Source organism: Duganella zoogloeoides (assembly GCF_034479515.1).
Lineage (GTDB): Bacteria > Pseudomonadota > Gammaproteobacteria > Burkholderiales > Burkholderiaceae_D > Rugamonas > Rugamonas zoogloeoides.
Genome location: NZ_CP140152.1, coordinates 283,788 through 341,458 on the forward strand (window position 1 = coordinate 283,788; position 57,671 = coordinate 341,458).

The 57,671-nt window shown below is 64.3% G+C and carries 51 protein-coding genes and 1 pseudogene (2 of these 52 cut by a window edge); 34 read left to right on the top strand and 18 right to left on the bottom strand.

Translation table 11 applies throughout. From position 1 onward, the window contains the following. From SR858_RS01305 to SR858_RS01345, 9 genes are all read left to right on the top strand, one after another. Positions 1-310, top strand: the final stretch of a protein-coding gene (locus tag SR858_RS01305; RefSeq protein WP_084670113.1) for a phosphoglycerate kinase. It extends 908 nt beyond the left edge of the window; the window shows 310 of its 1,218 coding nt (coding positions 909-1,218); the start codon falls outside the window, past its left edge; it ends in the stop codon at positions 308-310. Positions 311-533: 223 nt separating this feature from the next. Continuing rightward, positions 534-1,988, top strand: coding sequence for a pyruvate kinase (pyk, locus tag SR858_RS01310; RefSeq protein ID WP_019923802.1), 1,455 nt, complete (start codon positions 534-536; stop codon positions 1,986-1,988). A 79-nt stretch (positions 1,989-2,067) separates the two neighbouring features. Beyond that, positions 2,068-3,132 carry a class II fructose-bisphosphate aldolase gene (gene fba, locus SR858_RS01315; protein ID WP_019923803.1) on the top strand — a complete coding sequence of 355 codons (1,065 nt, stop codon included), beginning with the start codon at positions 2,068-2,070 and terminating at the stop codon, positions 3,130-3,132. Positions 3,133-3,230: 98 nt separating this feature from the next. Beyond that, positions 3,231-4,127 (top strand): phosphoribosylaminoimidazolesuccinocarboxamide synthase, encoded by an 897-nt coding sequence (locus tag SR858_RS01320; RefSeq protein ID WP_019923804.1) that lies wholly within the window; start codon positions 3,231-3,233, stop codon positions 4,125-4,127. A 1-nt stretch (position 4,128) separates the two neighbouring features. Next, positions 4,129-4,626 carry a 5-(carboxyamino)imidazole ribonucleotide mutase gene (gene purE, locus SR858_RS01325; protein ID WP_019923805.1) on the top strand — a complete coding sequence of 166 codons (498 nt, stop codon included), beginning with the start codon at positions 4,129-4,131 and terminating at the stop codon, positions 4,624-4,626. Positions 4,627-4,632: 6 nt separating this feature from the next. Further along, positions 4,633-5,841: a 5-(carboxyamino)imidazole ribonucleotide synthase gene (locus tag SR858_RS01330; RefSeq protein WP_026637627.1), complete on the top strand. Its 1,209-nt coding sequence runs from the start codon at positions 4,633-4,635 to the stop codon at positions 5,839-5,841. Continuing rightward, a complete protein-coding gene (locus tag SR858_RS01335; protein WP_019923807.1) occupies positions 5,838-6,908 on the top strand; it encodes an L-threonylcarbamoyladenylate synthase in 1,071 nt (356 codons plus the stop codon). Before SR858_RS01330 ends, SR858_RS01335 begins: the two co-directional genes overlap by 4 nt. Before the next feature lie 205 nt (positions 6,909-7,113). Continuing rightward, positions 7,114-8,481: an SGNH/GDSL hydrolase family protein gene (locus SR858_RS01340; RefSeq protein WP_019923808.1), complete on the top strand. Its 1,368-nt coding sequence runs from the start codon at positions 7,114-7,116 to the stop codon at positions 8,479-8,481. 80 nt (positions 8,482-8,561) lie between these two features. Beyond that, the gene (locus SR858_RS01345; RefSeq protein WP_019923809.1) at positions 8,562-9,251 is read left to right on the top strand and encodes an OmpW/AlkL family protein; all 690 of its coding nucleotides are present in this window, start codon (positions 8,562-8,564) and stop codon (positions 9,249-9,251) included. A gap of 52 nt (positions 9,252-9,303) precedes the next feature. On the opposite strand, the gene SR858_RS01350 is transcribed toward SR858_RS01345, so the two are convergent. From SR858_RS01350 to SR858_RS01360, 3 genes are all read right to left on the bottom strand, one after another. Beyond that, positions 9,304-10,488 carry an acyl-CoA dehydrogenase gene (locus SR858_RS01350; RefSeq protein WP_019923810.1) on the bottom strand — a complete coding sequence of 395 codons (1,185 nt, stop codon included), beginning with the start codon at positions 10,486-10,488 and terminating at the stop codon, positions 9,304-9,306. A 99-nt stretch (positions 10,489-10,587) separates the two neighbouring features. Beyond that, positions 10,588-11,091: a flavin reductase family protein gene (locus SR858_RS01355; protein ID WP_019923811.1), complete on the bottom strand. Its 504-nt coding sequence runs from the start codon at positions 11,089-11,091 to the stop codon at positions 10,588-10,590. A gap of 103 nt (positions 11,092-11,194) precedes the next feature. Then, the gene (locus SR858_RS01360; protein WP_019923812.1) at positions 11,195-12,121 is read right to left on the bottom strand and encodes an AEC family transporter; all 927 of its coding nucleotides are present in this window, start codon (positions 12,119-12,121) and stop codon (positions 11,195-11,197) included. A 105-nt stretch (positions 12,122-12,226) separates the two neighbouring features. Here SR858_RS01360 and msrA point away from each other — a divergent pair, with 105 nt between their 5' ends. After that, positions 12,227-12,748, top strand: coding sequence for a peptide-methionine (S)-S-oxide reductase MsrA (msrA, locus tag SR858_RS01365; RefSeq protein WP_019923813.1), 522 nt, complete (start codon positions 12,227-12,229; stop codon positions 12,746-12,748). A 44-nt stretch (positions 12,749-12,792) separates the two neighbouring features. On the opposite strand, the gene pdxH is transcribed toward msrA, so the two are convergent. After that, positions 12,793-14,028 (bottom strand): pyridoxamine 5'-phosphate oxidase, encoded by a 1,236-nt coding sequence (gene pdxH / locus SR858_RS01370; protein WP_019923814.1) that lies wholly within the window; start codon positions 14,026-14,028, stop codon positions 12,793-12,795. 74 nt (positions 14,029-14,102) lie between these two features. Between pdxH and tcdA the strand changes: the two genes are divergently transcribed. After that, on the top strand, positions 14,103-14,975 hold the full coding sequence (gene tcdA / locus SR858_RS01375) for a tRNA cyclic N6-threonylcarbamoyladenosine(37) synthase TcdA (protein ID WP_019923815.1): 873 nt from the start codon (positions 14,103-14,105) through the stop codon (positions 14,973-14,975). Between the two features lie 86 nt (positions 14,976-15,061). Further along, positions 15,062-15,589, top strand: a complete 528-nt coding sequence (locus SR858_RS01380) for an FKBP-type peptidyl-prolyl cis-trans isomerase (protein ID WP_026637628.1) — start codon at positions 15,062-15,064, stop codon at positions 15,587-15,589. Between the two features lie 112 nt (positions 15,590-15,701). Here the strand turns inward: SR858_RS01380 and SR858_RS01385 are convergent, their stop codons facing one another. From SR858_RS01385 to SR858_RS01405, 5 genes are all read right to left on the bottom strand, one after another. Further along, positions 15,702-16,832, bottom strand: a complete 1,131-nt coding sequence (locus tag SR858_RS01385; RefSeq protein ID WP_040378058.1) for a cation diffusion facilitator family transporter — start codon at positions 16,830-16,832, stop codon at positions 15,702-15,704. Further along, positions 16,829-17,155: an ArsR/SmtB family transcription factor gene (locus SR858_RS01390; protein WP_019923818.1), complete on the bottom strand. Its 327-nt coding sequence runs from the start codon at positions 17,153-17,155 to the stop codon at positions 16,829-16,831. The genes SR858_RS01385 and SR858_RS01390 overlap by 4 nt, the downstream gene beginning before the upstream one ends. A 149-nt stretch (positions 17,156-17,304) precedes the next feature. After that, the gene (locus SR858_RS01395; protein WP_019923819.1) at positions 17,305-17,841 is read right to left on the bottom strand and encodes a hypothetical protein; all 537 of its coding nucleotides are present in this window, start codon (positions 17,839-17,841) and stop codon (positions 17,305-17,307) included. Positions 17,842-17,847: 6 nt separating this feature from the next. Further along, the gene (locus tag SR858_RS01400) at positions 17,848-18,588 is read right to left on the bottom strand and encodes a P-loop NTPase family protein (protein WP_019923820.1); all 741 of its coding nucleotides are present in this window, start codon (positions 18,586-18,588) and stop codon (positions 17,848-17,850) included. A gap of 94 nt (positions 18,589-18,682) precedes the next feature. Further along, a complete protein-coding gene (locus tag SR858_RS01405) occupies positions 18,683-19,168 on the bottom strand; it encodes a CinA family protein (RefSeq protein ID WP_019923821.1) in 486 nt (161 codons plus the stop codon). A 224-nt stretch (positions 19,169-19,392) separates the two neighbouring features. Between SR858_RS01405 and SR858_RS01410 the strand changes: the two genes are divergently transcribed. Continuing rightward, positions 19,393-22,029: an EAL domain-containing protein gene (locus SR858_RS01410; protein ID WP_019923822.1), complete on the top strand. Its 2,637-nt coding sequence runs from the start codon at positions 19,393-19,395 to the stop codon at positions 22,027-22,029. Here the strand turns inward: SR858_RS01410 and thiL are convergent. Further along, positions 22,014-22,988, bottom strand: a complete 975-nt coding sequence (thiL, locus tag SR858_RS01415) for a thiamine-phosphate kinase (RefSeq protein WP_019923823.1) — start codon at positions 22,986-22,988, stop codon at positions 22,014-22,016. The genes SR858_RS01410 and thiL overlap by 16 nt on opposite strands. A 291-nt stretch (positions 22,989-23,279) precedes the next feature. On the opposite strand from thiL, the gene SR858_RS01420 reads away from it, so the two are divergent. The 8 genes from SR858_RS01420 (at position 23,280) to SR858_RS01455 (ending at position 33,668) form a co-directional block, all read left to right on the top strand. Further along, positions 23,280-25,595 carry an NADP-dependent malic enzyme gene (locus SR858_RS01420; RefSeq protein ID WP_019923824.1) on the top strand — a complete coding sequence of 772 codons (2,316 nt, stop codon included), beginning with the start codon at positions 23,280-23,282 and terminating at the stop codon, positions 25,593-25,595. A gap of 167 nt (positions 25,596-25,762) precedes the next feature. Beyond that, positions 25,763-26,806 (top strand): GDP-mannose 4,6-dehydratase, encoded by a 1,044-nt coding sequence (gene gmd, locus SR858_RS01425; protein ID WP_019923825.1) that lies wholly within the window; start codon positions 25,763-25,765, stop codon positions 26,804-26,806. 10 nt (positions 26,807-26,816) lie between these two features. Then, entirely contained in the window at positions 26,817-27,740 is a 924-nt protein-coding gene (locus SR858_RS01430) for a GDP-mannose 4,6-dehydratase (protein ID WP_019923826.1), read from the top strand. Further along, positions 27,737-28,909, top strand: a complete 1,173-nt coding sequence (locus SR858_RS01435; RefSeq protein WP_019923827.1) for a glycosyltransferase family 4 protein — start codon at positions 27,737-27,739, stop codon at positions 28,907-28,909. The genes SR858_RS01430 and SR858_RS01435 overlap by 4 nt, the downstream gene beginning before the upstream one ends. Before the next feature lie 11 nt (positions 28,910-28,920). Continuing rightward, positions 28,921-30,042 carry a glycosyltransferase family 4 protein gene (locus SR858_RS01440; protein ID WP_019923828.1) on the top strand — a complete coding sequence of 374 codons (1,122 nt, stop codon included), beginning with the start codon at positions 28,921-28,923 and terminating at the stop codon, positions 30,040-30,042. A gap of 211 nt (positions 30,043-30,253) precedes the next feature. Continuing rightward, positions 30,254-30,970: a response regulator transcription factor gene (locus SR858_RS01445; RefSeq protein ID WP_040378091.1), complete on the top strand. Its 717-nt coding sequence runs from the start codon at positions 30,254-30,256 to the stop codon at positions 30,968-30,970. Beyond that, a complete protein-coding gene (locus SR858_RS01450; RefSeq protein ID WP_019923830.1) occupies positions 30,963-32,372 on the top strand; it encodes a sensor histidine kinase in 1,410 nt (469 codons plus the stop codon). The genes SR858_RS01445 and SR858_RS01450 overlap by 8 nt, the downstream gene beginning before the upstream one ends. A gap of 75 nt (positions 32,373-32,447) precedes the next feature. Next, on the top strand, positions 32,448-33,668 hold the full coding sequence (locus tag SR858_RS01455) for an aminotransferase class I/II-fold pyridoxal phosphate-dependent enzyme (RefSeq protein WP_019923831.1): 1,221 nt from the start codon (positions 32,448-32,450) through the stop codon (positions 33,666-33,668). Here SR858_RS01455 and SR858_RS01460 read toward each other — a convergent pair. From SR858_RS01460 to SR858_RS01470, 3 genes are all read right to left on the bottom strand, one after another. Beyond that, positions 33,665-34,663 carry a response regulator gene (locus SR858_RS01460; RefSeq protein ID WP_019923832.1) on the bottom strand — a complete coding sequence of 333 codons (999 nt, stop codon included), beginning with the start codon at positions 34,661-34,663 and terminating at the stop codon, positions 33,665-33,667. The two genes, SR858_RS01455 and SR858_RS01460, sit on opposite strands and share 4 nt — an antisense overlap. After that, a complete protein-coding gene (locus SR858_RS01465; RefSeq protein WP_019923833.1) occupies positions 34,663-38,025 on the bottom strand; it encodes an MHYT domain-containing protein in 3,363 nt (1,120 codons plus the stop codon). The genes SR858_RS01460 and SR858_RS01465 overlap by 1 nt, the downstream gene beginning before the upstream one ends. A gap of 257 nt (positions 38,026-38,282) precedes the next feature. Beyond that, positions 38,283-38,729: a hypothetical protein gene (locus SR858_RS01470; protein WP_019923834.1), complete on the bottom strand. Its 447-nt coding sequence runs from the start codon at positions 38,727-38,729 to the stop codon at positions 38,283-38,285. Between the two features lie 111 nt (positions 38,730-38,840). On the opposite strand from SR858_RS01470, the gene SR858_RS01475 reads away from it, so the two are divergent. Then, positions 38,841-40,145 (top strand): BNR repeat-containing protein, encoded by a 1,305-nt coding sequence (locus SR858_RS01475; protein WP_322534293.1) that lies wholly within the window; start codon positions 38,841-38,843, stop codon positions 40,143-40,145. A gap of 1 nt (position 40,146) precedes the next feature. On the opposite strand, the gene SR858_RS01480 is transcribed toward SR858_RS01475, so the two are convergent. The 3 genes from SR858_RS01480 to SR858_RS01490 form a co-directional block, all read right to left on the bottom strand. Further along, positions 40,147-40,896 carry a choice-of-anchor J domain-containing protein gene (locus SR858_RS01480; protein ID WP_019923836.1) on the bottom strand — a complete coding sequence of 250 codons (750 nt, stop codon included), beginning with the start codon at positions 40,894-40,896 and terminating at the stop codon, positions 40,147-40,149. 175 nt (positions 40,897-41,071) lie between these two features. Beyond that, positions 41,072-41,578 carry a hypothetical protein gene (locus SR858_RS01485; RefSeq protein ID WP_154820046.1) on the bottom strand — a complete coding sequence of 169 codons (507 nt, stop codon included), beginning with the start codon at positions 41,576-41,578 and terminating at the stop codon, positions 41,072-41,074. 103 nt (positions 41,579-41,681) lie between these two features. Then, the gene (locus tag SR858_RS01490) at positions 41,682-42,245 is read right to left on the bottom strand and encodes a hypothetical protein (protein WP_019923838.1); all 564 of its coding nucleotides are present in this window, start codon (positions 42,243-42,245) and stop codon (positions 41,682-41,684) included. Between the two features lie 549 nt (positions 42,246-42,794). On the opposite strand from SR858_RS01490, the pseudogene SR858_RS01495 reads away from it, so the two are divergent. From SR858_RS01495 to SR858_RS01510, 4 genes and pseudogenes are all read left to right on the top strand, one after another. Beyond that, a pseudogene (locus SR858_RS01495) lies at positions 42,795-43,321 on the top strand (IS66 family transposase); the annotation flags it as partial. Between the two features lie 160 nt (positions 43,322-43,481). Then, the gene (locus SR858_RS01500) at positions 43,482-43,871 is read left to right on the top strand and encodes a PadR family transcriptional regulator (RefSeq protein WP_019923841.1); all 390 of its coding nucleotides are present in this window, start codon (positions 43,482-43,484) and stop codon (positions 43,869-43,871) included. A 13-nt stretch (positions 43,872-43,884) separates the two neighbouring features. Continuing rightward, on the top strand, positions 43,885-45,054 hold the full coding sequence (locus tag SR858_RS01505) for a serine hydrolase domain-containing protein (protein WP_019923842.1): 1,170 nt from the start codon (positions 43,885-43,887) through the stop codon (positions 45,052-45,054). A 267-nt stretch (positions 45,055-45,321) separates the two neighbouring features. Continuing rightward, on the top strand, positions 45,322-45,582 hold the full coding sequence (locus SR858_RS01510) for a hypothetical protein (protein ID WP_154820048.1): 261 nt from the start codon (positions 45,322-45,324) through the stop codon (positions 45,580-45,582). A 266-nt stretch (positions 45,583-45,848) separates the two neighbouring features. Here SR858_RS01510 and SR858_RS01515 read toward each other — a convergent pair whose 3' ends face one another. Continuing rightward, entirely contained in the window at positions 45,849-48,527 is a 2,679-nt protein-coding gene (locus tag SR858_RS01515) for a bifunctional acetate--CoA ligase family protein/GNAT family N-acetyltransferase (protein ID WP_019923844.1), read from the bottom strand. A 101-nt stretch (positions 48,528-48,628) separates the two neighbouring features. After that, positions 48,629-49,084 (bottom strand): fasciclin domain-containing protein, encoded by a 456-nt coding sequence (locus SR858_RS01520; RefSeq protein ID WP_019923845.1) that lies wholly within the window; start codon positions 49,082-49,084, stop codon positions 48,629-48,631. 217 nt (positions 49,085-49,301) lie between these two features. Between SR858_RS01520 and SR858_RS01525 the strand changes: the two genes are divergently transcribed. From SR858_RS01525 to SR858_RS01560, 8 genes are all read left to right on the top strand, one after another. After that, complete coding sequence (locus SR858_RS01525) at positions 49,302-49,982, top strand: DNA-binding protein (protein ID WP_019923846.1); 681 nt, start codon at positions 49,302-49,304, stop codon at positions 49,980-49,982. 35 nt (positions 49,983-50,017) lie between these two features. Continuing rightward, positions 50,018-50,683, top strand: a complete 666-nt coding sequence (locus SR858_RS01530; RefSeq protein ID WP_019923847.1) for a response regulator — start codon at positions 50,018-50,020, stop codon at positions 50,681-50,683. Further along, positions 50,673-52,085: an ATP-binding protein gene (locus SR858_RS01535; RefSeq protein WP_322534295.1), complete on the top strand. Its 1,413-nt coding sequence runs from the start codon at positions 50,673-50,675 to the stop codon at positions 52,083-52,085. Before SR858_RS01530 ends, SR858_RS01535 begins: the two co-directional genes overlap by 11 nt. A 184-nt stretch (positions 52,086-52,269) precedes the next feature. Beyond that, positions 52,270-52,671: a YgiW/YdeI family stress tolerance OB fold protein gene (locus SR858_RS01540; protein ID WP_026637634.1), complete on the top strand. Its 402-nt coding sequence runs from the start codon at positions 52,270-52,272 to the stop codon at positions 52,669-52,671. A gap of 264 nt (positions 52,672-52,935) precedes the next feature. Then, positions 52,936-55,581 (top strand): TonB-dependent receptor, encoded by a 2,646-nt coding sequence (locus SR858_RS01545; protein ID WP_040378059.1) that lies wholly within the window; start codon positions 52,936-52,938, stop codon positions 55,579-55,581. Positions 55,582-55,707: 126 nt separating this feature from the next. Continuing rightward, entirely contained in the window at positions 55,708-56,196 is a 489-nt protein-coding gene (locus SR858_RS01550) for a sigma-70 family RNA polymerase sigma factor (RefSeq protein ID WP_019923851.1), read from the top strand. Further along, complete coding sequence (locus SR858_RS01555) at positions 56,178-57,173, top strand: FecR domain-containing protein (RefSeq protein ID WP_084670117.1); 996 nt, start codon at positions 56,178-56,180, stop codon at positions 57,171-57,173. The genes SR858_RS01550 and SR858_RS01555 overlap by 19 nt, the downstream gene beginning before the upstream one ends. Before the next feature lie 95 nt (positions 57,174-57,268). Beyond that, positions 57,269-57,671, top strand: partial view of a TonB-dependent receptor gene (locus SR858_RS01560; RefSeq protein WP_084670119.1) — the beginning only. Its footprint extends 2,453 nt past the window's final position; 403 of the gene's 2,856 nt are visible here — the first part of the coding sequence; it begins with the start codon at positions 57,269-57,271; its stop codon lies off the right edge, out of view.

Sequence of the window (57,671 nt, forward strand, 5' to 3'; positions counted from 1 at the left end):
CGGCCCGAAAACCTCGGCGCTGCTGGCCGAGCAAATCGCCGCCGCCGGCACCATCGTCTGGAACGGCCCGGTGGGCGTGTTCGAGTTCGACCAGTTTGGCGAAGGCACCAAGACGCTGGCGCTGGCCATCGCTGCCTCGAAAGCGTTTTCGATCGCTGGCGGTGGCGACACCCTGGCTGCAATCGCGAAATACGACATCACCGACAAGATCGGTTACATCTCCACCGGTGGTGGCGCGTTCCTGGAATTCCTGGAAGGGAAGACCCTGCCTGCGGTGGAAATCCTGACCCAGCGCGCTGCAGCGCAATAATGTTTTTGGTTCAAGATTAGTAAATAGCACGGTCGTGCGGTGTAGTGAATTGCCAGTAAAATTGCTGTAATGCCCGTCCAAGTCAACTGTTTTTGTAAGATTGCTACAAACTTTTGTAGTTTGGCTACATTGATGGTGACTTTGACATCCGGTACGGCAGCACTTTCCCTGGTTTCCGCCTGGCGCGGAAGCTGTCCGCATGACCTTACGCTCAAGGAATACTATGTCCCGTAGCACCAAAATTGTCGCCACGATCGGCCCAGCTTCTACTGATTTCAACGTCCTGGTCAAAATGATCCGTGCCGGCGTCGATGTCGTGCGCCTGAACTTCTCGCACGGCAAGGCGCAGGATCACATCGACCGCGCGCGCCTGGTCCGCGAAGCTGCTGCCGAGTGCGGCCGCGAAGTGGCGATCATGGCGGACATGCAGGGACCGAAGATTCGTGTCGGCAAATTTGAGAACAGCAAGATCGAACTGGTCAACGGCGACAAGTTCATCCTGGACGCCAAGTGGGGCGAGAACGGCGAGCTGGGCAACCAGGACCGCGTGGGTCTCGATTACAAGGCGCTGCCGCAGGACGTGCGTCCCGACGACAAGCTGCTGCTAAACGACGGCCTGATCGTGCTGGTGGTCGATAAAGTGGTCGGCAGCGAGATCTACACCACCGTCAAGATCGGTGGCGAGCTGTCCAACAACAAGGGCATCAACCGCCAGGGTGGCGGTCTGACCGCACCGGCGCTGACCGCCAAGGACATGGAAGACATCAAGACGGCGATGAGCTTCCAGTGCGACTACCTGGCGATCTCGTTCCCGAAAAGCGCGACCGACATGGAAATGGCGCGCCAGCTGGCCAATATCGCCGGCGAGCCGTACGGCCACAAGCCGATGATGATCGCCAAGATCGAGCGCGCGGAAGCGATTCCGGTGCTGCAAGAAATTCTCGACGCGTCCGACGGCATCATGGTCGCCCGCGGCGACCTGGCGGTGGAAGTCGGTAACGCGGCGGTGCCGGCGCTGCAAAAGCGCATGATCCGCATGGCACGCGAATCGAACAAGCTGGCCATTACCGCCACGCAGATGATGGAATCGATGATTTTCAACGCCGTGCCTACCCGTGCCGAAGTATCGGACGTGGCCAACGCGGTGCTGGACGGCACTGATGCGGTGATGACCTCGGCGGAAACGGCCTCGGGCCGCTACCCGATCGAAACCGTGGAAATGATGGCGGCCATTTGCGTGGAAGCCGAGCAGTCCGAGTACAACAAGCTCGACGCCGACTTCCTCAACGCCACGTTTACCCGCATCGACCAGTCGATCGCGTACGCGGCGCTGTTTACCTCGCACCACCTGGAAGTGAAAGCGATCGTGGCGCTGACCGAGTCCGGCTCCACCGCGCTGTGGATGAGCCGTCATAACATCGACACGCCGATCTACGCGCTGACGCCAAGCGTGGTCACCGAGCGCAAGGCTTCGCTGTACCGCAACGTCAAGGCGTTCAACCTGGCGCAAGCCGGCGACAGCGCCACCGTGATGCGCCAGGCCGAGGAGTTGCTGGTGGCGCGCGGCATCGTCAAGAAAGACGACATCATCGTGGTTACCTGGGGTTCCCGCATGGGTTACGCCGGTGGCACCAATGCGCTGCGCATCGTCAAGGTCGGTCAGGTCGTTAATAAGTAAGCCCGGAGACCATGCCCGCGAGAGCGGGCGTGGTGCTGCTCCGGCAAGGTTTTTTTTTTAATTGTTTGGAGTACATACCATGTCCCTCGTATCGATGCGTCAACTGCTGGACCATGCTGCTGAAAATGGTTACGGCATTCCTGCTTTTAACGTTAACAATCTGGAACAAGTGCAAGCCATCATGGCTGCCGCCGATGCGCTCGACAGCCCGGTGATCATGCAAGCGTCGGCTGGCGCCCGTAAATATGCCGGCGAAGCGTTCCTGCGTCACCTGATCGACGCCGCCATCGAAGCCTACCCGCACATCCCGGTCGTGATGCACCAGGATCACGGCCAGTCGCCGGCGGTCTGCATGGCCGCGATCCGCTCCGGCTTCTCGTCGGTGATGATGGACGGTTCGCTCGAAGCCGACGGCAAGTCGGTGGCGTCGTATGAATACAACGTCGCTGTCTCGCGCGAAGTGGTGAAATTCTCGCACTCGATCGGCGTGACCGTCGAGGCCGAACTCGGTGTTCTGGGTTCGCTGGAAACCATGAAGGGCGACAAGGAAGACGGCCACGGCGCCGACGGCACCATGACCCGCGAACAGCTGCTGACCGACGTCGACCAGGCTGCCGACTTCGTCAAGCAAACCCAGTGCGACGCGCTGGCCATTGCCATCGGCACCTCGCACGGCGCCTACAAGTTCACCCGCAAGCCTACCGGCGACATCCTGGCGATCGACCGCATCAAGGAAATCCACGCGCGCATCCCCAACACCCACCTGGTGATGCACGGTTCGTCGTCGGTGCCGCAAGAGCTGCTGGCCGTGATCCGCGAATTCGGCGGCGACATGAAAGAGACCTACGGCGTGCCGGTCGAAGAGATCCAGGAAGGCATCCGTCACGGCGTGCGCAAGATCAACATCGATACCGACATCCGCCTGGCCATGACCGCCGCGATCCGCCAGTTCATGTTCCAGAACCCCTCGAAGTTCGATCCACGCGATTACCTCAAGCCTGCCCGCCTGGCTGCCGAGCAAGTCGTGCGCGCCCGTTTCGAAGCGTTCGGCTGCGCCGGACAAGCATCGAAAATCAAGCAAGTGACGCTGGAAAAAATGGCCGAGCGTTACAAGGCCGGCGAGCTGTCGCAAATTGTGAAGTAAAATCCTGTCTGCAACGGGGCCACTGACCCGTGAGTTCTCGACCGGCGGAGAGCGTTGCTTTCCGCCGGTTTCGCTTTTAATAACACTAAGTGCTAGCTATGAACGCCCTCTACCAGTCCTCCATCTCCTCCCTGCCACTGCTCGGTCACGGCAAAGTCCGCGACAACTACGCTGTCGGCGACGACAAGATCCTGATCGTCACCACCGACCGCCTGTCGGCCTTCGACGTTGTCATGAATGAACCGATTCCCGGCAAGGGCATGGTACTGAACCAGATGAGCGATTTCTGGTTCGAGAAGCTGGGCCACATCGTGCCGAACCACCTGACCGGCGTTGCGCCCGAGTCCGTGGTATCAAGCGATGAAGTGGTGCAGGTGAAGGGCCGCGCAGTTGTCGCCAAACGCCTGAAACCGATCATGGTCGAAGCCGTGGTGCGTGGCTACATCATCGGTTCGGGCTGGAAAGATTACCAGGCGACTGGCGCGATCTGCGGCATCACGTTGCCGGAAGGCCTGCAACAGGCCGAGAAACTGCCGGAGCCGTTGTTCACCCCGGCGGCCAAGGCCGACCTGGGCGAGCACGACGAAAACATCAGCTTTGCCGACATGGAAAGCCGCATCGGCGCGGAACTGGCTGCCAAGATGCGCGATGTCAGCATCCAGCTGTACACGGCAGCAGCCGAGTACGCCGCCACGCGCGGCATCATCATTGCCGACACCAAGTTCGAATTCGGCCTCGACGACGACGGCGTCATGCACCTGATGGACGAAGTGCTGACGGCCGATTCGTCGCGCTTCTGGCCGGCCGACTCGTACGCCGTGGGCATCTCGCCACCGTCGTTCGACAAGCAGTTCGTGCGCGACTACCTGGAAACCCTGACCGACTGGGGCAAGACCGCGCCGGCACCGGCGCTGCCGGCCGACGTCATCGAGAAAACCCAGGCCAAGTACTTCGAAGCCATCGAGCGCCTGACCGGCGACAAGCTGAAGGCATAAGATGACCGATCAAGCTAAGCCATTGGTTGGCGTCATCATGGGCTCGTCTTCGGACTGGGACGTGATGCAAAACGCGGTTGCCATTCTTAAACAGTTTGGCGTGCCGTTCGAGGCGCAAGTCATTTCCGCCCACCGCATGCCCGACGAGATGTATGCGTACGCGAAAAGTGCCCGCGCCCGTGGCCTGCGCGCCATCATCGCCGGCGCCGGCGGTGCGGCCCACCTGCCGGGCATGGTCGCTGCCATGACCATCGTGCCGGTGCTGGGCGTGCCGGTGCCGTCGAAGTATTTGCGCGGCGAGGATTCGCTGCTGTCGATCGTGCAGATGCCGAAGGGCGTGCCGGTGTCCACCTTTGCCATCGGCGAAGCGGGCGCTGCCAATGCAGCGCTGACGGCGGTGGCCATGATCGCCGCCACCGACGACGCGCTGGCCGACCAGCTCGAAGCGTTCCGCGTCACGCAAACCGATGCCGCCAAGGCCATGACTCTGCCGCTGTAGGACATAATGAGTAATTCAAAAGTAATCCCCCTGCTGCCCGCCGCCAATCCGCCAGCCTGGCTGGGGGTGATGGGCGGCGGCCAGCTCGGCCGCATGTTCGCCCACGCCGCCCAGAGCATGGGCTACCAGGTGGCCGTGCTGGAACCGTCCGACACCTGCCCGGCAGGGCAGGTGGCCCAGCGCCTGGTCAACGCCGGCTACAGCGATGCCGCCGGCCTCGATGCGCTGGCCGCGCAATGCCTGGCCGTCACCACCGAATTCGAGAACGTGCCGGCCGATAGCCTGTCGCGCCTGGCGCAGTCGGTGTTTGTTGCGCCCAACGCCCACGGTGTATCGGTGGCGCAGGACCGCATTGCCGAAAAACGTTTCTTTGTCGATTGCGCGGAAAAATCGGGCGTGCTGCCAGCGCCGCACAAGGTGATCGCCAGCGAGCAAGACATTGCCGCGATTGCCGACGACCTGTTGCCCGGCATCCTGAAAACCGTGCGCATGGGGTACGACGGCAAGGGGCAAGTGCGCGTGACATCGCGCGACGACGTGCGCGCCGCGTTTGCCGAGATGGGGCAGGTGACCTGCCTGCTGGAAAAAATGCTGCCGCTGGCGTACGAGGTGTCGGTGCTGACCGCGCGCGGTCACGACGGTGAATCGGTCGTGTATCCGATCGCCGAGAACGTCCACCGCGACGGCATCCTGTTTACCACCACCGTGCCGGGCCCGAACGTCTCCGCGGAGAGCGCTGTCAAGGCGCAGCAGGCGGCGCAAGCGATCGTGGCCGAACTCGGTTACGTCGGTGTGCTGTGCATCGAGTTTTTCGTGCTCACCGATGGTACGCTGGTGGTCAACGAAATGGCGCCGCGTCCGCACAACAGCGGCCACTACACGATGGATGCCTGCATTACCAGCCAGTTCGCGCAGCAGGTACGCGCCATGGCCCGTTTGCCGCTGGGCGACGTGCGCCAGCATTCGCCGGCCGTCATGCTCAACATCCTCGGCGATGTCTGGTTTGAAGGTGACAGCGCGGTGGAAGGTGAGACGCCGCGCGAGCCGGCCTGGGACCAGGTGCTGGCGCTGCCCGGCGCCTGCCTGCACCTGTACGGCAAGGACGACCCGCGCCGCGCGCGCAAGATGGGCCATTTGACCTTCGTGGCCGCCACCCTGGAGCAGGCGCAACAGCAGTTGCTGGCGGCCTGCGACGTCCTCGGTATCGCGCCGTGAGTGTGGTCAATACCGTTGCTGACGCAGCCGCCATCGCGGCCGGCGCACGCGTGCTCGAAGCAGGCGGCCTGGTGGCATTTCCCACCGAGACCGTTTATGGCCTGGGCGCCGATGCCGAAAACCCGGCAGCGGTGGCCCGCATCTATGAAGCCAAGGGCCGTCCCAACGACCACCCGGTGATCGTGCACGTGGCGCCCGGCGCCGACCTCGATTACTGGGTCACCGATATTCCCGATGTCGCACGCCAGCTGGTCGCTGCTTTCTGGCCCGGTCCATTGACACTGATCCTCAAGCGCGCCAGCCACATCCCGGACGCCGTTTCCGGTGGCCAGGATACGGTGGGCATCCGCTGCCCGTCGCACCCGGTAGCGATTGCGCTGCTGACCGCGTTCAAGGGCGGCCGTGGCGGAGTGGCGGCGCCGTCGGCCAACAAGTTCGGCAATGTCAGTCCCACCACCGCGCAGCATGTGCGCGACGAATTCCATCTCGATGATGTGGAAGAGGGCTCGATCACCGGCGAGCCGGCGTGTTCGGCCGGCTTGCATGTGACTGTTCTGGAAGGCGGCGCCAGCCAGGTCGGCATCGAATCGACCATTGTCGATTTGTCGCGCCTGGCCACGCATGGCGCGGTGCTGCTGCGCCCCGGCCATATCACGGCGCAGCAGATCGCCGACGTGATCGGCCAGTTGCCGGCCGCGCCCGACCAGGCCGCCCCGCGCGCTTCCGGCACCCTGGAATCGCACTACGCGCCGCGCACGCCGGTCACCATGGTGGCGCACGCTGCCCTGGCCGACACGGTTGCGCAACTGCAGGCCAGGGGCGCCCGCGTGGCGGTGATCGGCCATGCCTGCGGCGAACTCGGCGACAACATGCGCCTGCTGCCGGCCGAACCGGTTGGCTACGCGTACGGCATCTATGCCGCGCTGCGCGAGATGGACCTGGTGCAAGCCGATGTGATCCTGGTGGAAACCCCGCCGCAGGACGACGCCTGGCTTGGCGTCAACGACCGCCTGCGCCGTTCTGTCTTCGGTTCGACCGGCATCCTGGCTCGCTTCCTGAGTCAATAACCTGCTGTTTTTGTGTATTCCAGCGACCAACTTTTTTGATTAAAAGCAACGCTGGAATTCCTATCCGAGCAACTGTTCTTTTTTGAACACAACGCCTGAGAAATTGAGTGTGCGCTGCTATACATTCCAGCCCAACGCTGGCAGACTAGTTGTGCATGAATAGCACGCCCGTTCTTATTGGGCCACAATATCCTCAGGAGACAATATGCGTCACACCAAACTTGCCATCGCCGCAATGGCTCTCGCCATCCTTGCCGGTTGCGGTGGCTCCAGCCCGGAAGCGGGCGATCAAACCCTTCGTGTCAAATTCAACTCGCAAGTGTCGTTCGGTGACAGCCTGTCGGATGTGGGCTCGTATAACGTTGGCACCATTGCCGCCCTCAAGGGCGGCAAGTTCACCATCAATGGCGATAACACGGCCATCAATGCCACGCTGACCGGCCGTAACTGGACCGAACTGGTGGCCGCACAACTGGGTTTGCCGGCGCCATGCGCCGCATTGACCGGCCTCGACGGCACCGCTCCAGGTTTCAACGTTCCCCGCAAAGCCAACGCAGGCTGCTACGGCTACGCCCAGGGCGGCGCGCGTGTGACCAATCCTGTCGGTCCCGGCAATATTGCCACCGGCGCTGCCACCGGCTTCATGACGGTACCGGTCGTTACCCAGGTCGCCAACCACTTGGCCGCTGTCGGCGGCAAGTTCAAGGGCGATGAGCTGGTGCTGGTGATGGCTGGTGGTAACGATGTGCTGTTCCTGCTGTCCAAGCTGAGCGCCGATGCCACCGCTGCCGGCAACGCCGCTGGCGCCGCAGCGTACTTCCCCAGCCTGATCTCGCAACTGGCCGCCGGGGCGACCAACCCAGCAACGGCAGCGACTGCCATCACGTTTGCCGTGGGCACCGCCAGGGCAGTGCCGGGCGCCACCCAGGCCAGCATCACCCAGGCCGCCGTCGGCGCAGCAGCGGTGCAGCCGGGTAACACGAACGTGGTCGCCAACGCTGCAGCCATCATCGCCAAGGCCACGGCTGACGCCACTGCCGCCGGCGCCAAGGCCGGCGCAGACTTCGCCACGGCCAACGGCCCGAGCCTGGTCGCTGAGATGACCAAAGCCGGTACCGAATTGGCCACCCTGGTGAAAAACCAGATCATCGCCAACGGCGCCAACTACGTCACCGTCAACAACCTGCCCGATGTCGCCACCACGCCAAGCGGCCGCTCCCGTTCGGCCGAGATCCGCACGCTGATCGACACCATGGTCAAGGCCTTCAATACGTCGCTGACCACTGGCCTGTCCACCGAGCAGAAAGTCGTGATCGTCGACGTGTACGCAGTGAGCCACGACCAGGCCACCAACCCGGGACCGTATGGCCTGACCAACGTCGCCGAACCTGCATGCGACCTGAGCGCGGCGAAGAACCCGATCGGCTCCGCGATCGCCTGCAACGGCAGCAACCTGGTGGCCGGCGATGTCAGCCACTACTCGTTCGCCGACGAGGTGCATCCGACGCCATTCAACAACCTGCTGCTGGCGCGTTACGTGTCGCGCAGCCTGGTGACCAAGGGCTGGATGTAAGGCGGGGATAGCCGGCGGTGGCCGCGCATAGGCGGCCGCGGGTCGGCACCGAACAAACCGAACAAGAATCTGGAGACAAAATGAATAAAACCTCGCTCAAACTGCTGGTGCTGGCAGCCGCCATGTCGGTGGCCACGGTCGCCTCGGCGCAACAAACGGCCGGCACCTGGCTGGGCACCCTGGGCATGAACAAGATTACCCCGAAGGTTGATTCGGGCGACGTGTCGGCGCCGGCACTGCCGGGCACCAAGGCCGATGTCGAGCCTGACACCAAGCCCCGCTTCGCGATTGCCTACATGCTCACCGATAACTGGTCGGCCGAGCTGGACCTGGGCCTGCCGTACAAGCACGACCTGATCGGTGACGGCTCGATCAAGGGCACCGGCAAGCTCGGCGACTCGAAAGTATTGCCGCCGACCGCATTCATCCAGTACCGCTTCATGCCGGCCAACGCCACCTTCCGTCCGTACGTGGGCCTGGGCCTGACGTATGCGATGTTCATCAAGGAACGCGGTTCGGGACAGCTGACCGCGATCCTGAACACCGGCGGTCCCGGCGCCACCTACAAGCTCGATGACAAAGCCGGCGTGAGCGCCCAGATCGGCGCCACCTGGCGCATCGACGACAACTGGTTCCTCGACGCCACCGTGATCAAGACCAAGCTGAAAACCAAGGTCCACTTCTCGACCGGCCAGACCCAGAACGTGCGCCTGGACCCGGTCGCAGCCAGTATCAGCATCGGCTACAACTTCAAGGGGTTGAGTTTCTAAAACGAAAAAAGCCGCGCAGACTGCGCGGCTTTTTTTTTGCCTGCCCAAATAATTACTGGAACGCCTGTATCCCCGTCTGCGCCCGGCCCAGGATCAGCGCATGGATATCATGCGTACCTTCGTAGGTGTTGACCACCTCGAGATTGACCATGTGGCGGATGATGCCGAATTCGTCCGAGATGCCGTTACCGCCGAGCATATCGCGGGCTACGCGGGCGATGTCGAGCGACTTGCCGCAGGAGTTGCGCTTCATCATCGAGGTGATTTCCACCGCCGCCGTGCCGGCATCCTTCATGCGGCCCAGTTGCAAACAGCCTTGCAGGCCCAGCGTGATTTCGGTCTGCATGTCGGCCAGCTTCTTTTGCACCAACTGGTTGGCAGCCAGCGGACGGCCGAATTGCTGGCGGTCCAGCACGTACTGGCGCGCCGTATGCCAGCAGGCTTCGGCCGCGCCCAGCGCGCCCCAGGCGATGCCGTAGCGGGCCGAATTGAGGCAGGTGAAGGGGCCTTTCAGGCCGCGCACGTCCGGGAAGGCGTTCTCTTCCGGGCAGAACACATTGTCCATCACGATCTCGCCGGTGACCGAGGCGCGCAGGCCGAACTTGCCGTGGATGGCCGGCGCACTCAGGCCCGCCATGCCCTTGTCGAGGATGAAGCCGCGGATTGCGCCTTCGTCGTCCTTGGCCCACACCACGAACACGTCGGCGACTGGCGAGTTGGTGATCCACATCTTGGCGCCCGACAGCGCGTAGCCGCCCGGCACTTTCTTGGCGCGGGTGATCATCGAACCGGGGTCGGAGCCGTGGTTGGGTTCGGTGAGTCCGAAGCAGCCGATCCATTCGCCGGTGGCCAGCTTGGGCAGGTATTTCTGGCGCTGCGCCTCGGTACCGAATTCATAGATCGGCACCATCACCAGCGACGACTGCACGCTCATCATCGAGCGGTAGCCGGAGTCGATGCGTTCGACTTCGCGCGCGATCAGGCCGTAAGCCACGTAATTGAGTTCGGGGCCGCCGTATTGTTCGGGAATGGTGGGGCCGAGCAGGCCCAGTTCGCCCATTTCGCGGAAGATGGACGTGTCCATCTTCTCGTGGCGAAAGGCGTCGAGGATGCGCGGGGCCAGCTTGTCGCCGCAATAGGCGGCAGCGGCGTCGCGCACCATGCGCTCTTCGTCGGTCAACTGCTGTTCCAGCAGCAGGGGATCATCCCAGTGGAACTGGGCGCGGGCTTGGCTCATGGTGGTCTCTCATTATGGTGAATGCTGCTGCATTCTAAGCCGCCGCCCGTGGCACGGCTTTTCTAATGGCGACACCAATTTCAGTTTTTCGAACCTGTATCAGCCGAGGCTGCCGAACTGGCCGCCGTGGAAGATCAATGGCGGACTCGGCGAGAATTCGCACAGCTCCACTTCGCCGACGAAGATCACGTGGTCGCCCTCGGGATAGCGGCTGCGGTTGTGGCACTCGAACCAGGCCGACGCGCCTTTTAAAATCGGGTGGCCGGTGCGCGACAGCTCGTACTCGGCCGTGGCCCATGGATCGGCGCCGCGGGTGGCAAACAGCTTGGCCAGGTGGGCCTGGCTGGCGCTGAGCACGTTGATCACGTAGTGCGAGTTGCCGGTAAAGATGGGCATGCTGTTGGCGTTGTTGGACAAACTCCACAGCACCAGCGGCGGATCGAGCGAGACCGAGTTGAAGGAACTGGCGGTCAGGCCGCGAAACGTGCCGTCGGCCAGGCGCGTGGTGATCACGGTGACGCCGGTGGCGAACTGGCCCAGGGCCTGGCGGAAGTGGGCGGTGTCGAAGGGTCGTTCTGCGGCGCGGGGGGAAATGGTATGCATGGTCAGCCTGAGTCTTTTAGCCATTATGCCAAAGATTGGCTGGCAACTGCGCAATAGCCCTACAGCATGAAAATGAAAAGCCTCCAGCTCAACCGCTGAGCGCCTACAGGAAGTGCGCCAGCCCCAGCACCATCAGGGGCAGTGCGGCGCCGGCCAGCAGGGTCTGGCTGGCGATAATGCCCGCCATGAGCGGGGCGTCGCCGCCCAGCTGGCGCGCCATGATGTAAGACGACGATGCGGTCGGCAGCGCCTGAAACATCAGCGTGGCCAAGGCGGCGGTCCCCTGCAGGCCGAAGGCTCGGCAGGCGATCAGCGCTGCCACCGGCATGAGCGCGAACTTGGCGAAGGAGGCCAGCGTAATCGGGTGCACCCATTGCCGCGCCTGCGAAAAGTCGAGGGCTGCCCCCACGCACAGCAAGCCCAGCGGCAGCGACGCCTGGCCCAGCGCCTTGAACATCGGCTCGATGCCTGCCGGCAGTCCCCAGCCTGTCCATTGCAGCACGATGCCGATGGCGCACGCCACGATCAACGGATTGAACGCCAGCCCCCGCAGCAGTGCCGGCGCGGAAAACCTGCTGCCCCGGCCGTAATGCGCAAACACGAGCACGCACAACACGTTGACGGTGGGAACGATGGCGGCATTGGCCACGGCTGCCAGTGCCACTCCCGTCACGCCGAACAGGCCGGTGGCCATCGATACCCCCACGTAGTTGTTGAACCGCACGCCACCCTGGAAGATCGACGTGAACGCGGCATCGTCCACCGCCATGGCCCGCCGTGACAGCACCAGCAAGGCGGCCACTGCCACGGTCGAAACGACCAGTGCCGATGCCATTTCTAGCACCGGCAAGCCGTCCAGTTTGGCCGTGGCCAGGCTGTGCAGGAACAGCGATGGCAGCAACACGTAATAGCCGATGCGCTCGGCCTGCGGCCAGAACGCCGGTTCGACGAACACGCGCCGCCGCAAGGCCGCGCCCAGCGCGATGAGCAGGGCGATCGGTACCAGCGATGACATCAGGGTCCAGATCATGCGGGAGTTTCCTTCAACAGTGTGCCGGCGATTCTAGTGCATCGCGCGGCGCGTTTCTGCGTTCTTGGGCATTATTGCTGAATTCAAATACGGCAGGAGGCTTTCATGGAAACAGCCATACTGGGTGGCGGGTGCTTCTGGTGCACGGAGGCGGTTTTTCTGGACGTCAAAGGTGTCGAGAAAGTCGTGTCCGGCTATGCCGGCGGGGCGGCGCCCGATCCGACTTACGAGCAGGTGTGCGCCGGTGCGACCGGCCATGCCGAAGTGGTCAGGATCGACTTCGATCCGGCCGTGATCGATTACCACGACCTGCTCGAAATCTTTTTCACCATGCACGATCCCACCACGCTCAACCGCCAGGGCAATGACGTCGGCACGCAGTACCGTTCGGTCGTGTACTACCTGTCCCCGCAGCAGGAGGCGGTGGCGCGCAAGGTGGTGGCCGAGATGGCCAATGTGTGGGATGCGCCGATCGTCACCGAGCTGGCGCCGGCGCCGGTGTTTTACCCGGCCGAGGCCTACCACCAGGATTATTTCAGCCACCACCCGCTGCAAAGCTACTGCGCTTTCGTGGTGGCGCCCAAGGTGGCCAAGTTGCGCGCGATTTACGCGCACCGGGTGAAGTAAGCAAGCCCGGCCAGGCTGGCGGGGCGCTCCTGCACGAACAGGCGCTACGGCTGCAGGCGTTCCTTGGCCCAGCTGCCGTCAGCCTGTTTCACATAGACGATGCGGTCGTGGAAGCGCGAGCGGCGGCCTTGCCAGAATTCGATGCGCACCGGGTCGAGGCGGTAGCCGCCCCAGTGCTCGGGGCGCACCGCGTGCTCGCCGCTGGCCGCTGCCACCGCGTCGTAGTTGACTTCCATCTGTTCGCGGTTGGCAATCGGCGCGCTTTGTTGCGAGGCGATCGCACTGATCTGGCTTTTCAGCGGGCGGCTGTAGAAATACTTGTCGCTTTCCTCGGCCGAGGTTTTCACCACCGTGCCTTCGATGCGCACCTGGCGCTCCAGTTCGCTCCAGAAGAACAGCAGCGCCGCGTGCGGGTTGGCGCCCAGTTGCTGGCCCTTCTGGCTGTCGTAGTTGGTGTACCAGGTAAAGCCGCGCGCATCGAACTGCTTGATCAGCACGATGCGCGAGCTGGGCCGTCCCTCGGTGTCGACGGTGGCCACGCTCATCGCGTTCGGCTCGTTCACTTTCGCGTGCATGGCTTCGTCGAACCATTTGCCGAATTGGGCGATCGGGTCATCGAGCACGTCGTTTTCCGTCAGGCTGGCGCGGCCGTAATCGAGGCGCAGGTCGGCCAGCACCACGCCGTCGGCCACCGTGTTGTGGACCGGTACTTGTTGCTGCTCGGGCACCTGGCTGGCGGGCAGGGCAGGGGGGATGCCGCGCCGCACCTGCATGGCGCTGCCCAGTTGCGCCATCTGCTCCGGGCTGAACAGGCGCTTGGCCATCGGTGCGATATTGGCTTCTTCCTTGGCCATGTGGGCGGTGTAGGCGTCGCAGAAGCGGCTCACGTTCTCCACCGACAGCGCGGTGCCGGTGCTGGCCGCGATCGCTTCGAGTTCCGCTTGCAGCAGTACCCAGTCCTGGTCCATGGCCGCGTGGTCGGCCAGGATGCCGGGCACCAGTTGTTCGAGCAGCACCAGGTCGGCGTCGCGCGCGGTCGCTTGCAGCATCGGCATCAGGTTCTGTTCTTCGTCGTCGTGGTGCAGGTGGGCGGCGTTGTTGAAATACTTGAGGACGGCCTGGGCCGCCTTTTGCGCTTCGAGGTCGGCGCCGTGTGCGGCCAGGTGGGCCGGCAGCTTGGCGAGCGTGGCCAGTTGCTTGCGGATACGGTCGTGGCAATGCTTGAGCACGGCGATCGGCTGGTTGAAATCGGGGGCGGTGTCGAACAGTGTGTTGCTCATGGAATCAAGACTCTGGCTGGGTGGGAAAATCATTCTAGAATAATTTTTCTTGCAGTGTCCGCTAAAATGGCGGGATGGATACCAATTCAACCTTTAATCTGGACGAAGTCGACTTCGAGCGACGATTCGGCGGCATAGCGCGCCTGTATGGCGCCCCCGCCCTCGAGCGCTTTCGCGGCGCCCACGTGTGCGTGGTCGGCGTGGGCGGTGTCGGCTCGTGGATCGTCGAGGCGCTGGCGCGCAGCGCCATCGGCCAGTTGACCCTGATCGACCTCGACAACGTGGCCGAATCGAACATCAACCGCCAGATCCAGGCCTTGACCGGTACCGTCGGCCAGGCCAAGATCCACGCGCTGGCCGAGCGCATCGCCCAGATCAACCCGTTTTGCGTGGTGCACCAGGTCGAGGATTTCGTCACCCCCGATAATCTCGACACCATGCTGGGCACCGACAAGTTCGACTACGTGGTGGACGCCATCGACAGCGTCAAGGCCAAGGCGGCCATGATCGCCCATTGCCGCCGCCACGCGATTCCGCTGGTGATTATCGGCAGCGCCGGCGGCCAGACCGATCCCACCCAGATCGCTGTGCGCGACCTGGCCCGCACCGAGCAGGAGCCGCTGCTCAAGAAGGTGCGGCGCCTGCTGCGCAGCGAGTACGGCTTTCCGCGCGGCGAGAAAACCAAGTTTCATGTCGATGCGGTGTTTTCGATGGAGCCGCTTAAATACCCGGAACCGGCCGACGCGTGCGCAGTGGATGCCGGCGGCGGCATCACCGGCCTCAATTGCGCCGGTTTCGGCTCGGCCATGGTGGTTACCGCCACCTTCGGCATGGTGGCGGCCGGCCACGTGTTGCGCCAGTTGGCGGCGCCTGCCGCGCCAGCGGCCGTTGAGCCGGTTGCTGCGCCGGCTGCGGAGGTGGCGGCAGACGGTACCCTCGGGAATTAAGCCGATACGCGGGAGAGGTTTGCTATCATGGCGGGCGCCGGTACGTGCGCGTGCCGTCCCCAGTCACCCAGAGAGAGAATCAATCTATGAAGCGTAGTTCCGTTTTTGCAGCAACGCTGCTGGCGCTGGCGGCCTTCTCGGCCCAGGCGCAAACTCCTGCCGAACCAGCTGCTGCTGCTGCACCTGCTGCACCTGCAGCCCCGGCTGCTGCCGCTACGCCAGCCGCGCCAGTGGTGGTCGGTTCCGCCACGCCGGGCCCGGCCGCCGAATCGCTGATCGTCAACGACACCAAGGTGGGTACCGGGCGCGAAGCGACCAGCGGTGCGACCGTGTACATGCATTACACGGGCTGGCTGTATCGCCCGCTGGCAAAGAATATGCGTGGCCGCCAGTTCGACTCGTCGATTCCACGCGGTGAGCCGCTGGACTTCGTGCTCGGCACCGGCCGCGTGATCAAGGGTTGGGATCAGGGCATCGTTGGCATGAAAGTGGGCGGCAAGCGCACCCTGATCATTCCATCGGAACTGGCCTATGGCTCGCGCGCCGCACCGGGGGGCGGCATCCCACCGAACTCGGCGCTGATCTTCGACGTCGAACTCATCGACGTCAAGTAAGCCGGAATAATCCCGAGCGCCTGACAACCGTCCAGAGCAAGGCGCAGCGACGAAGACAGTACGCAAGTACGCGAATATTGCCAGACGCTGCAACGCCGCTATGGCGGGCTTGTCAGGCGCTCTCTGCGGTCGGCACTTGCAGGCAGCATTCTTGCGGCATGGCGCCAAGCCGCACTTGCAGGGTGCTGTGATGAATCGCGTACTTGTCCTTGAGCGTCTGGCTGATGGCATCCACCGTCACGTCGCCCGGATAGCCGGCCGGCGTCACCAGCTGTGCGGTCAGCGCGTTCTCGGTGGTGCTCATGGCCCAGATGTGCAGGTCGTGCACGGCACTCACGCCGGCCTGGTCGCGCAGGAATTGCTCGATGCCGGCGCGGTCCACGTTATCGGGCACCGCCGCCAGCACCATGCGCAGCGACTGCGTGAGCAAGCCCCAGGTACTCCAGACGATGATGGCCACGATCACCATGCTGATCACCGGGTCGATCCAGTTCCAGCCGCTGTAGCGCACCGCCAACCCTGCCAGCAATACCCCCAGTGAAATCGCCGCGTCGGCCGCCAGGTGCAGGTAGGCGCCACGGATATTGATGTCGTCCTTGCTGCCCGACATGAACAACCACGCCGAGAAACCGTTGATCAGGATGCCGATGCCGGCCACGATGGAGACCGTCAGGCCGGCTACCGGGTCGGGCGTCAGCAGTTTTTGCACCGCCTCGAAAGCGATCACGCCGCAAGCGGCCATCAGCAGCATGCCGTTGAACAGCGCCGCCAGCATCGACGTACCGCGCAGGCCGTAGGTATAGCGCGCGCTGGGCTGGCGCCTGGCCAGAATCACCGCGCCCCACGCCAGCATCAGCCCCATCACGTCCGACAGGTTATGGCCGGCATCGGCCATCAGTGCGGTGGAGTTGGCCAGGTAACCATAGAAAAACTCCACCACCACGAAGCCAAGGTTGAGCACGATGGCAATCGCAAACGCGCGGCCCATGGTGTTGGGGTCGCCGTGATGGTGGTGGCCGCCGCCGTGGGTGTGGCTGTGATCGTGTCCATGGCTGTGGCCTGCGGTGGGTTTCCCGTGATCGTGATCGTGTCCACCACTGTGGCCTGTGGCTGGTTTGCCCTGGTCTGCCCGATCATGACTGTGATCGTGACCTTGCGCGTGACTGTGATCATGCTCGCGGCCGTTGTGGCTATCGTGACTAGCGTGGCCGGTGTGGCTGCCGTGGTCATGGTGCTTGCTCATGCGTCGCTCCCGTTGGAAGGTTCGGCGATATGCTCGAGCATATCGTTGAGGACGTCGCTGATATGGGCGTCGGCGGCGGAATAGAACACCTGCTTGCCCTGGCGCTCGGACTTGACGATACGCGCGGCGCGCAGCAGGCGCAAATGGTGACTGACGAGCGAGCTGCTCAGGTCAAGCGAGGTAGCGATATCGCTGACAGCGATCGGCGCCGCCACGCAGGCCAGCACGATGCGCAGGCGGGTCGGGTCGCCCAGCAAGTGGAACAGGTCGGCAAGTTGGGCGATGGCGGGATCGCAGCCGGAGTAGTCGTGTTGGCAGCTCATAAGTCGTCATATGAATAGATGTTCATATGTTAGCACGGAAGATGGACTTCGTGGACTTCGGGGTCAGTGCCGACATTTAGACACGAGCAGAGCCGTAGCGGACGCTAAAGCAGAGTTCGTGTCCGAATGTCGGCACTGACCCCGAAGTGTTATTTCGGCAGCTGGGCCTCGATGGCGGTGCGCAGTTTCGGGTCGAGCTGGTTGATGGCGGTTTTCAGGCGTTCGGCTTCTTGCAGGGACCGGGTTTGGGCTGGTGTCAGGCCGGGCTTGGTGAAGGCGGCCTGCCCGCCCAGTACCAGCAGCGCCGACAGTACGGCCACGCCGGCGGCGGCGGCCAGCAGGCGCCATTCGTGGCGGGTGATTCCATTGGCCGCTGCCTGCGTGGGGATGGGTGCAGGCGCAGGAGCGGCGGCGGCGCGGGAGGCGGTGGAGGTACTGGTTGCCAGCTCCAGCTCGTTGGAAGCGTCGTGCTCGACGCTGCGTTCCGGCGGCAGGCCACCGGCGTCGCGGGCGCGGCGGACCAGTTCGCGGGTGGCGCTGTCGATGGCGGCGACGTGGCGCTCCACCGCGTCTTCCAGCACCGCTTCGTTCAGCGCCACCAGGGCGAACACCGGGTCGTCGATATCGATCTTGACGCCGGTTTTTTCAAATACCAGGGTGCGCAGCTTGTGCTGATCCATGGCCATGGGCGCTTACCACTCCACCTTGTCGAGTTGCTCGAACAGGTCGCGGAACACGACCTTGATGCGCTGCTTTTCCATCAGGTTGAACTTGTCGCTCTCGCGCACTTCGGCCGCCGTCAGGCGCGCCGTGTTCATTTTCTTGATGTCGGCGCCAAAGGTGTCGACATTGCGCGCCGAGAGCACCACGCGGCCACGCACGCGCGACGAATTGTCGGCGTAGGTTTGCGATTCGGTGAACTGCTTGCCGGCCGCCGATTGCAGCAGGCCGAAATGTTCGTTTTCCCACAGCACCAGCGGTACGCGGGTAGCCTTGGCGGTGGAAACGAAGCCCATCGCGGTGTCGTGCAAGGTATCGCCGCCGCCGACGATGGTGTGGATATACACCTTGCGGCCCGATTCCTCGAGCAGCGCAAAGCAGTCGTTTTCGATCAGGTAGCCCATCAGCGGCGAGAAGGTGTTGGCGCCGTTGTCGATCACGCAGTTGCCTTCCTGCTCGAGGATGTCGATCATCAGGGCGTCGAAGCGCTTGGGGTCGATGTTGCGGCTGTCGGTCATCACCGGCACATGCTTGACGGCCATCGCCTTGTAGCGGCTGAAGGTGGCATTCTCCTGGTCGGTGTCGTAGCAGCGCAGCGGCTGCGCGCCCTCGGCCACGTCCTTGCTGGCGATCCACTGCGCAAGGATGGTGGACACCAGCGTCTTGCCGATGCCACCTTTGCCCTGGAGAATAAAATGTACCGTGTTTTGCATCTGAATCACTCCTGAATCGTCGGGAAAATCGCCGCCCCGACGAGAGTAATTGTTTTATGGCTGGAAGGCAATATTTCCTTGCCTTCGCACGGGTTTAGTTGATAAAGCGGAGCAAACCCTGCAACACGTGAATCACGCTCTGCTCGCGCACTGCCTTGCGGTCGCCGGCAAACACCAGGCGTTCGGTATGCACGCTGTCGCTGTTGGCCCAGCCGAAGCACACGGTGCCCACAGGCTTGCCCGGCACGGCGCCGGTGGGGCCGGCGATCCCGGTGGTGGACAGCGCAATGTGGGCGTTGCTCGCGCCCAGCGCGCCGGTGGCCATGGCGGCAGCCACTTCCTCGGAAACGCTGCCCATCTGCGCCATCAGCGCGGCGGAGACATCGAGCATCTCGGTCTTGGACGCGTTGGAATAGGTGACGAAGCCGCAGTCGAACCAGTCGCTGGAGCCGGCGATTTCAGTGATGGCCTGGGCCACGCCGCCGCCCGTACACGACTCGGCGGTGGTGAGTATCAAACCCTTTTCTTGCAATGCTTTGCCGACTTGCGCGGCCAGTGCGAGGATGGTGTCGCTGCTCATGGAACTCTCCTTTGGTGTGGCGGTCAAGGGTGGCCCCACTGTACCATGCAGTTCGCAATCGTTGCCAGCGGTGCACTACGAATTTCTCCGCGCGCCAATATTCTTTGAATTCATTAGACCCCCATGTCGAACATGCGTACACTCAGACGGACTATGCCGACCAACGCAGCCGGTCTTACAGGCCAACCAGGAGGCCAACCAGGAGGCCAACCAGGAGGCGCCTTATGATCAGCGAGACCGACATCTTCCATGCCCGCATACTGATTGTCGACGACCAGCCGGTCAACGTGGAACTACTTGAATACCTGCTCACCTCGACCGGCTATCAAGCTGTCAGTTCCACCACCGATCCGTATGCCGTGGCGGCGCTGCATGCCGAGCACCACTACGACCTGATCATCCTCGACATGCAGATGCCGGGCCTGAACGGCTTCGAAGTGATGGAGCAATTGCGTCCGCTCGAGAAAGGCGCGTGGCTGCCGGTGCTGGTGGTCACGGCGCAGCCCGACCACAAGGTGCAGGCGCTCGAAGCCGGGGCGCGCGATTTCCTCAGCAAGCCGATCGACCCGGTGGAGGTGCTCACGCGCATCCGCAACATGCTTGAAGTGCGGCTGCTGCACCGCGAGGCGCGCGACTACAACGCCCGCCTGGAACACACGGTGCGTGCACGGACCGCCGAACTGCAGCGCTTCCGCAGCGCCATGGACGCCACCGCCGACGCCATCTTCCTGCTCGACGCGGCCACCGCCGAACTGCTCGACGTGAACGACGGCGCCTGCCGCATGCTGGCCTACACGCGTGAAGACATCCTCGGCCAGACCGCCAGCCGACTGGGACTGGGTACGCTGGCGTCGCTGCGCGCGCAAGCGTTGCGGCTCGAGGACTACGCCGCCGCCGTCGGCCAGCCGCGTGCGCCCGAACTGGCCGAGGGCGAATTGATGCGCCACGACCTGATCTCGGTGCCGGTGGAAATCTACTGGCAGCTGCTCAAGCGTCCGGGCGAAGCCGCCGTGCTGCTGGGCGTGGCGCGCGACGTGAGCGAACGGCGCCAGTCGGAAGAGCTGCTGCAGCACATGGCGCACTACGACAGCCTCACCGGCCTGCCCAACCGCACGCTGTTCTTCCAGACCCTGGCCGATACGCTGGCGTCGGCGGAAAAGAAAAAATGCCGGGTGGTGGTGCTGATGATCGCGCTCGACCGCTTCAAGGGCATCAACGACATGCTCGGATCGAGCGCGGGCGACGAGCTGCTGCGCCAGTTTTCAAATCGCCTGATGCAGACGGCGCGTCTACGCGACACCGTGGGCCGCATCGGCGGCGACGAGTTCGCGCTGATCATGACCATGCCGCGCGACCAGCAGGAAGCCGTGCACATGGCCAACGAAGTGCGCGAAACCCTGCGCACGCCATTCGATCTCGATGGCCACCAGGCCGTGCTCAGCGCCAGCATCGGCATCGCCATGTACCCGGACGATGCGGGCGACCCCGAAACCCTGATCAAATACGCCGACACCGCCATGGACCGCGCCAAGCAGGCTGGCCGCGACGGCTACCGCTTTTTCACGCCCGGCATGAACGTGCAGGTGCTGGCGCGGCTCGACCTGGAACTGGCGCTGCGCCGCGCCATCGAAAACGACGAACTGCTGCTGTATTACCAGCCCAAGGTGAATTTGCACACCGGGGCGATTGCCGGCGCCGAGGCGCTGCTGCGCTGGCAGCGGCCCGGCTACGGCCTGGTGCACCCGGCCGATTTCGTCGCGGTGATGGAAGACACCGGGCTGATCGTGCAGGTCGGTGACTGGATCATCGACGCCGCCTGCCGCCAGATCGGCGCCTGGCTGCGCGGCTCGGTGGGGGCGGTGCGGGTGGCGGTCAATGTCGCCAGCCGGCAGTTCTCAGAGGGCGACCTGGAGCAGGTGGTACGCGGCGCGCTGGCGCGCCACGACGTGCCGCCCGAACTGCTGGAACTGGAACTGACGGAAACCGCGCTGATGTCCAACACCGAGCGCACCATCGACGTCCTCACGCGCTTGAAAGCCTTGGGCATCAAGGTGGCGATCGACGACTTCGGCACCGGCTACTCGTCGCTGGCGTATTTGCAGCGCTTCCCGATCGATAAGCTCAAGATCGATATCGCGTTCGTGCGCGACATCACCACCAATCCGAATGACGCGGCAATTGCCACGGCCATCATCAGCATGGCGCACAGCCTGAAGCTGCGGGTGATCGCCGAGGGCGTGGAAACGCGCGGCCAGCTCGAATACCTGCGCCGTGGCCGCTGCGACGAAATCCAGGGTTATTTTTTCAGCCGCCCGGTGGCGCCGCGCGACATGGGCGTGCTGGTGGAATCGGGCCGCTGCCTGCCGGTGGACCCGGACACGCCGCTGCAACCGGCGCAAACCCTGCTGATCGTGGACGACAACCCGGACGTGCTGTGGGCGCTGGGCCAGTTGTTCGAGCCGGATCGCTACAACGTGCTGATGGCCGGCACCGCGGAAGAAGCGTTCGAGCAGCTCGCGCTGCACGACGTGCAGGTGATCCTGTGCGACCAGCGCCTGCCCGGCATGAGCGGCACCGAGTTCCTCAGCCAGGTCAAGGACCTGTATCCACAGACGATACGGATCATCCTGTCCGGCTACCTGGGCGTGGATGCCGTGCTCGAGTCGATCAACCGTGGCGCCATCTACCGCTTCTACACCAAGCCGTGGGACGACGTGCAGCTGCGCGACAACATCCGCCTGGCGTTCCACCATTACTGGCTGATGCAGGGCAGCGGCCGCAAGGTGGGCCTGCCCGAAGAAGACGAGACGGCGGTCGATGTGAAAGACGTCGCCGCCGCAGTGGTTCAGGACTTGAAGTGATCGAAGCCCGCTAACCCCAGGTCGAGCGCCGCGCCTTGCGCATCGATCAACCGCAGGCCTGCTTCGGCATCGATGCTGCCCACGCGCGTGACCGGCGTGGCGGTGCTGCCGGCGATGGCCAGGATCGCTGCGCGGGCGCTGGTTGGCGCCGTGAAGCACAGTTCGTAATCGTCGCCGCCGGCAGCGCAGTACGCGCGCCGCAAGGCGGCATGTTGCGTGGCCAGCACCTGGCCCGGCGGCAGCGCATCGACGTCGAGCGTGGCGCCCACGCCCGAGCGTTTCAATATGTGTCCGAGGTCGCCCACCAGGCCGTCCGAGATATCGATGGCCGCGTGGGCCATGCCGGACTCCGCCAGCGCCACGCCCAGCGCCACGCGCGGGATGGGGGTATGCATGCGCACCGCTGCCAATGCATGTTCGGCATCGGTGAGCGGCGTGGCCAGTTCGCCGCGATAGGCAGCCAGCGCCAGGCGGGCGTCGCCCAGCGTGCCGGAGATCCAGAGATCGTCGCCGGGCAGGGCGGCGCTGCGGCGCAGCGCGCGGCCCGGCGCCAGCTCGCCGAACACGGTGATGCAGATGGTGAGCGGGCCGCGGGTGGTGTCGCCGCCGATCAGTTCGATGTTATGGGCGTCGGCCAGCGCGAACAGGCCTTGCGAGAAACCGGCCAGCCAGTCGCGCTCGGCACTGGGCAAGGCCAGCGCCAACGTGAAACCGACCGGGCGCGCGCCCATGGCGGCCAGGTCGGACAGGTTTACGGCCAGGCTTTTATGGCCGAGGCGCAGCGCATTTTCGCCGGCAAAGAAATGGCGGCCCTCGACCAGCATGTCGGACGAGATGGCCGTCTGCATGCCGGGCGCAGGGGTGAGCAGCGCGCAGTCGTCGCCGATGCCCAAGGTCGCGCGCGAGGCGTGATGAGGGCGCTGGAAATATTCTTGTATGAGGTCGAATTCGGAGAGCATCCGCCATTGTAAACGGCGCCCGCTGCGCCGATCACAACGCCTTGATTGCTATTTTCAATGGATCTCGGCATTTTGATAGGCAAATCCCATAATTGCCAAAAAAGGATTATATGAAAGCATCTATGCGGCTAAAGTGCCTAAAAGCGGCAAAAATTCGGCCATTTTGTCGTTTTCATCATAAGAAATGCTGATATCCATTATCACTCTGCGTGAAAATACCTACTTCTGCTCAAAGTTGGGTCTGATAAAATCGTAAACTTTCCGACCGCACAAACAGGAAGGCAGTAAAGCATGGATTCGTCAGCAGAGAAGAAAGAAGAAATTCGTCAACAACTCCGCCTCGCGGCACTCGAATACCACGAGTTCCCGACTCCCGGCAAAATCAGTGTTACGCCGACCAAGCAACTGACCAACCAGCGCGATCTGGCGCTGGCCTACTCCCCGGGCGTGGCTGCGCCTTGCGAAGAAATCGTCATCGACCCGGCCGCTGCCTATAAATACACGGCGCGTGGCAACCTGGTGGCCGTGATCACCAACGGCACCGCCGTGCTGGGCCTCGGTAACATCGGTCCGCTGGCCGCCAAGCCTGTCATGGAAGGCAAGGGCGTACTGTTCAAGAAATTCGCCGGCATCGACGTCTTCGACATCGAAATCAACGAGCTCGACCCGGACAAGCTGGTGGACATCATCGCTGCGCTGGAACCGACCTTCGGCGGCGTCAACCTGGAAGACATCAAGGCGCCCGAGTGCTTCTACATCGAGCGCCAGCTGCGCGAGCGCATGAAGATCCCGGTCTTCCACGACGACCAGCACGGCACCGCCATCATCGTGGGCGCCGCCATCCTGAACGGCATCCAGCTGGTCGGCAAAGACATCAAGAACTGCAAACTGGTCGTCTCCGGCGCCGGCGCTGCCGCACTGGCCTGCCTGGACCTGATCGTCGACCTGGGCTTCCCGCTCGAGAACATCTTCGTGACCGACCTGGCTGGCGTGGTCTATAAAGGCCGCACCGAGCTGATGGACCCGGACAAGGAACGCTTCGCCCGCGAGACCGACGCCCGTACCCTGGCCGAAGTGATCCCTGGCGCCGACATTTTCCTGGGCCTGTCCGCTGGCGGCGTGCTGAAGCAGGACATGGTGAAATCCATGGCGCCCAATCCGCTGATCCTGGCGCTGGCCAATCCGAACCCGGAAATCCTGCCCGACGACGTCAAGGCCGTGCGCGACGACGCCATCATCTGCACCGGCCGTTCGGACTATCCGAACCAGGTCAACAACGTGCTGTGCTTCCCGTACATCTTCCGTGGCGCGCTCGATTGCGGCGCCACCACCATCACGCGCGAAATGGAAATCGCGGTGGTGCACGCGATCGCCGAACTGGCCCACGCCGAGCAGTCGGACATCGTGGCCACCACCTACGGCTTTACCAACCTGTCGTTCGGCCCGGAATACCTGATCCCGATGCCGTTCGATCCGCGCCTCTTGATCAAGATCGCGCCGGCCGTGGCCAAGGCGGCCGAAGATTCGGGCGTGGCAACGCGTCCGATCCAGGATCTGCAAGCGTATGCCGACAGCCTGCAGCAGTTCGTGTACCGCAGCGGCACCTTCATGAAGCCGCTGTTCCAGGTGGCCAAGAAGACCGCCAAGGAACTCAAACGCATCGTCTACGCCGAAGGCGAAGAAGAGCGCGTGCTGCGCGCGGTGCAGGTGATCGTCGATGAAAAACTGGCCAGCCCGATCCTGGTCGGCCGTCCGGCCGTGCTGGAGGCGCGCATCGCCAAGTTCGGCCTGCGCCTGAAACACGGCGTGGACTTCGACGTCATCAACCCGGACCAGGACGACCGCTACCGCGACTACTGGCAGTCGTACTACGCGCTGACCTCGCGCGCCGGTGTGACCCAGGAGTACGCCAAGCTGGAAATGCGCCGCCGCCACACCCTGATCGGCGCCATGATGATCAAGAAGGGCGATGCCGACGGCATGATCTGCGGCACCTTCGGCACCACCGAGCTGCACCTGAAATACATCGACCAGGTGCTGGGCAAGCGTGATGGCGCCTGCGTGTACGCAGGCATGAATGTGCTGATCATGCCGGAGCGCCAGCTGGTGATGGTCGATACGCACGTCAACGAAAACCCGAACGCCAAGGAACTGGCTGCGATCACGGTGATGGCTGCCGAAGAGATGCGCCGTTTCGGCCTGTCGCCGCGTGCAGCACTGCTGTCGCACTCGAACTTCGGCTCGTCCAACAGCGAATCGGCGCAAAAAATGCGCGCCACTTTGGCGCTGGTGAAGCAGCTCGACCCGACCCTGGAAATCGACGGCGAAATGCACGGCGACACCGCGCTCGATTCGAAACTGCGCCACGCCATCATGCCCGATTCGACCCTGACCGGCGACGCCAACCTGCTGGTCGCGCCGAACATCGACGCTGCCAACATCGCCTACAACCTGGTGAAAACGGCGGCCGGCAACGGTATCGCGGTCGGTCCGATCCTGCTGGGCTGCTCGCAGGCCGTGCACATCCTGACGCCATCGGCCACCGTGCGCCGTATCGTCAACATGACCGCGCTGTGCGTGGTCGATGCGGTGGCCGGCAAGTCGTAACGCACTCCTTTGTGGGCAAAAAACCGCTTCTCCGGAAGCGGTTTTTTTTCGTCAGTATCAACCTGACTGTAACCGGATGTAACGAGTGTAAGCGTGTGAGCTACCGCGCGGGGCAGGGGCGGTCACTCGGTTACAATCAACGATCTTATTGTTGCCACGCTCACACCATGACGAACTCGAAGAAAGCCCTTATTACCGGCATCACTGGCCAGGACGGCGCCTACCTGGCGCAGCTGCTGCTCGACAAGGGCTACCAGGTCACCGGTACTTATCGCCGTACCAGCTCGGTCAACTTCTGGCGTATCGAGGAGCTGGGCATCGCGTCGCATCCGCAGCTGGAACTGGTGGAATTCGACCTCACCGACCTGTCTTCCATGACCCGCCTGATCCAGCGCGTGCAGCCGGACGAAATCTACAACCTGGCGGCGCAAAGCTTCGTGGGCGTGTCGTTCGACCAGCCGCTTACCACCGGCGAAATCACCGGCCTGGGCGCGGTCAACCTGCTCGAGGCGATCCGCATCGTCAACCCGAAAATCCGCTTCTACCAGGCGTCCACGTCGGAGATGTTCGGCAAGGTGCAGGCCGTGCCGCAAAAAGAGGATACGCCGTTTTATCCGCGCAGCCCGTATGGCGTGGCCAAGCTGTATGCGCACTGGATGACGGTCAACTACCGCGAGTCGTACGGCATCTTCGGCGCCTCGGGCATCCTGTTCAACCACGAGTCGCCGCTGCGCGGGCGCGAGTTCGTCACCCGCAAGATCACCGACACGGTAGCCAAGATCCACCTCGGCCTGCAGGACGTGCTCGAACTGGGCAATATGGACGCCAAGCGCGACTGGGGTTACGCGAAAGAGTACGTGGAAGGCATGTGGCGCATCCTGCAGGCCGACACGCCCGACACCTATGTGCTGGCCACCAACCGCACCGAGACCGTGCGCGACTTCGTCACCATGGCATTTAAAGCGGTCGATATCGACCTGGCCTGGAGCGGCGCCGCCGAGCACGAAACCGGCACGTGCCGCAAAACCGGCCGCGTGCTGGTGCGCGTCAACCCCAAATTCTACCGCCCGGCCGAAGTGGAACTCCTGATCGGCGACGCCGGCAAGGCCTTGAGCGAATTGGGCTGGCAGCCGCAGACCACGCTGGAACAGCTGTGCCAGATGATGGTCGAGGCCGACCTGCGCCGCAACCGCGCCGGCTTGTCGTTCTAGGGAGCGGCCGGTGACTCCCCACGCCACCCTGGAAGGCGCCGGCAAGCGGGCGCTGATCACCGGCAGCGCCGGGTTTACAGGCCGCTACGTGGCGCAGGAACTGCGCGCGGCCGGCTACCAGGTGCACGGCATCGTTGCCCCCGGCAGTGCGGCCGGCATGGACGAGTTCAGCGTCGATCTGAACGACCGCGCCGGGCTGGCGGCCGTGGTGCAGCAAGTGCAGCCCCACGTGGTGGTGCACCTGGCGGCCATTGCCTTTGTCGCTCATGGCGACGCCGAGCAGATCTACCGCGTCAACGTGGCCGGTACCCGCAACCTGCTCGAAGCGCTGGCCGGCCTGGCACAGCGGCCGGCGGCGGTGCTGCTGGCGTCGAGCGCCAACATTTACGGCAATACCGATGTCGGTGTGATCGGTGAAGACGTGCCGGCCGCACCGGCCAACGACTACGCGGTCAGCAAGCTGGCCATGGAATACATGGCGCGCCTGTGGGGCGACCGCCTGCCGCTGATCATCACGCGGCCGTTCAACTATACCGGCGTGGGCCAGGACGAGAACTTCCTGCTGCCCAAAATCGTCGCCCACTTCCGCCGTCGCGAGGCCCGCATCGAGCTGGGCAACCTGCACGTGTGGCGCGATTTTTCCGACGTGCGCATGGTGGCGAGCAGCTATCGCCGCCTACTGGCGGCGCCTGCCGCCGCTACCGCCGGCCGCGCTTTCAACATCTGCTCGGGCAATGCGCACTCGCTGGGCGAGGTGCTGGACCTGATGGCCGACATCGCCGGCTACCGCATCGACGTCCACGTCAATCCGGCGTTTGTGCGCGCCAACGAAGTGGTGCGCCTGGTGGGCGATAATCGCCGCCTGGCCAGCGTGATCGGCCCCGTCGATCCGGTGCCGCTGGCCGACACCCTGCGGTGGATGGTCCAGGCGTGACCGGCGCTGTAACGCCACTGCGGGTAGGCCTGTCCACCACCACGATCGAACCGGCGCTGACCGGCGGCCGGTTCGACGGCATCGGCGTCTTCACCCGCGCCTTGCTCGACCATTTGCCGGGCGCCGGCGTGGACGTGGTGCCGTTCAGCTTTGCGCCGCCCGGCGGCTTGCAGAAGCTGAGCGCGGGCCGCGCGCTGCCGCTATCGTTCCCGGTCGCCACGCTGGGCGACATGCTGCTGCCGTCCGGCGCCTATCTCGACGTGAGCCGCACCCTGACCAGTGATGGTGCCGCTCCGCTGGACCTGTTCCACGCCACCGACTACCGCATCGTGCGCATGGACTGCCCGGTGGTGGCAACCCTGCACGACGCGCTGCCGATCTCGCACCCGCAGTGGTGCAATCCCAAGTGGCGGCGTTTGAAAAACTGGCTGCAGATCCGCGCCGCGCGCAAGGCGCAGCACGTGATCGCGTCGTCGCACTATTCGGTGCGCGAACTGGTGGAATTCTTCGGCATCGACGAGCGCAAGATCAGCGTGCTCTATCACGGCGTGCGCGCCGAATGGTTCGATGCGCCGGCGCCGGAGGCGCGCGACGCCACCCTGGCGCAGTATGGTCTGCAGGCCGGCTACTACCTGTTTGTGGGCACCCTGCAGCCGCGCAAGAACGTCGAGCGCCTGCTGGACGCCTACCTATCGCTGCCGCCGGTGCTGCGCGCGGCGCGCCAGCTGGTGATCGTCGGTGCGCCGGGCTGGCGCAGCGCCGAACTGATACAGCGATTGAAGGCGGCGCGCGAACGCGGCGAAAACGTCGTCTGGCTCGGCAGCCTGACCGACAACCACCAGCTGCGCCACCTGTACGCGGGCGCCGGTGCGTTCGTATTCCCGTCGCTGCACGAGGGCTTCGGCCTGCCGCTACTCGAAGCGTTTGCCAGCGGCGTGCCGGTGGCCTGCGCGCACGCCACGTCGCTGCCCGAGGTGGCGCAGGGTGCGGCGCTGGAATTCGATCCGTTGTCGGTGGGCGAGATTGCCGCCGCCATGACCACGCTGGCGCGTGATGACAGTACGCGGGCGCGGCTGATCGCTGCCGGCCGTATCCGCGCGCTGGAGATGACGTGGGACGAGGCGGCGCGCCGCACCGCCGACGTCTATCGGCAAGTGCTGGCAGCGTGAGGAGGCCGGCCATGCGCGTCCTGCACTTCTACAAAACCTATTATCCCGACTCGTGGGGCGGGGTGGAGCAGGCCATCCGCCAGATGTGCGTGGGTACTGGCCGCCTCGGCGTGGACAACACCGTGCTCACGCTTGGCCGCCACCCGGGACCGGCACGCATGGACTTCGAAGGCCACGTGGTGCACCGCGCGCGGCAAAACTTCGAGATCGCGTCCACCGGCTTTTCGGTCGGCGCCATCGGCCAGCTGGCGCAGCTGGCGCGCCAGGCCGACGTCGTGCATTACCACTTTCCGTGGCCGTTCATGGACCTGGCGCACTTCATGGCGCGGGTGGACAAGCCCAGCGTGGTCACGTACCACTCCGACATCGTGCGCCAGAAAAATCTGCTGCGCCTGTACGCGCCGCTCAAGCGCCGCTTCCTGCGCAGCGTCGATGCGATCGTCGCGACTTCTCCCAATTACCTGGCCTCGTCGCCGGTGCTGCAACAGTTCGCCGACAAGACCCGCGTGATCACTTTTGGCCTCGACAAGGCCGGCTACCGCCAGCCGCCGGCGGCAGTGACCGACAAGTGGCGCGCGCGCTTCGGCGAACGCTTTTTCCTGTTCGTGGGCGTGCTGCGCTACTACAAGGGCTTGCACATCCTGCTCGACGCGCTGGCCCATCCTGAAAATTCTCGCTATCCGGTGGTGATCGTCGGCGCCGGACCGATCGAGCAGGAACTCAGGCAGCACGCCGCGCGCCTCGGACTTCAGCACGTGCATTTCGTCGGTGCGGTGGACGAGGACGACAAGATCGCGCTGCTGCAGGCGTGCTACGCGATGGTGTTCCCGTCGCACCTGCGCTCGGAGGCGTTCGGCATCTCGCTGCTGGAAGGCGCCATGTTCGGCAAGCCGATGATCTCGAGCGAGATCGGCACCGGCACCACCTACATCAATATCGACCACGAGACCGGGCTGGTTGTGCCGCCCGACGATGCGCCAGCCCTGGGCGCGGCCATGCGCGCACTGTGGGACGACCCGGCCCTCGCCGCCGACATGGGCCGGCGCGCCGAGGCGCGCTACCGCGAGCTGTTCACGGCCGAACGCATGGCGCTGAACTACCACGCGCTTTACAAAGAGCTGGCCACCATTTGATCTGGCGCAAATCTTTTTATAGGGCAACGCCCTATCATTGCATCCGAACTCTGCGCCCTGACGACGGTCCTCACCATTGACGCCACCAAGATGGCGCCACCTGCTGTGCGACGCAACGACGGCGTCCCGGCGGGGGTTCACCCCCCCAGCGTTTGCGGTTAATTTGGTTAACGCGGTTAAAATACGCCATCACCCCCTGATGGAGAAACGCGTGCGCTGCCTGGTCATCGAAGATGAAGCCGAAACCTCGAACTACATCTGCAAGGGCTTGCGCGAAGCGGGCTACCTGGTCACGGCCTGCGCCACCGGCCCGGACGGACTCGATTACGCCATCGCCGAGGAATGGGACATCATCATCCTCGACCGCATGCTGCCGGGCCGTATCGACGGCCTGTCCATCGTCGACAAGCTGCGCGCGCTGGGCAAGCACACGCCGGTCATCATCGTCAGCGCCCTGTCCACCATCGACGCCCGCGTGACGGGCCTGCGCGGCGGCGCCGACGATTATTTACCGAAACCGTTCGCATTTTCCGAACTGCTGGCGCGGGTGGAAGCGCTGCTGCGGCGCAGTGCGCCCGGCGCCGACAGCACCCAGCTGCAAGTGGCAGACCTCAAGCTCGACCTGCGCACCATGCGCGTCACGCGTGGCGCCAAGGTGATCACGCTGCAACCGCGCGAGTACCGGCTGCTCGAGTACCTGATGCGCAACGAGAACCAGGTGGTTACCCGCACCATGCTGCTCGAATCGGTGTGGGACTACCACTTCGACCCGCAGACCAATGTCATCGACGTCCAGATCAGCCGCTTGCGCGCCAAGGTGGACAAGGATTTCCCGGTGATGCTGATCCACACCCTGCGCGGCGTGGGCTACCGCATGGGCGCCACCGCGCCCGGCGACAGCGACGGCGGGGAGCGCGCGCTTGGCTGACTGGCTGCGCCAGCCCAATCGGTTATGGGGCGCGTCGATCGCCGCCAAGCTGGTGCTGGGCTACGGCCTGCTGGGCACCATCTCGATCGCGGTGGTGTCGGTGGTGTTTTATACCGGCACCATCGGCGTGCTCGATCAGAACCTCGATGGAAAAATCGTCGCCCAGGCGCAGCGCCTGCTGCACCGCGCTAACGCCGATGGCCATGCGCACCTGATCGAAGAAGTGCGGCGCCTGCTGGCCGATGGTATCGACAGCGACCGCGAGATCTTCCAGCTGCTCGACAGCGAGGGCAATACCCTGGCCGGCAATCTCGGTTCGTGGCCGCAGGCCGAGGGCGAAACCGAGGCCAGCACCCTCCCGCAAATGCTCAGCGCCGACGTCGTGCGCGAGGGCCACCTGAAGCCGGCGCGCCTGTACCTGCGCCCGCTCGATGGCGGCGGCATGCTGATCGTCGGCCGCGACCTGAGCGAGCAGGAAGCCGTGCGCGAGTTGATCTGGGATGCGCTGCTGGCCGGCGCTGGCGTGTCGCTGCTGCTGACGGTGGCCGGCGCCTGGCTGTTTCGCCGCACCATCGAGAACAAGCTGGGCGAGATACGCGGCACTGCCGCCCGCATCGAGGCCGGCGATTTGAGCCACCGTATCGCGATCAGCGGCGACGACGAATTCGCGCGCCTGAACCGCGACATCAACCGCATGCTCGACCGCATCGAGCTGCTGATGGAAGGCATCCGGCACGTCTCCAACGCCATCGCCCACGACCTGCGCACGCCGCTCTCGCGCATTCGCGGCCGGCTCGACGACGCGCTGCGCCGCGAGGCCAGCGTGGAGCGGCTGGCAGGCGCCTCGCACGACGCCATCGACGATATCGACGACCTGATACGCCTGTTCGAGCGCCTGCTGCAAATTGCCGAGGTGGAGTCGGGCATGCGCACCAGCATGTTCGAGCGGCTGGACCTGGGCCGCGTGGTGGCCGACATCGGCGAGATGTACGAGGCCAGCGCGGAAGACGACAACATTACCCTGAGCGTGGACGCGCCGGAGTCGCTGTACGTGGACGGCGACCGCAATCTGCTTGCCAGCGCGATTGCCAGCCTGCTGGAAAACGCCATCAAGTACGCTGGGCCGGGATCGGCGGTGCGCATCCGCGCCGGCCTGCACCACGGCATGGCGGCAATCGCGGTCAGCGACAATGGTCCCGGCATCCCGGCGCAGGAGCTGGACAAGGTGACGCAGCGCTTCTACCGGCTCGACAAGAGCCGCCACTTGCCTGGCAACGGCCTGGGACTGTCGATCGTCGCTGCCACCGCCACCGCGCACGGCGGCCGGCTGGCGCTGGAAGACAATGCGCCGGGACTGGTGGCGCGGCTGGTGCTGCCGCTGGCCGGTTCCCAGCTATCCTGATTGTAATGTGACCGCAAGCTTGCGGAGAGTCGCCCGGTTCTATGATGGTTTCACGCTCACTGAAACCCTCCGACCATGCATGATCTGACCGATATCGCCCACTGGCTGCAGCACCATCCGGTGCACCACGACTCCGCCGTCCACACCACGCTGCCCGATCCCACGTTTATCAGCGGCGGGCAGGAAGTGGTGTCCTTCAGCACCAACAACTACCTGGCGCTGGCCAACCACCCGCGGCTGGTGGCGGCGGCCAAGCGGGGCCTCGATCGCTACGGCGTGGGCAACTGCGAGTCGCGCCTGCTGGGCGGCGACCTGGAGGTGTACCGCGAGCTCGAAGCACGCCTGGGCGCCCTCAAGCACAAGAGCGACGCGGTGCTGTTCGTCACCGGCTACATGACCAATATCGGCGTGCTGTCGTCGATCGTCAAGGCGGCCACGCTGGCGCGCCTGCACGGCTTCCGCGCCAAGAAGCGCCACAAGTACGCGTACTACTCGGACGAGTACAACCACATCAGCATCCGCGAAGGGATCCAGATGTCGGGCGCGCTGCGTTACAACTACCGCCACTGCGACATGAACCATCTCGAATCGCTGCTGCAGGCGGGCGCGCAGGAAGGCACCACGCCGATCATCGTCAGCGACGGCGTGTTCAGCATGGAAGGCACGATTGCGCCGCTGCCCGACCTGGTGGCGCTGGCCGAACGCTTCGGCGCGCTGCTGTACATCGACGACGCCCACGCCACCGGCATCCTCGGCGCCAACGGCGGCGGCACCTCGGAGCACTTCGGCTGCTACAGCCAGAACATCATGCAGATGGGGACCCTGAGCAAGGCGCTCGGTTCGATCGGCGGCTTCGTGGCGGTGGAGCGTGACGTGGCCGACGTGATCCGCCTGACCAGCTCCGCCTACGGCTTCACCTGCCCGCCACCGCCGGACCAGGCGGCGGCGCTGCTGGCCGCACTCGATCTGCTGGAAGAGGAACCGGAGCGGCGCCAGCGCCTGTGGGACAACCAGCGCTACTTCATCGAGCAGATGGCGCCGCTGGGCTACACCATCATCTCGACCGCCACGCCGATCCTGCCGGTGCTGATCGGCGACGCCGAAACCTGCCAGCGCTACGCCATCGAGTTGCGGCGCGAAGGCATCCACGTCGATGCGATCCAGTTCCCGGCCGCGCCGGTGGGACAGGCGCGGTTGCGGTTCATGATGAACGCCGGCCACACCTTCCGCCAGATCGACCACGTCGTTGCCGTGATGGCGCGCCTGGCCGGGCGCCAGGTGCGGCTCGTGGCCTAAGAATGCTCTGCCCAGCGCTGCTTGATCTCAAGCAGCGCGGGCATCTGTTCAATAAAGAGATCGACCAGCCTTGGCTCGAAGTGCTTGCCGCGCTGCTGCTGCAGATATTCCACCGCCTGTTCCACGGGCCACGCCTGCTTGTAGGGCCGCGCCGACGTCAGCGCGTCGAACACGTCGGCGATTGCCACGATCCTTCCCACCAGCGCAATTTCCTCCCCCTTCAAACCATTTGGATAACCGCTGCCGTCCCATTTTTCGTGGTGCGTGACCGCCAGCAGGTGCGCCATGGCCAGCATGCCGCTCTCGTGGCGGCCGATGATGTCGCCGCCGATCGAGGCGTGCGACTGCATCACCTTCCATTCTTCGGCGTCGAGCGGCCCCGGTTTTTGCAGGATGCTGTCGGGGATGCCGATCTTGCCCACGTCGTGCATGGGCGCTGCGTGCAGCAGGTCGTCCGCTTCTTCTTCGCTCATGCCAAGGGCCAGGCCCAGGGTGCGCGCGTAGTGGCTCATGCGGATCACGTGCAGGCCGGTCTCGTTGTCCTTGTACTCGGCGGCCAGGCCCAGGCGCTGGACGATTTCCAGGCGCGTGCGTTTGAGTTCGTCCGCACGCACCAGCGACAGGTGGGTGCGGACGCGGGCGCGCACGATGGGCGGGCTGACCGGCTTGGTGATGTAATCCACGGCGCCGGTTTCGAAGCCCACCACTTCGTCGGTGGCGTCACCGAGGGCGGTGACGAAAATCACCGGGATGTCGTGGGTGGCCGGATCACGCTTGAGCAGGCGGCAGGTCTCGTAGCCGGTCATCCCCGGCATCATCACGTCAAGCAAAATCAGTTGCGGCGACTCCTGCACCGCCAGTTCCAGCGCGCGCTGGCCGTCCTTGGCAAACAGCAGCCGGTACTGGTCTTGCAGGATGTGGCGCAGCAATTGCAGGTTGCTCGCTTCATCGTCCACCGCCAGAATCAGCGGCAATTTTTTTTCACTCAAAGGCATCAGCTCTCCTTGGACAGGCTGTCCAGTATTGCTTCCAGCGTGGATGCCGCCAGCGGGAAGTCGAAATCGTCAAGGGCGCCATGCAGCGCCGCCAGGTGTTTGAGCACGGCGGCGGGGGCGCCGGCCAGGCTGGCGACCAGCGCCGCCAGTGCGGCGTCGTCCAGCGCGCCGCGCCGCAGCGGCGGTAGCAGCGCTTCGGCGCGGACGCGCGCGGCGGCCGGGTCGAAGGCGTGCGCCGGGGTGGCGGCGGCAGCGGCAGGCATGTCCGCACCCTGCCCGGCATCGTCGTCGTCGCGGGTACGGGCGTTGGCGGCGTCGCGGCGGGTGGTGATCGCCTGCATGGCGTGGATGGCGCCCAGCGCCGCTTCGAGCTGGCTGGCCAGTTGCCGCTGCTGCTGCGCCAGTTCGGCGTCGAGCGGCACGTCGGCGTCGCGCGGCGGCGCGCCGCACAGTTTTTCGATGTGGGCCAGCGTGGCCGCCAGTTGCTCCAGTCCCAGGTTGGCGGCCACGCCGCGCACGCGGTGGCACCAGGCTTGCGCGTCCGCCAGGCGCGAGGCGGTGGGCGCAGCCAGCAGCGTGGCCAGGGTGGCCGCGCCGTCGTTGTAGTCGGCGGCAAAGCGGCCCAGCGCGTGCTGGTACACGGCTTCCTTGCCGGCCCAGCGCTGCAGGCCGGCCTTGTGGTTGAGTACGCGCTGGCGCGCCGGCGTGTCCGCTTGCGTGCCGTGTTCCATCGGCGGCAGGCGCAGCACCTGCGCGATCTCGTGCGACAGCGCGAACCAGTCCACCGGCTTGGACGCGAAACCGTCCATGCCGGCATCGGTGGTGGCTTGCCGGTGCGCGGCCAGCACGCTGGCGGTCATGGCCACGATCGGTACCCTGGTCAGGGGCTGGCCCGACAGGCGCGCGCGTTCGCGCTCGCGGGTGCGGATGGCGCGGGTGGCGGCCAGGCCGTCCATCAGCGGCATCTGCACGTCCATCAGCACGATGTCGTACGTGTGGTCGCCGGTGAGTTGCACGGCGATGGCGCCGTCGCTGGCCGTTTGCAGGGTGTGGCCGCGCCGGGCCAGCATCAGCGACAGCAGTTCCAGGTTCTGCGGCACGTCGTCCACCGCCAGGAAGCGCAGCGGCGGCAGCGGATAGTCGCTGCGTTCCGCGCTCTGGCCGGGGCCGTCGTGGGCGCGTGCAGGTTCCAGCGGCAGCAGCACGGTGAAGGTGGCGCCTTCGCCGGGCACACTGGTGACGCTGATGGTGCCGCCCATGAGGGCGACCAGCTGGCGGCTGATGGTGGTGCCAAGGCCGGTGCCGCCGAAGCGCCGCGTCATCGACGCGTCGGCCTGGGTGAACGGATCGAAGATGGCGGCCTGGCGCTCGGGCGCGATGCCGATGCCGGTGTCCTGCACCGCGATCTGCAACTGGCCATGGCGCGCGCCGGCGCGCAGCGTGATCTTGCCGGCGCTGGTGAACTTGATCGCGTTGTCCAGCAGGTTGCCGAGGATTTGCCGCATGCGCAGCTCGTCGCCGTGCAGCCAGGTGGGCAGCGACGGGTCGTATTCGATGTCGATGGTCAGCCCCTTGGCGCGCGCGTTGCCCCCAAAAGTGGAGGCCAGTTCGTCGATCAGTCCGAGCAGGCTGTAATCGTCCGGTTCCAGTTCCACCGCGCCTTTATCGAGCTTGGCGGTGTCGAGCACTTCGTTGAGCAGCCGTAGCAGCGAGCGGCCTTCCTTGCGCACGGTGCCCAGGTGGCGGCGCTGGGCCGGATCGAGTTCGGTATCGAGCAGCACGTCCGTGAAGCCGAGGATGGCGTTCATCGGCGTGCGGATTTCGTGGCTCATATTGGCCAGGAAGCTGGCGCGCGCGGCGGCCGCCTGTTCGGCGGTCTCCTTGGCCTGGCGCAGTTCTTCTTCCATCTGGCGCCGCTCGGTGATGTCGAGGATCACGCCGTCGATCCAGACGATGGCCGGGTTGCTCTCGTCGCGGGTGACGGCGCCGTGCTCCCACATCGAGCGGATGCTGCCGTCGGCGTGGCGGATGCGGTACTCGACCTGGTAGGCGGACAGCCGTTCGACGCTGCGGCTGATCTCCGCTTCGACATACTCGCGGTCCTCGGGCAGCACCAGCGTGCCGAGGGTGCGGGTGCGCTGCGGGCCGACGAAATCGCCGGCGGGAAAACCGGCCAGGCGCTCCATGCCGTCGCTGACGAATACCGGCGGCGCGTCGTAGCCCATGCTGCTGCGGAACGAGATGCCGGGAATGTTGCGGATCAGGGAGCGGAACTGCTGCTCGTTGGCGCGCAGCGCCTGCATGATCGCGCGCCGCTCGCTGATGTCGGTAATGAACAGCACGAACAGGTCGCGGTGTTCCACCCGCGCGTGGCCGATGGCGCGCCGGATCGGCACCACACCGCCGTCCTTGCGCAGCGCGATCACTTCGTTGACCGTGTTGGCACCGGCGTTCGCGCCGGCATCGTCGCCCTGGCGCAGGAACTTGAGCAGGCCTTCGTGTTCGGACCGGTCGCCGTCGGTCATCAACAGGCGGATATTGCGGCCGATTATTTCGTCGCGGCGCCAGCCGAAGATGCGCTCGGCCGAGGCGTTGAATTCGTGGACCACGCCGTCGCGGTCCACCGTCACCACGCCGTCGATGGTGGTGGTGAGCAGGGCGCGCATCCAGCGCTCGCTCTCGCTCAACTGGCGGTACAGGTCGCGGTAGCGCAGCACGCCGTTGGCGGCCAGGACAAACACCGTGATGGCCACCGTGATGACCGTGATCGACAGCGCCAGGAAACCGGTGTTCCGGCCCACGCCATCGACAGCGATCGGCACGCCGGTAAAGCGCGCCGCTGCCATCCCGGTGTAGTGCATGCCGGCGATGGCGCAGCCCATCACGAATGCCGCGAGCACGCCGAGGAAACTGGGGCGCACATGCTGGCGCAGGCTGCGCACGCCGAAGCGGATCCAGATCGCCAGCGTGGCTAGGCCCACGGCCACCACGATCGATAGCGCGAACATGGCCGGATCGTATTGCAGGTACAGGTTGGTGCGCATGGCTGCCATGCCGGTGTAATGCATGGCGCCGATGCCGGCTCCGGTCAGCACGCCGCCGGTAAGCAGGGCGCCGGTGGTCAGCTCGCGCCGGCCGATGATGTTGAGCGCAACCCACGAGGCGCCCAGGCTGGGCAGCACCGACAGCATGGTCACGCCGGGATCGTACTCGACGATCGTGCACAGGTCGAAGGCGAGCATGCCGATGAAGTGCATGGCCCACACGCCGCAGCCCAGCGCCAGGCTGCCGGTGGCCAGCATGGTGGCGCGCAGGCCGCGCGTGGTGGCCGACTTGGCCTGGTCGACGACTTGCAATCCCATCCATGATGAGAAAATGGCAACCAGGATCGATAGCACAACCAGCGTGGGGGTATAAATGCCGTATTGGAGCAGCGAAGGATCGCTCGGCGGAGAGAACAATTGAAGCAGAGTGGCGGTAGTCATATGATAGTAGGTTGTGCGCCGATCTGGAGCAGAAACCTTATCACAAAAGGGCCGCTGCAAGACCTCCCGAGTGTTGCGCGGCGGCTCTGAATCTGGTGCTGAGACTACGCAATTGCTACTCGATGAGTAGCCAGTCAGTAGTCGAATTTCTTGCTTTTGGCGCCCCGTTTGGCAGCCAGTTCCAGCGCCCGCGCCTTTTCCTGCTCGGCCCGCCGCTGGCGTGCTTCGGCTGCCGCCTGCTGGCGGCGCGCATTGTGCTGGGCGATGCGCTGCTGGGTATGCATGCCGCGCTTGCTGTTTTCCAGCAGCGCCATTTTCTGGCGCATGGCCAGCGCCCAGATCATGAAGATGAGTATTAGCGCCAGCAGGTAGCACAGCTGCCACACGCCATAGTTCTGGCTGATAATGGGGAACAGCGGTGCGGCGCGTTCCAGCCACCCTTGTCCGAGTATGCCCAGCACCCCGGCAAACACGCCCAGCAACACGGTCTTGGTGATCATCCAGCGGGTTGCCTTGACGCGCTGTTCCCAGAATTGCAGGGGATCGGCATGCAGGGCGGGGTCGAAACTGTCGGTGCTCATGGGGTTGGGAAAGTGGGCGGCGTGGTCGGATACGCAGGTTGGATATTATGGCATATTTCCCGTGCAGAAATAAGAGTATCAGAGGAGACATGTTGCATGTATGGTATTGATTTGATTGATAAATATCTGCTGGCGGGCATATTGGCGGCCAGTGTTGTCACCGTTGCCACAGCGGCGCCCGTGGAGACGCTGGTCGGCCCGGGCTGGGCCAATAATTCCGTCAACGCCGTGGTGTTTCGCAAGAATTCGCTGGTGTCCGACCGCGACTACCAGTACGTCGGCTACTATGATGCTGAACGCTACCTGGTGCTGGGCAAGCGCAAGCTCGGTGACGCGCACTGGACCGTGCATCGCACCCAATACCAGGGCAACGCCGCCGACGCCCACAACGCCATCAGCCTGATGCTCGATGGCGCCGGTACCCTGCACGTAGCGTGGGACCACCACAACAACGCGCTGCGCTACGCGCGCGGCGTGCAGCCGGGGTCGCTTGAGCTAGGCCCCAGGCAGTCAATGGTGGGCCAGGACGAAGACACCGTTTCGTATCCCGAGTTTTACCGCCTGCCGGACGGCCGGCTGCTGTTCTTCTACCGCTTGGGCGGCTCGGGCCGGGGCGACCTGGTGATCAACCGTTACGACCCGGCCAGCGCCACCTGGACCCGGCTGCATACGAACCTGATCACGGGCGAGGGCAAGCGCAACGCCTATTGGCAGGCGTTTCTCGACCACCAGGGCACCTTGCATGTGTCGTGGGTATGGCGCGAATCGCCGGACGTGGCCAGCAACCACGACCTGGCCTATGCACGTTCGCGCGACGGCGGCGTCACGTGGGAGACGTCCACCGGCAAGTCGTATGCGCTGCCGATCAGCGCGGCCAGCGCCGAATACGCGCTGCGCATCCTGCAAAACAGCGAGTTGATCAACCAGACCTCGATGGCAGCCGATGCGGGCGGCCGGCCCTACATTGCCAGCTACTGGCGCGATGCCGGTTCGACGGTGCCGCAGTACCGCGTGGTGTACCGCGACGCCAAAGGCTGGCAGATGCGCAATCTTGGTTTCCGCCGGACGGCGTTCTCCCTGAGCGGGCAGGGCACCAAGCGCATACCGATCGCGCGGCCGCAAATCATGGTCAGCCTGGACGACAAGCGGCCTGGTGCGGTACTGGTGTTTCGCGACGAGGAGCGCGGCAGCAAGGTGTCGGTGGCGCGCACCACGGATATCGCGGACGGCAAATGGCAGATCAGCGACCTGACGGCAGCGTCGGTGGGTTCATGGGAACCGAGTTTCGACACGGAGTGGTGGCGCCGGAGCGGCGTGCTGAGCCTGTTTGTGCAGGACGTACAGCAAGTCGACGGAGAAGGCCAGGCCGCCGTAGCGGCCCAACCGGTGCGGGTGCTCGACTGGCACCCGCAGTAGCTTACGCTTGCTGTGACGCCGGGACAGCGCGCGACTTGCGTTTGCGCATCCAGCCAATCAGGCCCAGGCCGGCAGCCATCATCAGGTAGGTTTCCATTTCCGGCACCGCTGCCAGAGGGGTAGAGGTGATGTCGAGGCTGTCGATACCGATGTAGTTGCCGTTGTTGGCATCAATGCCAGCGTCGGACAGCACGTAACGCAGGGCGAACGCGCCGGTGGTGTCACCGGTCAGGCCACTCAGCGACACACTGTACTGGGTCCAGAATTCCGGGTACCCGCCTACGTTTTGCGCCGGGTTGATGGTCAGCAGCAAGGTGTCAAAGGTGCCCACGCTGGTTGCAGTGTTGCCGACATCGACACCGCCGACCGTGCTGAAACGAACTTCCAGGTTGTCCGGGAATGACGAGTTCACATCGGTGCGGGTGAAGAACGACAGCGTATCGCCGTTGCGGTACGTGGACGTCGGCAGGATCAGCCAGTCGCTGATGGTACCCGAGCCGAGAACCGCGTTGTAGTTGGACGAAACGTAAGAATCGGCCGAACCATCGTAGGCGCCGAATACGTCGGTGTTACCCGTAGTCCAGCTGGTGAAGCCGGTCGGAGCGCTGTTGTTGACAGTGGTCCAGCCCAGCGGAATGCCGTTGTCGAAGTTTTCGGTGAGCGCATCGGCCGAGGCGGCGCCAACTGCGCTGAACGACAGGGCTACGGCCATTGCCAACGGCATCAATGCGGATTTAAACGAAACAGCCATCTGAGACCTCCAATGTAAGTTGTGATTCGACTAATGCCGATGGTCAAAGTTTGTATACTGCTTGAAATCCAATGAGACTTAAAGCAACTTTTGTATCATTTTTATTGTATTTCAGACATTTTACACTTGGCGCACCTTACGCTGGAGCTCGGTTGAACAGCCTAACGGGCAGCGCTTAACGCTGCTGCGCCATAGAGCCGAGCGCGACTTTCAGGGTGTCGCTGTCGAGTCCGTTAAAGATGTTCGGATGCTGTGCAAACAACGTTGCTATCCGTTCCACAATGCCAGGGTTGTGTTGCTGCGCCACAACGGCGATTTCAGCAACCTGCGGCGGCGTGATGTCGGCGATTTGCTCTGTGGAAAGATGTGGATGGCCATTGTCGGTAAACAGCGTGCCAACGCTGCCGGCCAGCGCGGACAACATAGTCGGGCTGACATTGTCCAGCAGCAAGTTCAGCAATTCGGCGCGCAGGCCGCTGTCACTGCGGAAGAACAATTGGCTGACCATTTGCGCAAACGGCGGCGTGTCGTCGGACAGGAAGGCCCGGGCAATGCCCTGGGCGACCGACGATTGCGATTGCTCGCCGACGATATGCTTGAAAGCCTGCGCCACGCCGTCGGGATCGGCGGCGGTGACGTGGCCGGCATGTTGTTGCAATAAACTTCCCAGATCGAATCCCATGGCAGCTCCCGGAGGTAAAAAGTGCAGCATAGTTCGGGGTGGTGGGGCGGTCTGTTCGCAGTCGCACCATGCACTATGGATGGTCGGGGCCGCTGCCTTGCTGTTAGTCGGTCATGACGACGTCGCGCAGTTCCTTGCCGTCGAAATAGAGGATCCGGCACGACGCTTCGCCGAAGCACAGGCCGACCGCCTGCTGGGCGATATGCACTGTCTCGCACGAATTGCCGGGATGGCAGGCCGGCGGGTAGTCGCCTGGCTCGATCATCGACAGGCGCGGCGGGTTGGTGTCGCTGTCGTCATAGCGGAAGGTTTTCAGGATGCCGGCGTAGCCGCCGCCAGGCGTAAAAGAGACCATCACCGCGCCGGCCAGCTTCTGCTCGTCGCTGTACATCAGCTGGACCACATCGTCGGTGTCCGCTGCCTGGATATGCCCTCTGATACTGGGCAAAGGCATTGCCATCCAGCCGGCCGGCGTCGGCACGCCATGCTCGTTGGCGCAGGCTGCCAGCCGGTCCGCATCGGCCTGCGATTGCGGGGGCGTCTTCAGGTGAGCGGTGTCGCTGGTGGTGTCGGCGGCAAACGCGCTGTTTGCTGCCGGGACGGCAAACGTCAGCAGGCAAGCAGCAGCGATTTGCACCAGCCGGTGCGAGAGGTGGGAGGGGCGCATGGAAAGGTCCGGTTGTATGCGGGCGGGTTGCCGCAATTGCAACCCATGCTAGGCAGTCGGACGGGTGGCGTCAACAGATGGCTCATTACAGATTGGCAATGTTATTGCGACAGGATATCGATGTAGCGCTGGTAGCTGAACACCCGTTGCTTGCGTTGCGAGTTTTTGCCGGTTGGATTCGATAGTGAAGCGCGGTGTGGTGGGCAGCATTTCGAGCAGCCGGTAGGCTACCGATCGGGCCAAGGGTTCAACCAGCAAACGCCGCCGATCGCTCGTCACCAACGTGGCCAGCGCGATGATGCTGCCCTCAGCCTCGGTTGCTGCGCCGGTCAACGCATCAAGGAAAAAACCGACCCACGCTTCCCAGTCGCCTTGCGTACGCACTGCTGAGAGTAACCGGTAGTGCTCGCCCTGGTGTCGCTTGCGGTGTTAGCGTCTACCCAGCACCGTCTGGACTGTCTGACCACCACCATTGATGATCGAATTTTGGCACAGCAATTGTGCCCACAGATTCTGATCATGGACACAAATTTTCAACCGATCACTTTCCATGACCTGCACGCAGCGCGCGCAACGCCGCTGACCACCGAGGCGCTGCGCCGGATCGCCGAGCTCTATGTGGTCGAGAGCGAGATCCGGGGCAAACCACCCGACGAACGAAGGCAAGTTCGATAAACCCGCTCGCGCCCACTGCTCGACGATCTGGAGCGCTGGCTGCGCAGCACGCTCGATACTTTATCGCGCAAGTCCGACACGGTGGCAGCAACCCGCACGCGCTCAAGCGGTGGCCGGCGCTGCTGCGCTATTGCGACGACGGCGCCATCGAGATCGATAACTCCGCGGCCGAACGCGCCTTGCGTGGCGTGGCCATCGGCCGCCGCAATTATTTGTTCGCCGGCGCCGACAGCGGCGGCGAGCGCGCCGCCGCGATCTACTCGCTGCTCGGCACCGCCAAGCTGAACGGTGTCGACCCCGAAGCCTGGTTGCGTCACGTGCTGGCGCATATCGCCGATCATCCCGCCAACCGGGTTGATGATTTCTTGCCCTGGAACTGCAACCTGCCAGCAGCCCTTTGAGATCATCCCGCTTCCCGGCGGTGTGACGCCATCGTCCATCAAAACGCCCCTGCACAATACCGCGCTGGGCGGACGCTTACGTTGGAGTTGTGGCTCGTATGTTCTTGACAGTTTACAACTATACATGGCGAGATACCTTGCATTACAAGGTAATCTCATCATGCAAATTTCAGAATCGCAAATCACTGAGGCCCAGGAGAAATGGCAAATCCAGCTGCGCAAGGGTGCGCTGGAGCTGGTGATTCTGGCAGCCTTGCGCGAAAAACCGGTTTACGGTCTGGCTCTGCTACGGCACCTCCAGTGCTTCCCCACCACGGCAATCACAGAAGGCACCCTATATCCCTTGCTTGATCGCCTGAGGCGCGAGGAACTGGTGAGTGCCGAATGGATCCACGAAGAAGAGAACCGTCCCCGCAAGTACTACCAACTCACTAGTAAGGGCAGGCAGAAGCTGGCCGCTCTCACGCTGGCCTGGCGGCAATCGGTCGCCGATATCGACGCCCTGCTGGTCAAGTCACCCGACGACATGCATTCGAATCCAAGCCGCTGACATGAGTCCAACCATGCCCAACTGTACTTTCTTTGCCTCCACTCTGCGCTGCTGCGTGACATTTCTGTTCGTCTGCGGGGGGGGCTTCCACGCGCAGGCGCATTCGTCCGACGTGACGGCCTCACTCCGCAACTACTTCTCGCAATGCCATGCCGCGCGAGTTTGCAATGGCAGCGTTTTGGTCGCCCGCGCTGGCAAGGTGGTCTATGAGGACGCATTTGGGGATGTCGGCATCGATGGTCAAGGCACACTGAGCACCGCGCACGCCTTTGACATCGGTTCGGTCAGCAAGCAATTTACAGCCGCCGCCGTCCTGCGCCTGGTTGACCATGGAAAACTACGCCTAGACGACACCGTGGACCGCCACCTACCTGGTTTCCCTTATCCGCGCATGACGCTACGGCAGCTGTTGAACCACAGCGCAGGCGTACCGGATGCGATGGCCCACTACACTCAGCTGCTTCGCAGCGGCAAGGCAAACGCGCCGATGCTGGGCGAGGATGTGGTACAGGTGCTGGCGGCAACGGCGGCGGTCCCGAAGTCCGCGCCGGGCGAACGCTTCGAGTACAGCAACACCGGCTACCTGCTCTTAGCCCGGGTGGTTTCGCACGTCACCGGACTGTCGTTCGCTGACTTTCTGCAACGCGAGTTCTTTGGTCCGCTGCGCATGTCGAACACAGGCCTGCGAATGCCGGGCAACGAGGCGGGCATCGCAGCACGCGCCTACGGCTTCCGGGGCGCGGCCGATGGTCAGCGACGCCCCTATGACCAGATTCCAGGCTTCTACATGCAGGGCGCGGGCGGCATCTACTCCACGGTAGGCGACCTGCTGATCTGGTCGAGGGCGCTGCGCAGCGGGGTGGCAATGTCGGCAAACGCCTGGAGAGAAGCTACCACGCCCACCCGGCTACAGGACGGCAGCCTGGTTCCATATGGTTTCGGATTCGGCCTGCGCCCCTCGGCGCTGCAACAACCGCGCATCTCGCATGGCGGTCATTGGCGTGCCTTCAAGGCCGAGCTGAGCCATCTGCCAGCACAGGACATCGACATCGTTATTCTCAGTAACAATGGCGAGGACAAGGGTGTTGACGCCGCAAGCAGGGCGGTCGAAGCCATCCTCGCCAGCCAAGCCTATGAACCTGTGCAAAAGCCCGGAAGCAAAGCTTTATCCGGAAACAAGTAAGCAGCCTGCTGCCGGTATCCACAAAAAAGACACGGAGAACTTCGCCATGAACACACAACAACGACTTGAGCACTACGGCCAACAGTTGGCTGGCTATCTCACCGCCTTGGACCCAGCAGATGCAGCTGAGGTGATCCGCGAGATCCAGAGCCATGTACTCGATGTGCTTGAGCAAGCCGAGCAGATTGGCCAGCACACTGACTTGGAGGGCATTCTGGCCGGCTTTGGCGAGCAAGGCTTATCTCGTCCCGAGGGACGAGATTCTTCATGGGCCGCTTGTGTCCGGGATTGCAGGCGCTCAAGCTCGCGTGTGCTTCCCGTCGCGCGAAGGCCAGATTTTCTTGCTTCCGCACGCACGAAGGGCCTCAGCAATTCAAACTCGGTGATACCGTCTCCTTTACCGACAAGCATTTGCGCGAACGCGTCGGCACCATCGTGCGGATGAACACCAGAACCTACTCGCTGCTCTGCGAGGATGAACAATGGCGCATGCCGCCGGCACTCGTGCGGAAAATCATCGATTTATAACGTGCTGCTCGTTCGCTGCCGCGCGAATGGCAGGCGGAGGAAATGTCAGAGTGGTACAGGCGTCACGCTTACCTTCGCGGCGGATGGTGCTGTACAGCAGCCAGTCCACGAAGGGAACCAAGCCGGTCGCAACCGAGAGTCGGGTCAGTGCCCGGCAGCGCGAATATACATGAGCAGTCGAACCTAAAAGCCAAAGACGGAGTGCACCTGTAATAGTGCCGTCTTGGTCGCGGCGCCCGGCGATGAGCGCCAGGCGCTCTGCAACCTTATAGCGCCTTGGAGCACAGGCGGAAATCGGGATCCTCCTCGTACGGCCGGATCTGGAATCCCAAACTGGCCATCAATTTCAGCATGCCGCTGTTCTTGACCAGTACCAGGCCGTTAAGCTCTTTCAATCCCTTATCGCGCGCTACGTCCATGATTGCCAGCATCAGTCGCGTGCCCAGGCCCTGGCCGCTGAAACGGTCGTCCACCACCAGCGAGAATTCGCCGCTGCTGTCGTCCGGGTTGGCGATGTAGCGCGATACGCCCAGTATCCGTTCGGCTTCGACGAAACCGCCATCGGCGCCCGGCGTGCGCAGGGTTTGCACGGCGACCAGCGCCATTTCGCGGTCGTAGTCGATCAGCGTGTACTTGGCCAGCATCGGCACCGACAGCTCGCGCAGCGACGAGGCGAAGCGGTAGTAGCGCGACTTTTCCGACAGGCCGCGCACGAACTCCTGCAGCATGAAGGCGTCGTCCGGCTGCACCGGCCGCAGCGTGTACAAGCCGCTGCCGCGCAGCGGCCATTGCTGGGTGTAGGCGGCCGGGTAGGGCAGGATGGCCAGGTGGTCGTACTTGTGGGCCGACGGCGGCGCGGCGTCGATGACGATGCGCGCATCGACCGCCAGCGCGCCGTATTCGTCGACGATGAGCGGGTTGATGTCCACTTCGCGCAGCTGCGGCAGCTCGCACACCATTTCCGATACGCGCAGCAGGATATGTTCGATTGCCTCGCGCTGGGCCGGCGGCGCGCCGCGCCATTCGCCCAGCGTGTCGGCAGCGCGCACGCGGCCGATCAGGCGCTGCGCCAGGAACTGGTTCAGGGGCGGCAGCTCGGTGGCGCGGTCGGCGATCAGTTCGATCATGGTGCCGCCGGCGCCAAAGCTGATCGCGGGTCCGAACAGGCGGTCGGTGGAGACGCCGATGAACAGTTCGCGGCCATAGCGCTTGCCGGCCATTTTCTGCAAGGTCACGCCGTTGATGGTGGCGTCGGGCCGCAGGCGGCGCACGGTGGCCAGCATGTCGTCGTAGGTGTCGCGCACGCCGGCGGCGGTCAGCACGTTGAGCGCCACGCCCTGCACGTCGGACTTGTGGCTGATGTCGGGCGAGTCGATCTTCATCGCCACCGGGTAGCCGAGCTGGCTGGCGATCAGCACCGCTTCGGTGGCGCTGCGCGCCAGCATGGTGGCCGTGATCGGGATGTGGAATGCGGCCAGCAAGGCTTTCGATTCCATTTCGGTCAGCACCTTGCGCCGTTCGGCCAGCACGCTTTCGATGAGCAGGCGCGCACCGTCCAGGTCCGGGTCCGCCAGTTGCGACAGCGGTGGCGGGGTTTGATGCAGCAGTTGCTGGTTCTGGTAGAACGACGCGATGTTGGAAAAACCATCGACCGCCGCCTCGGGCGTGCGGAACGTGGCCAGGCCGGCCGTGTTGATCACCTGGCGCGCTTCGATCACCTGGCTGTCGCCCATCCAGCACGTAAGCAGCGGCTTGCCAAGACCGGCGTTGAGGGCGCTGACGGCGCGCGCCACGCCGGCCGGATCGCCACCGAGCTTGGGCGAATAAATGACCAGGATGCCGTCCACCTGGCTGTCGCGCGCGCAGGCCAGCACTGCTTCGCGGTAGGCGTCGGCGCTGGCGTCTTCGCCCAGGTCGAGCAGGTTCGACAGCGTGGCGTGCTCCGGCACCAGCGGCCGCAGCGCATCGACGCTGGTGGTGGACAGGTGCGCCAGTTGCAGGCCCAGTTCGTGGATCCAGTCGGCCGCCAGCACGCCGGGGCCGCCGCCGTTGGTGACCACGGCCAGCCGTGGCCCCACCGGGCGGTAACGCGACGCCAGGCACTTGGCGGCCGAGAACAGCTGGACGAACGATTTCACCCGTACCGCGCCGGTGCGGCGCAGCGCCGCATCGAACACCACGTCGCTGAGCACCATCGCACCGGAGTGGGTCAATGCCGCCTGCGAAGCGGCGGTGGCGTTACCGGCCTTGAGCACAATCACCGGCTTGGTATTGGCCGCGCCACGCAGCGCCGACAGGAAGCGGCGCGCGTTGGTCAGCCCCTCCATGCAGATCACGATGCTGTGGGTGGCCGGATCGGTGGCGAGAAAATCGAGCGTTTGCGCCAGGTCCACCGCCGTATTGGGACCGAGCGATACGACCGCAGACAACCCCACGGCGTTCTTGTCGGCCCAGTCGAGAATGGCGGTGGTGAGCGCGCCCGATTGCGAGATCAGCGCCAGGCTGCCGGGGCGGGCCAAGGGGCCGGCCACGCTGGCGTTCAGGTGCAGGCGCGGGCGCTGGTAGCCGAGGCAGTTGGGACCGAGCAGGTGGATCTCGTGGCGCTTGGCGATGGCAACGAGCGCCGTAGCCAGCGCCGGATCGACGCTCGACGACAGGATCAGCGCCGCGCGGCACTGGATGCGGCCGGCCACCTCGAGCGCAAACGCCAGCTGGTCGTGCGGCAGCGCGATCACGGCCAGGTCGGCGCGCGACTGCGCCAGGTCGGCCAGGGTGCCCGTCATGCCGATGTCGAGATAGCTGACCGGGCCGGTGAAGCCGCCTTGTTCCAGCTGCGCGCGGATGCTGCGGCCGTACGTGGTCTGGCTGTCCGGCTGGTCATCGCGGCCGGCAAAGACGACGATGGACCTGGGGGCGAACAGCGGGGTGAGGTAGTGGTTATCCATGCGGCGATGATAGCGCAAAAGCCCATAAAAAACGCCACCCTGTGGGGTGGCGAAATCGCTGCGGAGAGGAACTCGCCGGGTACCCCGGCACTACCAGGGAATTATTTTGGCATCAACACGGTGTCGATCACGTGGATCACGCCGTTGTCGGCCGCGATGTCGGTCTTGGTTACGTGGGCCTTGTCGACCATCACCTTGTCGCCCTTGACGGCCACCTTGACCGAGGCGCCTTCGACGGTCTTGACGTCGCCGGACTTCACATCGGCTGCCATCACCTTGCCCGGCACCACGTGGTAGGTCAGCACCTTGGTCAGGGCAGCCTTGTCTTTCAGCAGTGCGTCCAGTTTCGCTTTAGGGATCTTGGCGAATGCCGCGTCGGTTGGCGCGAACACGGTGAACGGGCCCGGACCTTTCAGGGTGCTTTCCAGTCCTGCCGCCTGCACCGCCGTGACCAGGGTGTTGAAGGAACCGGCCGCTTTTGCGGTATCGACGATGTCTGCTGCCTGGGCGGCGCCGAATGCCATGGTGAACGCTGCTGCCATCAAATATTTCTTCATTTTCCTGCTCCTTGGAGTGGTGGTTGAACCGGTCTTTGAACCGGCATGTGTGTCAATTTATCCATCAAACTGCGTCATGTATACCGTGTTCTGGTCGATAGCATGTATATATCGGTTCAAAGTCGGTTCGACAACTGTTGCAAACTCATCCTATTGCCAATGGGAAAAATGGGTCTTTTCGTTTATATTGGCCGTCTCACCTTATTCGGAGCAAGTCATGGCAAGTGCAGGCATCACCTTCGACGCGGTCGCGGCAGCGGCCGCCGGTTTGCAGGGCAACGGTCAGCCGGTCACCATCGAGACCGTCAGCGCCGCGCTGGGCGAGCCGGCGTCGATCGGCCTGCACAAGCACCTGGCGGCATGGCGCAGTGCGCAAGCGCAATCGGCGCCGGTGCCGGCGCCGGAAATGCCGGCCGAGCTGGTGGCCGCGCTGGCCGGTTGGGCCAGGCAATACGCGGACGAGGCGGGCGCCGCCAACCGCGCCGGGCTGGAACAGACCGGCGGCGACCTCGACGCCTTGCTCGACGCCAGCGCCCAGCTCGAAGCCGAGCGCGACACCGTCACCGCCGCCCGCGACGAGGCGCTGGAAATCCTGGCCGAGCGTGACGAACAGATCGAACGCCTGCAGGCCGAACTGCGCAACGCGCGCCAGATCGCCACCGACGCCCTGGTAGGTAAAGCCAAGGACCACCTGGCCATCGAAGGCAAGGACAGCCAGCTGGCCGACCTGCGCGCGCAGCTCGAGCGCAACGTGGCCGCTGCCGCCGCCGATTCCGACCGCCGTCTGGTAGCCGAAATGGAACTGGTGGGCGCGATCACCGCGCGCGACAACTTTGCTGCCGAGATCCAGGAATTGCGCGCACGCCTCGATGCCCGCCAGGTGCGCGGCATAGGTTAAGACTCCCTTCATCTTCGATCCTCACACTCGCTTCCATGCGCATCCTGTTAGTCGAAGACGACATCTCCCTTGGCGAAACCATCCTGGCCTGGCTGCGGCTCGACCAGCACGCGGTCGACTGGGTGCGCCGGGGCGACTCGGCGCAGACTGCGCTCATGACGCACCGCTACGATTGCGTGCTGCTCGACCGCGGCCTGCCCGGCATGACCGGCGACGCCCTGCTGGCGGAGCTGCGCGGAGCCGGCAACCGCGTGCCGGTGATCCTGATCACCGCCTTCAACGCCCTGGCCGACCGCGTCGAGGGACTGGACCTGGGCGCCGACGACTACCTGGTCAAACCGTTCGAACTCGAGGAAATGTCGGCCCGCATCCGGGCCGCCGTGCGGCGCGGCGCCGACCAGGTCAGCAACGCGCTGGTGCACGACGACCTCACCCTGAACCTGGACACCAGGCAAGCCAGCCTGGCCGGCCAGCCGGTGGCGCTCACCGCGCGCGAATACAACGTGCTGTACGCGCTGATGCTGCGCAAAAACAGCATCGTCTCGCGCGCCCAGATCGAGGAAACCCTGTACGGCTGGGGCGACGAGGTGGAGAGCAACGCCATCGAGGTCTATATCCACAACCTGCGCAAAAAGCTCGGCGGCGAGCGCATCGTCACCGTGCGCGGCCTCGGCTACCGGCTCAAGCACGATGGCGACTGAACCGCCGGCCGGCGCTCCGGCGCCAGCACCAATGCCACCGCAGCCACCGCAGCGTCCTTGGTCGCTGCGCCGGCGCCTGCTGGCCGCCATCGTCGCTGCCAGCACCGTGCTGTGGCTGGCCAGCCTGGGCATCGTCACGTATATCGCCTGGCACGAAACCAACGACGTGTTCGACGATGCGCTCGAGGAATCGGGCTATATGCTGATGGCCGCCACCACCGACTGGAACGAGCGCGGCCTGCTGTCGCGCGCGCGTGCAGGCGGCACCAGCGAGCGCAAGGTCGATATGCAATACCAGATCGTGGTCGATGGCCGCGTCCTGCAACGCACCAGCGGCGCGCCGGCCACGCCGTTCGTGGCCGGCTTCGACGACGACCACGGCTTTGCCGACCCGCGCGTGGGCAAGCAGCGCTGGCGCGTATTCGTGGTGCGCGACGAAGAGCGCCACTTCGAGGTACAGGTGGGACAATTGCACAAGAAACGGCTCGACATCCTGGAAGAACTGGCCGAACACCTGTGGCTGCCCGTCGCCGGCTTTTTGGCCGTGCTGGCGCTGGTGTGCTGGCTGCTGATCCACCGCGTGCTCAAACCGTTGCGCCAGACCGCTTCCGCTATTGCCGCCAAGACGCCGCACGACCTGGCGCTGGTGGCAACCGCTGGCCAGCCGCGCGAACTGCTACCCATCGTGCAGGCGCTCAACGGCGTGCTGGGCCGGCTCGATGCCGCCTTGCAGGCCGAGCGCCGCTTTACCGCTGACGCCGCGCACGAACTGCGCACGCCGCTGGCCGGCCTGCACATGCACGTGCAGCTGTTGCAGCGCCAGCACCCGGATGCCGCGCTGGCGGCGCCGTTCAAAAAGCTGCGCGACGACATTTCCCGAGTGACGGCGCTGGTAGACAGCCTGCTGGCGCTGGCGCGGCTCGACCCGGTCACGCACGAACTACTGGCGACCGAGGCAGTCCCGCTGGCGCCGCTGTGCGAACAACTGCGCGCCACGCTGGCCGATTCCGCCGCCCGGCGTGGCCTCTCGCTGGTGCTGCGCTGCGCCGACGCGGTGGCGCAGGCCAATCCGGCCATGCTGCAAATCGCCGTGCGCAATGTGCTCGATAACGCGGTGCGCTATTGCCCCGACGGCGCCCGCATCGAGCTCGATGCCGTACAGGCGGCCGGGCGTATCGTCATCACGGTGCGCGATAACGGTCCCGGCGTGGATGCGGCGAGCCGCCAGCGCCTGTCCGAGCGGTTCTTCCGCGTGCTCGGACACGCAGCAGGGCAGGGCGGCAGCGGGCTCGGACTGTCGATCGTGCAGCGCATCGTCGAGCTGCATGGCGGCACGCTGGGCTTCGGAGCCGGCCTGGATGGACGTGGCCTCGGGGTGACGTTCGATGTGCCGGCGCATTAAAGGAACCCCGAAAAACCTACTGCGCGGTCCGCTATCGCCGTTCCGTTGCTCAGCGTACCTCCGTACGCTTCCGCTACTCGCGACGATAACGAACCGCTCGCTACGGTTTTTCGAGGTTTCGTTAAGATACGGTTAATGTCCAGTCGGTGTAATACGTCCAAGCCCACCACGAAAGGACCACACCATGAAACGCTTGATTCAAGTTACCTGCCTGACCGCACTGCTCGCCGGTTCGACCTTCGCCATCGCCCAGTCCGGCGGTTATACCGGCCCGACGTCCAAGCCTGCCGCTACCGGCTACACCGGTCCATCCAGCGTAGCGATGACCACCGCCAAGGAATTGCTGGCCAACGGCAAGGACGACCAGTACGCCAAGCTCAAGGGCAAACTGACCAGCCACAAGGGCGGCGAAGACTACGAGTTCACCGACGCCAGCGGCAAGATCACGGTGGAAATCGACGCCAAACATTTCCCGCAAGGCGTCAATATCGATCAGAATACGATCATTGAATTGACTGGTGAATTTGACAAGGAAACCTTTGGCGAATCGACCTTCGACGTCAAGCAGGTCAAAGTTGCCCAGTAATCGCAAGGAATTCTGACGAAATTTGTCTCATTTTGACATCAAAAACCGGGGCGCCCGTGCGTTCCGGTTTTTTTTCGCACCCCGCAAAGGCCCGGCTTTGCACGAAAACAGTGCGAAAGACCCTATTGACATAGTAGTTTCGGTATCGGAACGCGCAAAAAATTGATTGGTTGAGAAAATGCGCGCTCTCTAAGATGGCACCGGTTGCATTGGGTCATCGGTCCAGTGCACCAACAAAAAAATAGAACACTGGAGAGAGATATCATGAGCGCACACCCAACCGGGCGGCACGCAGCGTCCCCACGCATGCAAATCAAACTGACCGTCGCCATCCTGGCCGGCGCCGGCATCCTGAGCAGCGCATCGGTCTGGGCGCAGAACGCCCAGGCCGTCGCCGAGCAAGAAGCTGCCGCACCGGTGAGCGCGGTGACCTCGGTCACCGTCACCGGCGTGCGCCGCGCGGCCCAGAGTGCCCAGAACATCAAGAAAAACGCCGACGACGTGATCGACTCCATCGTCGCCGAAGAAGCCGGTAAATTCCCCGACAAAAACGTCGCCGAAATTCTTGGCCGCGTCACCGGTGTGCAAATCCGCCGCGAAGGCGGCGAGGCCAGCTCCGTGATCATCCGCGGCTTGCCCGGCCTGACCACCCTGCTCAACGGCCGCGAAGTCTATACGTCCGGCGGCCGCAACCTGTACCTGGCCGACATTCCCACCACCATGCTCTCACGCATCGACGTCTACAAGACGCAAAGCGCCGAGATGGTGGAGGGCGGCACCGCCGGCGTGGTCGATGTACGCACTGCGCGCCCGTTCGACTTCGCCGGCTTCTCGGGCAACCTGGCCACGCGCGTGGAAGACCGCGACAAATCGAACACCCGCGACCCGCAAGTGTCGGGCATGGTCTCGAACCGCTGGAAAACCGCGTACGGCGACTTCGGCGCGCTGTTCGGCCTGTCGTACCAGCTGGGGCGCTATCACGACGAAGCGACCTGGAGTTCTCCACCGTCGAATACCGTCACCAGCGACCCGACTATCACCGCGCCGTTCGACATGGGCCACACCAATAGCCGTGGCGAGCGTACCCGCTATGCCGGCAACTGGGCCTTCCAGTGGCGGCCGTCGAATACCGTCGAGCTGTATGCTGAAGGATGGTCCACCCGCATCGACCACGACATGGAACGCCAGTTCATGATCAGCGGCTTGGGCTGGAATGCCAACAGCAAGTACACGCTGTTCCCCGGCACCAGGCAGGTCGATACCGTGACCTCGACCGGCAACCTGAACGCGCTGAGCTCGAACCAGACGCCGCAGGACGATTCGGAAACCCACCAGGCCGCCATTGGCGGACGCTGGAACGTGTCGCCGTCGCTGAAAGTGACCAGTGAGTTCGTCCGCACTTACAGCAAGTGGCAACAGGAAATGCCGATCATGGAAATGTCGGCCCATCCGACCACCGTCACGGCCAGTACCTATAAAAACGGCGGCGCCTACTACGACTACCCCGGCTACAACATGATGGACCCGAGCAACTACACGCTCGGCGCCTTTATCGACAACTGGTCGAGCACGCGCGGCAGCTCGAACGACTGGCGCGGCGACGTCACCTGGAATGCCGGCGAAGAACACTTCTTCCGCGAATTCTCGGGCGGCGTGCGCCTGGCCAAGCGCAAGGCGTCTTACCAGCACGAGAGCGCCAACTTCCTGGGCGTACCGGAAACAGGCTTGCCGGCCGTCACATCCCTGCCGGGCCTGACCTGCCCGTCAATGCCGCTTGCCAACGATTACGGCATGAACCGCTGGCTGGTGATCTGCGAGCAGTACCAGCACGCCAATCTCGACGCCTGGCGCAAGATGTACGGCCGCGACGGCAAGACCGCGCCTGATCCGTACTCGCTCTACAATAACAGCGAAGACACCACCGCCTTCTACGGCAAGACCCGCTTCGGCTTCGACGCGGGCAAGGTGCCGATCGAAGGCACGCTCGGTGTGCGCGTGGTGAAGACCGAGCTGGACGTGAAGGGCTTCAGCAGAAACCTCCGCGACGAGCCGGTGCCTGTGCACCGTAACGTGTCGGACACCGATGTTCTGCCCAACCTGACCCTCAAAGCCAGCCTGACCGACAAGCTGATCGCTCGCTTCAACGCTGGCAAGGCGATCCAGCGTCCGGCCTTTGGCGACTTCAACCCCGGTGTGTCGCTCGGCGCGACGCCTGACGGACTGGGCATCTACGGTGGTAGCGGCGGCAATCCGGACCTCAAACCGGTAACCGGCAAGAACGCCGACCTCGCACTGGAATGGTACTTCGCGCCAACCGGCAGCCTGACCGCCACCGTGTTCAAGCACAAGTTCGAGAACTACATCATCCGTTCGCTGGCGCTGGAAACCATCGACGGCAAGCAGTACCGCATGGACCGCCCGCGCAACGTCAACAAGGGTCAACTGGAAGGCGTGGAATTCGGCTACCGCCAGTTCTTCGATTTTCTGCCGGGCTGGCTGGGCGGCTTCGGCATGGAAGCGAACTACACGTACCTGAAAGGCCACCTGGTCGATGGCGGCAAGGAAGTGCCGTTCGCCGGCCTGTCGAAAAACTCGTACAACATCGTCGGCCTGTATGAGCGCGGACCGTTGTCGGCGCGCCTGGCTTATAACTGGCGCAGCAAGTTTGTCGATACGTTCAACTACCGCACTCTGGCCGCGCCGGTTGGTCCGCTGGACCTGGTGGTCGATCCGATCAAGACCGCCGACGCATCGATCTCGTACCGAGTCACCGACAACCTGGGCTTCACCCTGGACGTGGAAAACCTGCTTGATCGTACCTACCACGACTACCACGGCATCGCCAGCAACCCGCGCGACATCCGCCGCTATGACCGCGTCGTAGGTCTGACGATGCGCCTGAAGTTCTAAACAGGCATCAGCTTCAAACCAGCGCACTGTGCGGCCTCCAGCCCACAGTGCGTTTTAATTTGCTTGCCACTCATCCACTTTTAAATGATAATAGTTCTCATTTAATTCTGGATGGCAGGGCCGATAGTGGATGTCAGTGTAGAAAGTCTGTATCGCGAGCACCGGCCGTGGCTGACTGGCTGGCTGCGTGCGCGCCTTGGACACTGCTCCGACCGCGCTGCCGACTTTGCGCAGGATACTTTCGTGCGCATCCTGCAATCGGGCGCCTGCGTGGCCGACGTGACGCAGCCGCGTTCGTACCTGGCTACCATCGCGCGTGGCCTGATGATCGATCATTTCCGCCGCCACGACATCGAGCAGGCCTACCTGGCCGAGCTGGCGCTGGTACCGTCCGCGCTGCAACCATCGCTCGAGGAGCGCGCCATCCTGCTTGAAACCCTGCTCACCATCGACCGCCTGCTGGCCGACCTGGGCCCCAAGGTGCGCCAGGCCTTCCTGCTGGCGCAGGTGGAGGGACTGGACCAGGCCACGATTGCCGCGCAACTCGGGGTGTCGGTGAGCAGCGTCAAAAAATATATGCAGCAGGCGGTGGTGCAATGCCTGAAGTGCCTGTGATGACGTCAGCGCCGTCCACCGCCGCCGCCGACTTGCCGCTGGAAGCGGCGGCCGACTGGTTCCTGCTGCTGGCCGAGGATGACTCGTCCGAGAACCGCCGGCGCTGGCAGCGCTGGCACGACGCCGATCCGTCCAATCGCTGGGCGTGGGAAAAAGTGGAAAAGCTGCAAAGCCTGCTGGCGGCGGCGCCGCGCCAGGCGCCGCACGTATTCCACCAGACCGACCGCAAGCAGGCCGAACGCCAGAGCCACGGCACCCGGCGCCAGGTCCTCGCCATGCTGGGCGTGATCGCCACCGGCGCCATCGGCTACCGGCTGGCGTCCAGCTGGCAAAGCGCGCCGGATGTGCCGCACATCGAATGGATCGTCGCCGCCAAAGGCGAGCGGCGTGAAGTGGCCTTGCCTGACGGCGGCCGCTTGTGGCTCGCGTCCGGCACCCGGGTGGGAATCGCCTACGATGCCAATCACCGCGACCTGTACCTGACCGCCGGCGTGCTGCAACTGACCAGCGGGCGCGATCCGCAGGGCCGCACGCTGCGCATCCTGGCGCGCGACGGCGTGATCCGGCCGCTGGGCACGCGCCTGACCGTGAGCCTGTTCGACACCCACACCGTGCTGGCAGTACAGCAAAGCGCGGCCGACGCGCAACCGCTGTCCGGCTCGCGGGTGCGGGTGGAAGCGGGGCAGCGCGTGCTGTTTTCCAAAACCGCCAGCGCCCGCCCGGAAACCGCGCTGTTCCCGGAAGACGCCTGGACCCGGGGCCTGCTCACCGCGCTCAATATGCCGCTGACCGAATTTGCCGAGCGCTTCGCGCTGTACTCGGGCCAGCGCATCGAAGTGGCGCCGGCGCTGGCGGTGCGACGCGTCTCCGGTACCTTCCGCATCGACGCCGCCGAGCGCTCGCTGCACACCCTGGCCGACGGCCTCGGGCTGCGCCTGGACCAGGCCGGCGACGGCTGGCGCCTGCGGCCGAGATGAGCTCACCGTACCGTCGCAAAAATATTTTGCAAAAACACGGTACTTTTTGACTGGTGATCCGGCCTACAGGGAAGTCGATCACTTTTCCATCAAAAATGAACCTTGTCCTCCAGAGTGCCGTCACAGGCCGAGCGCGCAATCGTCAACTGCGTATCCGCCCCTTGCTGGCCGCCTTGCTCAGCGCCGGCATCCTGCTGCCGGCCACCGTGGCGATGGCTGCCGATGGCGATGCGGGGCGCAGCCAGCCCGCCAAAACCTACGCCATCGCTTCCGCGCCGCTGGCCGATGTGCTCAACCGCTACGCCGCCGAAGCGGGCGTGGTGCTGGTGTTCGACGCCGGCCAGCTCGGTGGCGCCCAGTCGAAAGGCTTGCAGGGCAAGTACGATGTGCAGGGCGGCTTTCAGGCGCTGTTGGCCGGTACCAAATACGATGCGGTGATGAACAAGTCGGGCGGCTTCGTGCTGCGCGAACGCCCGGCCGCTGCCGCTGCGCGCGGCG

Excerpts from the sequence above, each read along its gene's own strand:
- SR858_RS01505 (WP_019923842.1), top strand. The coding sequence starts at position 43,885 with ATGCCCAACTGTACTTTCTTTGCCTCCACTCTGCGCTGCTGCGTGACA.
- SR858_RS01545 (WP_040378059.1), top strand. The coding sequence starts at position 52,936 with ATGAGCGCACACCCAACCGGGCGGCACGCAGCGTCCCCACGCATGCAA.
- SR858_RS01485 (WP_154820046.1), bottom strand. The coding sequence starts at position 41,578 with ATGGGATTCGATCTGGGAAGTTTATTGCAACAACATGCCGGCCACGTC.
- SR858_RS01395 (WP_019923819.1), bottom strand. The coding sequence starts at position 17,841 with ATGGCCATGGATCAGCACAAGCTGCGCACCCTGGTATTTGAAAAAACC.
- SR858_RS01410 (WP_019923822.1), top strand. The coding sequence starts at position 19,393 with ATGATCAGCGAGACCGACATCTTCCATGCCCGCATACTGATTGTCGAC.
- SR858_RS01515 (WP_019923844.1), bottom strand. The coding sequence starts at position 48,527 with ATGGATAACCACTACCTCACCCCGCTGTTCGCCCCCAGGTCCATCGTC.
- SR858_RS01440 (WP_019923828.1), top strand. The coding sequence starts at position 28,921 with ATGCGCGTCCTGCACTTCTACAAAACCTATTATCCCGACTCGTGGGGC.
- SR858_RS01420 (WP_019923824.1), top strand. The coding sequence starts at position 23,280 with ATGGATTCGTCAGCAGAGAAGAAAGAAGAAATTCGTCAACAACTCCGC.
- SR858_RS01320 (WP_019923804.1), top strand. The coding sequence starts at position 3,231 with ATGAACGCCCTCTACCAGTCCTCCATCTCCTCCCTGCCACTGCTCGGT.
- SR858_RS01530 (WP_019923847.1), top strand. The coding sequence starts at position 50,018 with ATGCGCATCCTGTTAGTCGAAGACGACATCTCCCTTGGCGAAACCATC.
- SR858_RS01525 (WP_019923846.1), top strand. The coding sequence starts at position 49,302 with ATGGCAAGTGCAGGCATCACCTTCGACGCGGTCGCGGCAGCGGCCGCC.
- msrA (WP_019923813.1), top strand. The coding sequence starts at position 12,227 with ATGGAAACAGCCATACTGGGTGGCGGGTGCTTCTGGTGCACGGAGGCG.
- SR858_RS01535 (WP_322534295.1), top strand. The coding sequence starts at position 50,673 with ATGGCGACTGAACCGCCGGCCGGCGCTCCGGCGCCAGCACCAATGCCA.
- SR858_RS01340 (WP_019923808.1), top strand. The coding sequence starts at position 7,114 with ATGCGTCACACCAAACTTGCCATCGCCGCAATGGCTCTCGCCATCCTT.
- SR858_RS01350 (WP_019923810.1), bottom strand. The coding sequence starts at position 10,488 with ATGAGCCAAGCCCGCGCCCAGTTCCACTGGGATGATCCCCTGCTGCTG.
- pyk (WP_019923802.1), top strand. The coding sequence starts at position 534 with ATGTCCCGTAGCACCAAAATTGTCGCCACGATCGGCCCAGCTTCTACT.
- tcdA (WP_019923815.1), top strand. The coding sequence starts at position 14,103 with ATGGATACCAATTCAACCTTTAATCTGGACGAAGTCGACTTCGAGCGA.
- thiL (WP_019923823.1), bottom strand. The coding sequence starts at position 22,988 with ATGCTCTCCGAATTCGACCTCATACAAGAATATTTCCAGCGCCCTCAT.
- SR858_RS01385 (WP_040378058.1), bottom strand. The coding sequence starts at position 16,832 with ATGAGCAAGCACCATGACCACGGCAGCCACACCGGCCACGCTAGTCAC.
- SR858_RS01345 (WP_019923809.1), top strand. The coding sequence starts at position 8,562 with ATGAATAAAACCTCGCTCAAACTGCTGGTGCTGGCAGCCGCCATGTCG.
- SR858_RS01490 (WP_019923838.1), bottom strand. The coding sequence starts at position 42,245 with ATGCGCCCCTCCCACCTCTCGCACCGGCTGGTGCAAATCGCTGCTGCT.
- SR858_RS01480 (WP_019923836.1), bottom strand. The coding sequence starts at position 40,896 with ATGGCTGTTTCGTTTAAATCCGCATTGATGCCGTTGGCAATGGCCGTA.
- SR858_RS01355 (WP_019923811.1), bottom strand. The coding sequence starts at position 11,091 with ATGCATACCATTTCCCCCCGCGCCGCAGAACGACCCTTCGACACCGCC.
- SR858_RS01555 (WP_084670117.1), top strand. The coding sequence starts at position 56,178 with ATGCCTGAAGTGCCTGTGATGACGTCAGCGCCGTCCACCGCCGCCGCC.
- gmd (WP_019923825.1), top strand. The coding sequence starts at position 25,763 with ATGACGAACTCGAAGAAAGCCCTTATTACCGGCATCACTGGCCAGGAC.
- SR858_RS01460 (WP_019923832.1), bottom strand. The coding sequence starts at position 34,663 with ATGCCTTTGAGTGAAAAAAAATTGCCGCTGATTCTGGCGGTGGACGAT.
- SR858_RS01455 (WP_019923831.1), top strand. The coding sequence starts at position 32,448 with ATGCATGATCTGACCGATATCGCCCACTGGCTGCAGCACCATCCGGTG.
- purE (WP_019923805.1), top strand. The coding sequence starts at position 4,129 with ATGACCGATCAAGCTAAGCCATTGGTTGGCGTCATCATGGGCTCGTCT.
- SR858_RS01500 (WP_019923841.1), top strand. The coding sequence starts at position 43,482 with ATGCAAATTTCAGAATCGCAAATCACTGAGGCCCAGGAGAAATGGCAA.
- SR858_RS01465 (WP_019923833.1), bottom strand. The coding sequence starts at position 38,025 with ATGGGATTGCAAGTCGTCGACCAGGCCAAGTCGGCCACCACGCGCGGC.
- pdxH (WP_019923814.1), bottom strand. The coding sequence starts at position 14,028 with ATGAGCAACACACTGTTCGACACCGCCCCCGATTTCAACCAGCCGATC.
- SR858_RS01360 (WP_019923812.1), bottom strand. The coding sequence starts at position 12,121 with ATGATCTGGACCCTGATGTCATCGCTGGTACCGATCGCCCTGCTCATC.
- SR858_RS01510 (WP_154820048.1), top strand. The coding sequence starts at position 45,322 with ATGGGCCGCTTGTGTCCGGGATTGCAGGCGCTCAAGCTCGCGTGTGCT.
- SR858_RS01330 (WP_026637627.1), top strand. The coding sequence starts at position 4,633 with ATGAGTAATTCAAAAGTAATCCCCCTGCTGCCCGCCGCCAATCCGCCA.
- SR858_RS01405 (WP_019923821.1), bottom strand. The coding sequence starts at position 19,168 with ATGAGCAGCGACACCATCCTCGCACTGGCCGCGCAAGTCGGCAAAGCA.
- SR858_RS01400 (WP_019923820.1), bottom strand. The coding sequence starts at position 18,588 with ATGCAAAACACGGTACATTTTATTCTCCAGGGCAAAGGTGGCATCGGC.
- SR858_RS01390 (WP_019923818.1), bottom strand. The coding sequence starts at position 17,155 with ATGAGCTGCCAACACGACTACTCCGGCTGCGATCCCGCCATCGCCCAA.
- SR858_RS01540 (WP_026637634.1), top strand. The coding sequence starts at position 52,270 with ATGAAACGCTTGATTCAAGTTACCTGCCTGACCGCACTGCTCGCCGGT.
- SR858_RS01520 (WP_019923845.1), bottom strand. The coding sequence starts at position 49,084 with ATGAAGAAATATTTGATGGCAGCAGCGTTCACCATGGCATTCGGCGCC.
- fba (WP_019923803.1), top strand. The coding sequence starts at position 2,068 with ATGTCCCTCGTATCGATGCGTCAACTGCTGGACCATGCTGCTGAAAAT.
- SR858_RS01470 (WP_019923834.1), bottom strand. The coding sequence starts at position 38,729 with ATGAGCACCGACAGTTTCGACCCCGCCCTGCATGCCGATCCCCTGCAA.
- SR858_RS01380 (WP_026637628.1), top strand. The coding sequence starts at position 15,062 with ATGAAGCGTAGTTCCGTTTTTGCAGCAACGCTGCTGGCGCTGGCGGCC.